Here is a 41,503-nt window from a genome sequence, read left to right on the forward strand (position 1 = left end):
ACCTACCGTGCCGACGCGACGGCCGTGCGCGCCCACTACACCGAGGTGGCAGGCGTCGGGATCCCGGTCGTCGCGTACAACAACCCCTTCGACACCAAGGTCGACCTCACCCCCGACCTGCTCGCACGGCTGCACGGCGACGGCAGCATCGTCGCGGTGAAGGAGTTCAGCGGCGACGTCCGCCGGGCGTACGAGATCGCCGAACTCGCCCCCGAGCTCGACCTGTTGATCGGGGCCGACGACGTCCTCCTGGAGCTGGCCGTGGCCGGCGCCGTCGGCTGGATCGCCGGCTACCCGAACGCCTTCCCCACGAGCTGCACCGCGCTGTACCGCGCCGCCGTCGCGGGCGACCTGACCACCGCCCTGCCGCTCTACAAGTCCCTGCACTCCTTGCTGCGCTGGGACTCCAAGACGGAGTTCGTCCAGTCCATCAAGCTCTCCATGGACATCGCCGGCCGCACCGGCGGCCCCACCCGCCCGCCGCGCCACCCGCTCACCGGAGCGACCGAGGCCGCGGTGCGGACCGCCACGGAGAAGGCCGTCGCGGACGGCCACCGCTGAGCCGCACGCCGTCCTGACGCCCCACCGCCGGCGGCTGTCGCCGGCGGTCGCGCGCCACCGACACCGCGGGGGGCTTCCCCCGACCCGGCCGATCCGCGATCCGGGCGGTCTCCGATCGGGGCGATCCGTGATCCGCGTGGCCCCTGACCCGGGCAGTCCCCGATCGGGACGATCCCTGATCCGGGCAACCTTCGATCCGGGCGATCCCTGATCTGGACGATCCCTGATCAGGGCGGCTCCTGATCAGGGCGATCTTCGAGCCGGGCGGCCCCTGATCCGGGTGATCTTCGAGCCGGGCGGTCCCGTCCCCGGGTGGCCCCTTCCCGGACGACCCTTTCCCCAGACGCTCCCTTCCCAGACGCTCCCTTCCCAGGCGACCCCTTCCCCGGAGGCCTCCTCCCGTGACCGACGCACTTCCCCTCCTCATCTCGCGCAACCCGGCCGACCCGACCGACGTGCTCCTGCGGATCCCCGCGCCGGGCGCCTTCGCGGCCGTCGACACCGTCGAACGGGCCCGAGCCGCGCAGCCCGGCTGGCTGCTGGCCGGAGCCGCCGCACGCTCGGCCGCCCTGGGCGCGGTCGCCGCCGGCGTCGAGGCCGCGGCCGACGAGCTGGCCGAGCTCGCCGTGCGCGAGGTGGGCAAGCCGCTCTCCGAGGCCAGGGCCGAGGTGGCCCGTGCGGCCGCGATCTGGCGCTACTACGCCCAGGCCCCCTTCGAGCCGACCGGCTCCGTCCACGAGACCCCGGCAGGCGCCGGCCTGCTTCTGACCAGGCGCCGGCCGCACGGCGTGGCAGCGCTCATCACGCCCTGGAACTTCCCCTTCGCCATCCCGACCTGGAAGGCGGCCCCGGCGCTCGCGACGGGGAACACGGTCGTCCTCAAGCCCGCGCCCGAGGCCACCGCCTGTGCCCGGCGCCTCGGCGAGATCGTGCGACAGGCCGTACCCGAAGGGGTGTTCACCGTCCTTCCCGGCGGCGCGACCGAAGGCGAAGCGCTCGTCTCGGTCGCCGACGTCGTCTCCTTCACCGGCTCCACCCCCGTGGGCCAGGCCGTGGCCAGGGCCGCGGCCTCCCGGGGCATCCCGGCGCAGGCCGAGATGGGCGGCCTGAACGCGGCCATCGTGCTGCCCGACGCGGACATCGAGCAGGCCGCGGGCCACATCGCGGCCTCCATCGCGGGGTACGCGGGCCAGAAGTGCACGGCCACCAGCCGCGTCGTCGCGGTCGGCGCCGCCCTCGCCCCGCTGCGGGAAGCACTCTCCGAAGCGCTGAGGGCCGTCCGGGTGGGTGACCCCGCCGACCCGGCCACCGTGTGCGGGCCGCTCATCCACGAGGGCGCCCGCGACCGGGTCCTCGACGCCTGCCGGGGGCTCGCCACCCTCGCCGGCGGCACCGCCCCCGACGGGCACGGCTGGTACGCGGCCCCGACCCTGGTCGAGAAGGTGTCCCCCGGGCACCGGCTGCTGCGCGAGGAGGTCTTCGGCCCGATCGCCTCCCTGGTCCCCGCCGACGACGTCGCCCACGCGATCCGGATCACCAACTCCGTCCCGTACGGTCTGGTGACCTCGGTCCACACGGCCGACCTGAACACCGCCCTGAACGGCCTCGACCTGCTCGACACCGGGATGATCCGGGTCAACGCCCCCTCCACCGGCGTCGACTTCCACCTGCCCTTCGGCGGCTCGAAGGCCTCCAGCCACGGGCCGCGCGAGCAGGGCAAGGCCGCCCTCGACTTCTACACGTCGGGCCGGACGTACACCCTGGCCCCGGCGGGCCCGGCGGCCTGACCCCGTCCTACGGAACGATCTCCGAGGCCGTGGAGGCCCCACCGCACATCGCCCGCGCGTACAGCGTCCTCATGGCGCCGTCGATGGGGTGGGGCTGCGGCTTCCCCGAGGCGTCCGGCTTGTTCCACCTGATGAGGTTGACCGCCACGGACATCTGCCGCTTGCCGTCGGCGCGCGTCAGGGACATCGTCCCGGCTCCCCAGACGGTGCCGTCGTGGCCCCAGAAGGTGCCGCAGGGGGACTCGACCTTGTGCAGCCCGAGCCCGTACTGGATCAACGACCCGTCCAGGGCGCGGGTCGGGACCGTGCGCTGCATCTCGGCCAGCGACGCCCGGCTGACGATCCGGCCGTCGAGCAGCAGGGCGTAGAAACGGTTGAGGTCCTCCATGGTCGACACCAGGGCGGCGGCCGGCCCCACCCAGGACATGTCGTAGACGCTGTAGTCGCGCGGCGGGTCGATCAGACCGTAGAACGACTCGTACAGCCGCGAGTGCGGTCCCTTGACCCGCGTTCCCGTCGGGAACGCGGTGTGCCGGAGCCCCGCACGCTCGATGACGTTCCGGGTGATGTACTCCTCGGCCGGCACACCGGTCACGTGCTCCAGGAGTTCGCCGAGGATGAGCCAGTTGGTGTTGGAGTACACGCCCGTGGGCCCACCGGGCTCGCCGACGGGAGGCGCCGAGAGGCCCATCTTGATCAGCTCGGCCGGACGGAACGTGCGGAACCGGTTGTCGTCCAGGCTCCGGGTCGAGACGTCGAGCCGGGAGGGGAACCCGCGCAGCGAAGGGAAGGCGTACGTGAGGTAGTCGGCGATGCCGCTCGTGTTGTCGAGCAGCATCCGCACGGTGATCTTCCTGCCCCGCTCGCCCGGCACGAGCTGCGGCAGGTAGTCCGCGATCGGCGCGTCGAGCCGGATCCGGCCCCGCTCGACCTGCTGCATCACGGCCGCGGCGGTGAAGGTCTTCGTGACGCTGCCGACGCGGTGTCGCATGCCGGCCCCGACCGGGCGGCCGGTCGTGACGTCGGCGACCCCGGACGCGCCGCGCCAGGCCCGGTCACGGTCCCGCACCTCGGCGAACACGCCCGGCACGCCCGCCCGGTGGACGCCGTCCAGGGCGGACTGCAGTTCCACGGGATCGAAGCCCGTGGACGCACTCGCGCTCCCGGCGGGGACGGACCGCCCGCCCCCGGGCGCGGGAGCCGCCGCGACCACGCCCGCGCAGACGGCCAGCGCGGCCACGCTTCCGCTCAACACCGTTCGGATCTTCACGACATCGGTCCTCTCAGGTTCGTTCGGGAAAGGGGGAGCCGGGGGGTCAGCCGGCGAGGGCGCGGCGCAGGACGGCGCCGAGTTCGGCGTTCTGCCGCTGCGAGACCTCGGCGGAGAGGATCGCCTGGGACCCGTGGAACGTGCCGGGCCACTGGTGGAGTTCGACGGACACACCCGCCCGGAGCAGACGGACGGCGTAGTCGATGTCCTCGTCGCGGTTCGGACAGAACTCGGCGGAGGCCACGTAGGCCGGCGGAAGGCCGGACAGATCGGTGGCCCGCGAGGGAGCGGCGTACGGCGTGGCGGGCCGGGAGCCCAGGTAGTGGCCCCACGCGGCGATCGCCTTGCCCCGGTGGAACCAGGGCGTGTCCGTGAAGTTCCGGGCCGACCAGGTCTCCAGGCGGTCGTCGAGCCCCGCCTGGTTGAGCAGCTGGAAGCGGATCGGCGGCCCCTGCTCGTCACGCGCCCGCAGTGCCACCGCGGCCGCGAGCCCGCCGCCGGCGCTGTGGCCTCCGACCGCGATCCGCGCCGGGTCGACGCCGAGTTCGGCCGCGTGCTCGGCCGTCCAGTTCAGGACGGCGTAGGCATCGTCCAGGGCGGCGGGGAACGGGTGCTCGGGAGCCAGCCGGTAGCCGACCGAGACCACCACCGCGCCGGAGCTCTCCGCGATGCGGGTGGCCCACGGATGCTCGGTGTCCACGTCCCCCATGACGAACCCGCCGCCGTGCAGCCAGACCACGGCCCCCTGCGCCCCGCGCGGCCGGTAGATCCGCACCACCACGTCCGGGTCGGCCGGCACGACCCGGTCCTCGACCTCCATCTCCGAGGTGTCCGGCGCCGGCACGGCGGCCGCCAGACCGGCGAAGTACGCGCGGGCGGCGACCGGGTCGGACAGGTCGGTCTGCGGGAAGAACGGTACGAACGCTTCGAGTTCGGGATCCATGACGACCATCCTCCGGGCCGGCCCCCGGGGGATCACCCGCCATCCGTCGCGCTTCCCGCCCCGATCGCGCACCGAACGGCGCGCGCCCTCCCTCCGGTCCTTCTGCCATCCTTCTGCCATGGAGGCACTGGCCGTACGGCTGTCGGGACTCGATCCGTACGTCGACGGCGCGATGCGCATCGTCGCGTTCTACGACACCCTGATGCGCCGCCGGGTCGACCTCCCCGCCCTCGCCCGCGCCTCGGCGGGCCTGGCCGAGTGCGTCGCCGGGATACGACTCCACGGCACCGGCCGCTCCACCCGCGTCTCGCCCCACGGCACCCGGGAGTCCACCCCGCCGGCGCCCGCGTCCACCGAGGCGCCGATCGTCCTCGACGAGGAGGAGATCGGCACGGTCTGGCTGGAGCGCCCCGGCCCGCCCAACCCGCTCGACGAGGTGCTCCTCGACCGCTTCGCCCTCGCCGCCGCGGCCGCGGCCGAACGCTACGGGCCGGCCCGCACCACCATGGCCGACCCCGCCCTCGTCGAACTGGCCGTCAGCTCCGACAGCGACGACGCCGCCCGCGCCCGGGCGCTGCGCCTCCTGGGCTTCGCCCCCGGCCTCCCCGTCCACGTCGTCGCCGTCCGCACGAGCCTCCCGCTCGACCGCGTCGGCGCCCTGGTCTGCCCGGCCCGTCCCGTGAAGGCGGCCCCGCTCGCCGACGTGGGCGTCATCCTCGCCGCCGGCCTGGACCGCACGGGCTTCCCCGCAGGGGTACGGGCGGGCATCGGCGGCACCGAGAGCCCCGACCGCTCCTGGCGCCGGGCCCGCACGGCCCTCCGCTTCACCACCCCGCGCGAACCCGTCGTCGGGTACGCAGACCTGGGCGCCCTGGCCCTCCTGGCGGACATCCCCGAGGACGCCGTACGGGACAACCCCGACGTGACCGCGATCGACCGCCTGTCCCCGGAGGACCTGGAGACCCTGGAGACCTACTGCGCCACCGCCTCCGTACGCCGCGCGGCCGACCTCCTCCACCTCCACCACAGCAGCATCGCCCGCCGCCTCGACCACATCGGCAAGACCCTCGCCCTGGACCTCACCGCCCCCACCGGCCTGACCCGCGCCCGGCTCGCGCTCACGACACGGCGACTGCTCGACGGCTGAGCGAGCACGGCGCGATCGAGTCCATTGACGCCCCCCGGCGGGACTGCGAGGCTTCCTGCGATCATCAACCGACCGCGCCCGGGGGAGAGATGCCCGATTTCAGAGCCGTGCTGTTCGACTGGGTCGGAACGCTCGTCGTCCCCAAGTGGGGCCCGGTCTCCGGCGGACCGAAGGGGGCGCACTGGATCGAGCGCACCCTGCTCCGGCTCGGCCGCGAGGCCTCGGAGGCGGAGGTGCTGAGGCTCAGCGCGGCCCTGAGCGAGGCGAACCGGCTGCCGGACGTGGCACGGGGATGGTCCGACGCGTCGGCCGACGCACACCGCGCCGGCTACACCCGATGGGTGCGGGCCGCGGGGATCGACCCGGTCCTCGCCGACGCGCTGTACGCGACCCTCTCCGACCCCTTCGGCAACCCGTTCGCGACGGACGTCGCCCCCACGCTGGCGGCGCTGAAGGCCGCAGGCCTGAAGGTGGCCGTCGTCAGCGACATCCACTTCGACATCCGGCCCGCGTTCGTGAAGGCAGGACTGGACGCCCACGTCGACTGCTACGCCCTGTCCTTCGAGCACGGTCTGTGCAAGCCCGACCCGGCCTTCTTCGGCGTGGCCCTGGACCGGCTCGGGGTGCGCCCCGACGAGACCCTGATGGTCGGAGACCGCTCCGGCCCGGACGGCGGAGCCGTCGAAGCCGGACTCGCGACCCTCCTCCTGCCGCCCCTGACCGGGACGGCCGAGGAACGGCTGCACCTGGTGCTCGGGGCCTGCGGACTCGCCGTCGCCGGCGCGAGCGCCCGATGACCTACGAGGAGTTCGTCGAGGCCGCCTCCGCCGACCCGGCCGTCGTCGGTCTCGTCCTCAAGGGTTCCCGGGCACACGAGGGCATGACCACCGAGCACTCCGACCACGACCTGTACGTCGTCCTGGCGGAAGGCGTACCGACGGAGCTGACGAGGTTCGAGGGGCACCGCACCCGCGACCTCGACCTCGTCCTCCTCACCCTCGACCGGTTCCGGTCCGCGGGTATGCCGGGCTTCGAGCGCTACGCCCTCGCCCGCGCGCGGGTGGTGCTCGACCGGCTCGACGGGGACATCGCGCGGATCCTGGCGGCCAAGGCACGCCTGACCGCCGACGAAGCCTCCCGCGCGGCCGCCCGGTGGCTCGACGCCTACGCCAACTCCCTCTACCGCTCCCTCAAGAACGACAGGGACGGCCACGGTCTCGCGGCCCGACTCGACGCCACCGACAGCATCGGCCACCTGCTCGAACTCCTCTTCGCGCTCGACCGCCGTCCCCGTCCCTACAACAAGTACCTGGAGTGGGAGCTCGGCCGGTACCCTCTGCCCGGCTGGGACACCGGCGCGCTGCTCGACGCCCTGGAGCGCATCTCGGCGTCGGGTGACGTCTCCGCCCAGCGCCGGCTCTTCGCCCGGGTCGAGGCGGAGGTGCGGCCCCGCGGACTCGGCGCGGTGCTCGACGCGTGGGGCGATGACGTGAAGCTGATGCGAGGGCGGTAGCCGTACGGCGCGCGGGCGGGGGCCGCACCCACCGGGTCCCTGCCGGGAAGCCCCATCGACTGAACCACCGTCAGGGGCACCTCTGGAGGCCCGAGTTCATGTCAGGGGCGGGCATCAGGGGCCGGCTCGGGGGGAATCGGGGTCGGACCGGGGTGATCACTGATGGCCACCGAGCTGCGGGGACGGGAGAGTCGTCGGTGTCAGGGGGGACGCGTCGAGCCCCACAGCATCAGCAGACGCGTCGAGTCCCACAGCATCAGCAGAACGGAGCAGTCCGTGCGAGTCCGTCCGACCACCCTCCGCCGCCTCGCCGTGGCAGGCCTCGCCGCCTCGGTCCTCGCGATCGGAGCCGGCGTCCCCGCGGCGACGGCCCTCGCCCCGGCGCAGCCGCCCACGGCACGCACCGTGTCGACCTTCGACCCCGAGCCCCTGCGGAAACTGATCACGCCTCTGCCGAGTTACGAGGCGGGCGCGCTGGTCAGAGTCGACGGACCGGGCCGCGGCCCCCTGTGGACCGGCACCGCCGGACCGGTCACCGCCGACGACCACTTCCGCGTCGGCAGCGTGACGAAGGTCTTCACCCACACGGTGGCCCTGCAGCTGGTCGCCGAGCACCGCATCGGCATCGACGAGCCGGTGCGGCCCCACCTCCCCGATCTGATTCCGGCCGACTACGGCACGGTCACGGTGCGACAGCTGCTCGACCACACCAGCGGGCTCCCCAAGCCGGCCCCCACTCCGAGCCCCCGCGACGGGCAGGGCTGGTGGCTGAAGGGCGTGACGCCCTCGGACGGAGTCCGGGACGCCTTCGCGCTCGCCGCGCGGGACCACGAGTGGAACGAACGGCGCCCCGAGCCCGGCACGGTCCAGCAGTACAACGGCGTCAACACGGCGATCATCGGCCTCCTCGTGGAGAAGGTCACCGGCAACACCTTCGGACAGGAGCTCGACCGGCGGATCCTCCGGCCCCTCCGGCTGCGGGACACCAGCCTGCCCGCCGCCGACGACATGACCCTCCCCAGCCCGCACACCCGGGTGTACGTGGGCGGCGACGACGTCACCGAGCAGAATCCCTACCCCTGGGCGGAGGGCGGGATGATCTCCACCGCCGCCGACCTGGACCGCTTCATGACGGCCCTCTTCCGCGGCCGCCTGCTCCCGCCGGCCCAGCAGGCCCTGGCCTTCTCGGTCCCCGACGTGCCCAACGCGCCCGGGAACAAGAGCTGCCTCAAGGCCGGAGCGGCCTGCTTCGGCGCCGGAGGGCTGATGCGGCTCACCCTCGAGAACGGCGTCACCGTCTGGGGCAAGACGGGTTCCCGCCCCGGCTGGGAGAACGGCGTCTTCGCCACCCGCGACCTCGAACGCCGCCTCGTCTACTCCCTCAACCCCAACGGCACCGGGACGCCGGGCGAGTACAACGACTACGTATTCGCCATCGCCGGCGCCGCCTTCTCCGGCTCCCCGCTCGGATGGGCTCCCGGCGCTCGGAGCCGCTCGGCGCAGTAGCCGTTGCCGGCCGGGTGCGGGAGACACCACCGATGTCGCCCATCGCGCGCCCGTGGGCCTCCTCGCGAGGGGAGACACGACCCCCACGGTGTGCACTCGGGGTCGTGGCTGCGCTCCCGCCGGACCGGGTCCGACGAACCTCAGGCGCCCGCCAGCTCGGCGTTCGCGCGCTCCGTGACGAGGGTCAGCACGCGGCCCGCGACCGCGAGGTCCTCGGCCGGGATGCCGGCGTACAGCCGGGCGGAGATCTCGGCGGTCTCGGCGGTGGTGGCCTCGTACAGTTCCCGTCCGGCGTCCGTGAGGCGCAGCCGGGAGGCCTGGGCCGGGTCCCGCTCCAGCAGCTTCGCGGCCGTCAGGCCGTCGATCACGCCGCGCACGGCCGACTCGTCGGCCTTCAGCGAGCCGATGACGTCGGTGACCAGCTCGTCCCGGTCGATGGAGCCGCCCGCGACCGTGACGACCCGGAGCGTCACGCTCTGCTCGAACGTCGCGCCGTGGCGGGTCAGTACGCCTTCCAGGAGGGCGCGTGCGGCGTAGTGCGCCAGGGCGATGACGCGGCCGTTCGTCGTGGGTGCGGTGGTGGTCATGACTGCTCCTCGTCGTTCTCGGTGTGCGGATCAAGAGGCGCTTCGAGCAGGATCGCCAGCTCGCGGGTGAACTCCCGTGCGCGCGGGCTGTTCCGGCCCCCCAGCGGCTCCAGCATCTGGTCCAGGAGGCCCTGGACCACCTTGACGGCGCGGCGCGTGACGTCGTGCCCCTGCTCGGTGAGCGACAGCCGCATGGCGCGCGGGTCGTTCGGGTCCCGGGTGCGGCCGACGAGCCCGGCCGTCTCCAGCGCTCGGGCGAGCTTGGAGACGTACAGCGGTTCGAGCCCGGTGTGGTCGGCGAGCTGTCGCTGGCTCGGCTGCCGACCGGAGCGCGCCATGCCGTACAAGGACCCCAGCAGCGCGTACTGGGCGTGGGTCAGGCCCAGGGGGGCGACCGCCCGGTCGACGGCCACGCGCCACTTCATCGACAGGCGCCAGACCAGGAAACCCGCGGTGGCGCTCTCAGTTGCTGAACTCACGAGAGATACGGTACATGGCTACTATGTACATGGCTACTATTTTCCGGCTCGCGCCCGGCGAGCCCGGTCCCGCGGGCCCGGTCCGATGAGCCCGGTCCCGCGAGGCCCGGTCCGATGAGCCCGGTCCCGCGAGGCCCGGTCCGATGAGCGGGAACCGGCTCGCCCGCGTCGGCTTCCGGTGGTGGGGAGCCGGTCACCGCCCCTTCGCGCTCAGGGCCACCAGGCCGTCCATCCCCATCACGTACACCTGGCCGCCGTCCGCCCGGAAGGCGCGCGGCGGGCCGGTCTGGAGGGCCGTGCTGAAGCGGTACTGCCAGCGGGCCCTGCCGTCCGCCGCGTCCAACGCCCACATCCGGCCCCCCCGCGGCGAGGTAGACGGTGTCGTCCGCGCTGTGGAGCACGGGCAGCCCGCCCTTCATGTCGGCGATCGAGCCCGCCCAGCGCACGGAGCCGGTCCGGGCGTCGAAGGCGTAGACGAGGACCGACGGGACCGTGAGGGAGCGGGCGGCGGCGAAGACGGTCCGGCCGTCAGTGCTCGCGACCACGGCCCTCAGGGCGACCTCGGGGGAGGTCCAGACGACGTGACCGTTCGCCGGATCGACGGTCCGGAGGCGGTCGGTGACGTGGAGGAACAGCCCTCCGGCCGAGGAGTGCCGGCCGTCGCTCCAGTGGTCGTAGCGGCCGTCGGACAGCCGCTCCACGGGATCGGTCGCGGCGCCCGGAGAGGGCTGTTCCCACACGAGCTTCCGGGTGCGGACGTCGATCGCCGCGATCTTCTGCGCGCTGCCGTCGGTGTTCTTGCTCGCCCAGAACAGACGGGTGCCCGAGGACGGCACGAAGAGCCGGCCCTGGGGGTACTTGACCTCCGGGTCCGTGAGGATGCTGTGCCATCCCGTCCGCTTCGCCACGTCCACGGCCCAGGTCATCGGGCCGGCGACGATCTGGAAACCCTTCTTCGGGTCGATCCTGCCGGCGCCGGCCGTGCCCGTGACGTACACCTTGCCGTCCGGCACGCCCACCACCCCCATCCCCGTGGGGGACCCGTACGGCGCGGGGAGGGTCCAGGCCTCGGCGCCGGTGTCGAGGCGGATGGCCCGCAGCGCCTTCTCGAGCTCCCCGGCGCCCCTGCGGACCACGGCGTACGCCATGCCGCCGCTGACGGCCGCGATGTTTCCCTCGATGGCCCCGGCCGCGCTGTCCGGCAGATGGGCCACCGGGCCCCAGCGCCGGCGGCCCGCCGGGTCGAAGGCCCAGACGTGCTTGGCGCTGAACCCGACGACCGTTCCGCCCTCGCCCACGATCTGGACCAGGGGCTCCGAAACGGGCGCCGTCCACAGCGGCTTCGCCGCGAACCCGTCGCCCAGAGGCCGCGCCGGGTCGGTACGGGCGGGGGCGGGAGCCTTCGCGTCGGACTTCGGCTTCGACGGCTCGTCCCGCCCCAGCCACAGACCGAGCCCGGTGCCGCCGCCCGCGAGCGCCACGGCCCCGCCCGCGAGACCGAGCCGAAGGAACCGGCGCCGGGCGGGGTCCGCCGGCCCGCCCCCTGCGGCCGGGGGCTCATAGGGGGGCGCGTACTGGGAGGAGCAGGGAGGGGCGGAGGGTGGTGCGGGCGGCGGCGGGGGCAGGGGCACGGTCGGTGCGGTCCGCGCGGCCGACGGCGGGGCCGGCGCCGGTACCGAGGGCGCCATGACCGCCGCCGCCCGCTCGATCTCGGCGATCAGCGCCTGCGGCAGCCACACCTCCGAGGTCCGGGAAGCCCCTGCCGTCCGGACGAAGTCGACGACCTGGCGCGGGGCGGGGCGGTCGCCCGGGGCCTTCGCCAGGCAGGCGGCGACCGGCAGCCGCAGTCCCTCGGGGACCGCCGACAGGTCGGGCTCCTCGTGCGCCACGCGCCGCAGCACCTCCTGGTGCGGTCCGTCGCCGTCGAAGGGCCCCGTGCCACGCGCGGCGAAGACCAGGGTCCCGCCGAGCGAGAACACGTCGCTCGCCGGGGTGAGCGGCTGCCCGTAGGCCTGCTCGGGCGACATGTACGCGGGCGTGCCGAGGATCATCCCGGTGGCCGTGAGCGCCGTGCCGTCGGTGGCGCGCGCGATGCCGAAGTCGATGACGTGCGGCCCGTCCAGAGCGAGCAGCACATTGGCCGGCTTCAGGTCCCGGTGGATCGCCTCCGCCGCGTGGATCCCCGCCAGGGCCTCGGCGAGGCCGGCCGTGAGCATCCGCGGCGCGTCCTCGGGGAGCGGGCCGTGCGTGCCGACCGCCCGGTGCAGCGGGACTCCCACGACGAACGCCGTGGCCATCCACGGTGCCGGGGCGTCCGGGTCGGCGTCCACGACCGGGGCGGTGAAGGCCCCCGACACCCGCCGTGCCGCCGCGACCTCGCGGCGGAACCGGTCCCGGAAGGCGCCGTCGGCCGCGAGCTCCGGCCGCACCGTCTTCACGGCCACGGTCCGTCCCCCGGACGGCCGGCCCGGGTAGACCGTCCCCATCCCGCCCGTTCCCAGCCGCGCGACGAGCGCGTACGGCCCGGCCTCCCGCGGATCACCCGCGTGGAGGCGCTCCATCGTGGCCCCTCTTCCTCGACGGCCCCACAGGCTACCGGCGCGGGGGGTGCCCGCGTCCCGGTTCGCGAACGACGCGGGCGCGGTGCTCCGCGTATGTCCGTCAGGCCCTCTTTGCCCTGGCGGCAGGGGAGTTGGGGCCGCAGGACAGACGGGCCGCCTCCGGGGCCGGCTCTCCCGTCTTCGCGTCCGGGATCGGAGTGGAGCATTCCAGGGTGCCCGACCCGTCGACGGTCCAGCCGACCGCGCGGCCCGTCGCTCGCTTCCCGTCGCCGCAGATGTACCGGAAGTCGGCGGTGACCTCTCGTACCCAGGCGTACTCCACGAAGGTTCCGGCCCCTTCGACGCGAGTGGTGGCGGAATCGAGCTTCGGCGCGGGCCTGTGGACGTCGGTGAACTCGTGGACGACGCCTTCGGCGGCGTCCGTCTCCCCGATGCGCGTCCCCAGCGAGCCGAGCGCGGCCCCCGGGTCGACCCGGGGGCCCTTCTCGAAAATGACGGCGGTGACCGGGGCGTGGAGCGGCGACAGTTCGTGCGTCAGCGCACCGCCGCCCTTCCCGAGCTTCTGCTTCTCGGCGACGCCGGTCAGCACGTCCCGCGCGTCGATGTCGAACCAGGTGTACGCGCCGCCCGTGCACGCGGCGCCGCTCTGGTGCGCGGCCCGCTCGGCCGTCCCGGCGCCCTCGTCCGTACAGGCGGTCGTGCCGGCGAGCAGCGCGGCGACGGCGCACGCGGAGAGGCCGATCTTCGTGATGTTCATGCCGCGTCCCCCCGAGACCTCGTGCCATTGGTCGACGGCGATCTCGCCCCTGTCCCCGGGAAGCGCGCCGGGCAAGGGACTTGAGGCACTCCTGAGCACGGTCACGTGGTTGCGGTCCCTCCTCCCGCGGACTTCGTCAGGACGGGAGGGCGCCGAGCTGTCGGAGCTGTGCGAGGACGTCCACGACGCCCCGGATCTCGGCGATCCGGCCGTCCACGAAACGGAGGACGAAGATCTCGTCGTACGTGACGCGCTTCCCGGTGGGCCGCAGGCCCCGGTACTCGCCCAGGTGGGTCCCGGTCACCGTGTTGCGGGAGACGAGCTTGTCGCCTTCCGCGACCGTCTCCTCGACGGTGACGCGGATGTCGGGGAACGCGCGCAGGAGCGCCTCCCACACCCGCTTCATGGCCTCCGCGCCGGTCCCGCCCATCGGCACCGGCGCGTGGAAGATCACGTCCGGCGCGGTGAACTCGTCGATGGCCCGTGCGACGAGGTCCGGGTCGCCGCTGTTCGTGGCGGAGTGGAAGCGGTGGAGCGTGGCGATGTTGCGTGCCGCCTCGGCTGTCGGCATGAGGATTCTCCTTCTGCTGTGAAACGGGACGTCCCGGCAGTACGACGACGCGGCGGCCGGGAACGTGACACGGTGCGGGGCGGGGCGGAGCGGTACGGGGCCGGACGCGCGGGCTCCGGCGGGCGCGCGGCCTCCGGCGGACGCGCCGGCATTCCGGTATGTGGATCGGCGGTAAAGCGCGGGAAAAGTCCTCCGGGACGGGCTGCGGTTCCCGCACGGAGCTTTTCGGCCGCCTTGACGCGTTCTTGGCGCTCCGAAGCCCCGTCCGAGCGTGCCGGAACAACGGATTCCGCAGCGGGCGGGCCATTGACCTGCGGTTCCGCTCACGCTTCCATTCAGCCCGGGAGCCCCGGAACCACCTGATCACCAGCCGCCTCGGAGGCGATACCGCTCCCGCTCAGAACCACCGCTCGCATCGATCGGAACCGCCTGATGACCGACACCCTCAGCGCACCGCACGCGTTGGCCCCCCAGACCGGCCCCGTGCCGCAGAAGCTCAAGCGTTCCATCGGTGTCGTGGGCGGCACATTGCTCACGCTGTCGTGCGTGACGCCCGCCTCCACCCTCTTCGTGGTCGTACCCGACCTCTTCGACGGGGTCGGCACGTACGCCGCCCTGACCATCGCCATCGGCTCGCTGCTCTGTATCGGCGTGGCGTTCTGTTACTCCGAGCTCGGCACCCTGATCCCCAGCGCGGGCGGCGAGTACGCCATCGTCTCCACCCTCTCGGGCCGCCTGGCGGGCTGGCTGGTGTTCGTCCTGTCCCTGCTGGTGGTGATGATCGTGCCACCGGTGATCGCGATGGGGACCGCCGACTACCTCGCGCCCCTGGTGCACGTCCCCGCCCCGATCGCCGGCGCCGGCGTCATGCTCCTCGCGACCCTCGCGGGCCTCCTCGACCTGCGCGCCAACGCCTGGATCACCGGCATCTTCCTCGTCCTCGAGGTGGTCGCGGCGGCCATCGTCGCGGTCCTCGGCTTCGCCCACTCCGAGCGGGGCGTCGACGCCCTGGTCCACGGCCAAGTCGCGGCCGAGGGCGGCTCGCACTCGCTCGTCACCGGTGCCATGGTGGTCTCCGGCCTCGCCATCGCCCTCTTCATCACCCAGGGCTTCTCGACGGCCGTCTACCTCTCCGAGGAGCTGGAGAACCCGCGCCGCACCGTGGCCCGCACCGTGCTCGCCACCCTCGCCATCTCGACCGCCGTCATCCTGGTGCCCGTCGTCGCCATCACCCTCGGCGCCGGCGACCTGGAGACCCTCACCGGCGGCGACATCAGCGGCATGATCGAGGCCTGGTCCAACTCCGCCGTCGGCACCTTCATCAGCCTCTGCGTCGCGCTGGCCATCATCAACGCCGGCATCGTCATGGTCATCCAGAACTCCCGCGTGCTGTTCGCCTCCGCCCGCGACAAGGCCTGGCCGGAGCCCGTCAACAACGCCCTGTCCCGCCTGGGGCGCTTCGGCTCCCCCTGGGTGGCCACCCTGGTCGTGGGCGTGCCGGGCGCGGCCCTGTGCTTCGTCAACCTCGACACCCTCTACGGCGTCACCGGAGTCTCCGTCACCGGCATGTACCTGCTGGTGGCCGTGGCGGCCCTGTTCAGCCGCCGGGGTGCGCACCGCGAGGTCGCGGCGTGGCGCATGCCGCTGTGGCCGGCCGTCCCGGTGGTCCTGATCGCCGTCCTCGCGTACGTCCTGTACATGCAGGACGTCGAGTACCTGCTGTGGACCGGCGGCATCACGGCGGCGGCCACCCTCTACTGGGCGCTGTACCTGCGGCCGCGCAGGGACACCCGCTGGCTGGTCAGCATCCCGGAGGACGAGCAGGCCTGATCCTGCCGACACCGTGCCACCCGGGGGCCGGGGCGCGTTCCGCGCCCCGGCCCCCGGGCGTTTCGCTGCATGGGCCGTTCGTGTCGTGCGTGCCGCCCGGCAGCGGGGACGGTCACTCCGTACGGGGGGCGGGCGGTACGTCCCGCGTGTCGTGCCGGGCGCCGTGGGCAGCGGAAACGTATCTGTGCATGCATGACCACCGACATGGAACACCTGTTGAACGCACGCCTGTACGAGCGCTTCGGTGACGCGGCCGGCTGGGCCGAGGTCACGTCCCTGACCGCCTCCCTTCTCCGGGGCGTCGTCTCGGCGCTCGGTCCCGAGGACGCCATGGCCTTCCTGACGGCGGCGCGTCGCGCCCTCGACGAGGAGGAATCCCGCGCAGGAACGATTCATCTTGGCTTCGGCGCCCACCTCTGGACCCACCTCGAAGACGCCCCCCGGGGTGCTTCGGCCCTGGCCAGGGCGGCGGCCTGGGACGCGATGCTGACCATGCACCGCCTTTCCGTACTGGCTCCCGAACCGGGCCTGGGCGCTCATGTCGACAGCGCCCTGGAAGCCTGCCGGCTCCGGCTCGTGCCGGCGGTCACCGGCTCCTGACCGGGCGTCGCCTCAGCGCCGCGCCCCGGCCGCAGCCCGGAGGCACTCGCGGTCGTCCGCGCCGAGCAGGCCGTCCGGGAGCGTCCCGTCGTCCAGCAGGGCGGCCACCGCCGGGGCGTGTGCGCGGAACACGGCCCTGCACCGTTCACGTTCGGGGTGCTCGTCGTCGGTCCCGAGCAGCAGCACCGACCGCCCGGCATCCGCCTCGACGGGCTCGGACAGGTACGCGGCGACGGTCACCAGGTCGACCAGACCGGACCGCACCGCGAGCGCGAGGCGGGGGTCGGCCGCGAGGCGGAGCAGGAAGGGCAGGGCCGTCGGCATGGCCGCGCTCAGGTGGAGGACGTCGTCCATCAGGGCGTTGCAGAGAAGACGGAGCGCCTCGGGACCCGCGGCCTCGTCGAGCAGGCAGGGGAGGAGGGCGGGGATCCCCGAAGGCCCGCCGGGGGTCTGCGGCCAGACGGCGTCGGAGCGGCCCAGGAGCGCGGGGTGGCCGGCTCCGGCGAGCCCCGCTCGCGGATGGTCGTGGAGGAAGCGGGCGATGGCGGCCTCTTCGGCCGCCGTGTCCCTCACGCACATCCGTACGCCCTCCCTCGCGCGCGTCACCCGGTCGACGGCACTCTCGCCTGCCGGGACGGCCGAGCGCAAGTGCCGTGATCGACCAATCGCCCACCCTCTGATCGAAATTCGATCAATCGACGGGAACGCATTGACTCGATCACCGCTCGCACCTAGCTTCTGGCCGCACCCGACCGCCAGAAAGGTTGTTGCGCCATGACCACCAGAGCCTTGCCCGCCCGGCAGTCGACGGTCCGCGGGCTCGTCGCCGCCGTCCTCGCCTTCGGCGGAACCGCCGTCCTCTCCGGCGCGCCCGCCGCGGCCGCGGGGAGCGTCACCTACGTGGACTGCTCACGGACGACCGCCGGGGACGGCAGCCAGGCGGCGCCGTTCAACAGCATCGGACAGGCCAACGCGAGGACGTACGGTCCCGGCGACACGCTCGCCTTCGCCGCCGGCACCACGTGCACCGGCGCCCTCGCCCCCCGGGGCAGCGGCACCGCCGCCGCACCCATCGACCTCACCGGTTACGGAACCGGCGCCCTGCCCGTGATCGACGGCGGCGGCGCCCCGAACGCGGTCTCCCTCACCAACCAGGACCACTGGCGGATCAGCAACCTCAAGCTCACCAACCCCGCCTCCACCCTCGCCCGCCGCACCGGCCTGCGGATCTCCGCCACCGACGGAACGGCCCACCGGGGCTTCGACATCGGCAACCTCGTCATCGACCGGGTGGCCGGCCAGACGAACAAGAACAGCCCCACCACCGAGGACTTCGTCCAGTCCGCCGGCATCGTCACGGGCGCGAGCGGCACGAACTCGACCCTCCACGACGTCCACGTCCACGACAACCGGATCAGCAACACCGGCGGCGGCGGCCTCAAGATCCGCGTCGGCTCCATGGCCGTCAAGGGCACCGGCGTACTGATCGAGAACAACGTAGTCAAGGACGTCGGCGGCGACGGCATCATCGCCAGCTACGCCGACGCGCCCATGATCCAGTACAACAACGCCTCCGGCGTCGGCAACGGCGTCTACCCCTTCTCCGGCGGCAACTTCGCCGGCATCTGGGTGCTCGGCGACCACGACCCGACCATCCAGAAGAACGCCGTGTACGGCATCACGCGGATGTCCGTGGCCGACAGCCAGGCCTTCGACTGCGACTGGGGCAACACCGGCACCTGCACGATCCAGTACAACTTCAGCCGCGACAACATCGGCGGCTTCTTCCTCGACTGCGACGGCTGCGGCACCATCGGCGGCGCCCGGCAGGTCGTCCGCTACAACATCTCCGAGAACGACTGCCGCATGAGCAGCGTCAGCGCCGGACGTTCCGCGCTGCACCTCTACAACAACGTCCTCTACTGCACGGACAAGAAGTTCAGCATCACGCTTCCCGACGAGAGCGTCGTCGAGAACAACATCTGGGTGGGGACCAGCGACTCCCGGCTGCCCACCGGGGCCGGGATCTCCTGGCTGTGGAACGTCTTCCAGGGCGTGCCCCGGCCCACCGCCAACGGCATCGCCGGCGACCCGCAGTTCGTGAACCCCGGCACCGGCGGCGACACGATCCACTCCGCCGACGGCTACAAGCTGCGCGCCACGTCCCCCGCCCTGAACAACGGTTCCGTGATCAGCGGGAACGGAGGCCGTGACTACTGGGCGAACCCGGTGAGCGCGACCACGAAGCCGCACCGCGGCGCGTACAACGGGCCGGGCCTCTGAGGCGCGGTCCGGTACGTCACGGTCTGCGACATGCCGCTTTCGGCGTAATCGACCTGTTGCGGGATGTCCGACGGTCACCCTGGGCCTGTCGATCAGCATGGGCTGTCGGGGCGGCGGCCGACAGCCCGGTCCGGCGGCCCGGAAAGGAAGTGACCATGGCTCTGAGCCGCCGTCAGTTCGTCGCCTACGCCCTGGCCTCGGGAATGGCGCTCGAGATCGGTGACGTCGTCGTCTCGCCGTCTTCGGCGAGCGCCGCCGCCGCGCAGGTCCCACCGACCCTGCTCGCCGGTCAGGCGCTGACGTCGTCGACGGTGCGACTGCTGTGGACCGCGGTCGCGGGGGCCGACTCCTACCGGGTCTACCGGGACGATCAGCTGATCACCGAGCAGCCGGGCACTTTGCTCGAGGACACCGGCCTGGCCGCGACGACGACATACCGCTACGAGGTCACCACCGTGATCGGCGGGGTCGAGTCGGCGCGCTCGGCCCCCGTCGTCGTGGTCACCCAGCAGCCGGACCCGGCGGCGTCGCCGTCCGCGCCGACCAACCTCAGGGCGAGCTCGATCACGTCGTCGAGCGTGAAGCTCAGCTGGACCAAGTCCACGAGCGTCGCCAAGATCACCGGCTACCGGATCCTCCGCGGTCCCCTCGGGACTCCGCTCCAGGACCTGGTCCAGATCGCGACGACCGACGGCGGCACCACCTACACCGCGAGCAAGCTCTTCGCCAACCGCGCCTACCAGTTCGCGGTGCGCGCCGTCGACGTCGCGGGACACGTCGGCCCGGCCGCCACCATCGCCGTCACGACCAAGACCTCGAACGACACGAGCGCCCCTTCGGCGGTGTCGAGCAGCAGCGTGGCGGTGCGGCGGTACTCCTCCAGCCGACTCGACGTCACCTGGGGCACGTCGAGCTCCAGCGACGTCGCCGGCTACCAGGTCCACCGGAACAACGTCCTCGTCGCCACGGTGGAGGAGCCGCTGCGCAAGACGTACTCCGACAACGGACTCGCCCCGTCGACGTCGTACACGTACCGGATCGCGGCGGTCGATTCCGCCGGCAACGTCTCGGCGCTCACGACCGGCAGGACGTTGTCCACCCCGGCGGCCGGAACCGTCCTGGTCACCCGGGGCCCCTACGTCGTCCAGACCGACCGGACGAGCGCACGCGTGCTGTGGTGGACCAACCTTCCGGCCCCCAGCACCGTCGACTACGGGATCGGAGCGCTCACCGACACCGTCTCCGATCCCACTCCGCGGCTGCAGCACGCCATGCTGCTCGGCGGGCTCCAGCCCGGAACCGAGTACACCTACCAGGTGACGTCCGGAAACGCCACGCTCGGAGGCAACCGCTTCACCACCGCCCCCGCGCCCGGCGCGTCCTTCGCCTTCGCGGCGGTCGGCGACTTCGGGGGCGGCTCGGCGCAGGAGGCGAGCATCGCGAACCTGATCGCCGCGTCGCCCGCCCAGTTCGTGCAGACCCTCGGCGACAACGTGTACCCGGATGCCCAGGACCCGGATCCGGCGACCTTCTACTCCGACTTCGACAACCGCTTCTACAAGCAGTACAACCCGGTCATTCGCACCCGGACCCTCTTCCCGGCGAACGGCAACAAGGAGTACTACGGCGACGGCGCGGCCGCGCGGAACCTCTGGGCGCCCAACAACCAGCGCTGGTACAGCTACGAGTGGGGCGACCTCCACGTCCTCGTCGTCGACAGCGAGCAGCCCTTGGGGCCCGGCTCCGCGCAGCGCGCGTTCGTGAACGCCGACCTCGCCGCCGCGACCACGACGTGGAAGATCTGCGTCGTGCACCGTCCGCCGTACAGCTCGACGACCACCAGCTCCAGCTCGGGGACGGTCCTGACCGATCTCGTTCCGCTCCTGGACCAGTACCGGGTCACGCTCTGCCTCTCCGGCAACTCCCACAACTACGAACGCAGTCATCCGCTGCGCATGGGCGCGATCGATCCGACGGGAGTGACCTACGTCGTCTCCGGCGGCGGCGGCAACGGGCTCAACGCGTTCCAGGCGAGCCAGCCGTTCTGGAGCGCGTACCGGGAAGCGCGTTACGAATACGTGCAGTGCACGGTCTCCCCGACCCAGCTCGTGCTCGACGCGTACAGCGACACCGGGGCGCTCTTCGACGGCATGACCTGGACGGCATGACCTGGACGGCATGACCCGGACCCGGTGAACGGCCCGGCGGGAAGCGTCCCGTCGGGCCCGTGCGGCGGCCGAGGAGACCCCGGGCGACGCTCACGGCGCCACGTGGTAGTACCGGGTGCAGGCGAGGATCATCCCGTCGTCGGCGATCGTGAAGAGGTCGACGAACCGGAGGTCCTGGCCGTCGGTGCCCGGCACCACCCGGCGCCCCGTGGCGACGACGCTGCGGGCCTGGCCCACGACCCGGTCGATCTCGTAGCGGGCCCGCGGCGGGGTGCGCCCGAAACGGGTGTGCAGGACCCCCGCCCGGCCACGGGCCGGAGGCAGCCCCGGCAGTTCGAGGACCACGCCGTCGTGCAGCAGGGAGGCGCACGAGTCCAGGTCACCGGCGTCCAGGTAGTCGTAGACCAGGCGGACATGGTCGATTCCGGCGGCGGTGACCAGGTCTGCCGGTCCCGGCAGCCCGGTGCTCGTGTCATCTTGGCGGTTCAACGGCGGAGCCCCTTTCACTCTCGGCCAGGATTCTGGGGGGAGCCGCCAACTCCGCGTTATCCCCCCTCTATCTCCGACCGGGATCTTCACGGCATGGACAGGGCGGGGGTGGTTGTGGAGACTGTCCTCACTCGGTCCTGACGTGTCAACTCGTTTCTTTGGTGGGGGAATCGGTGACGGACGACATCGGGGGCAGATCCCAGGAACTCCCGGACATGTCGCCCCTCGCCTTCCGGGTCCTGGGGCCACTGCAGGTCCACGGTCCCGACGGGCCGCTGCGGCTCCCGCCCGGCCGCCAGGAGGTGATCCTCGCGGCGCTGCTCCTGGAGACCAACCGGGTGGTCAGCACCAACCACCTGGTGGACCTCATCTGGGAGGACAACCCGCCGGAGACCGCCCGCACCCAGGTGCAGATCTGCGTGTCGCGGCTGCGCAAGCTCCTCGCCGGCGCGGACGGCGAGGTCACGATCACGACCCGGCCCCCGGGATACGTGCTGCACACCGACGCGGGCAACGTGGACGCCGCGCTCTTCACCAGCCTCGTCTTACAGGCCCGCCGACTGCGCGAGCGCGGCGAACTCGACCAGGCCGTGAGGCTGCTGAGGGACGCCGTGACGCTGTGGCAGGGCGACTGCCTGTCCGGCCTCGACAGCGGCCCGCTGGCGAACAAGGCACGACAGCTCAACGAGGAACGTCTGGCCGCCGTCGAACTCCGCATCCAACTGGAGCTCGAACTCGGACGGTACGACGGGCTCGTGGGCGAACTGCAGAGACTCACCCACGAACACCCCCTGCGGGAGAAGCTGCGCGGCCAGCTGATCCAGGCCCTGTACTGGTCGGGACGGCAGGCCGAGGCCCTGGAGGCCTTCCGCACCGCCCGCCGCTTCCTCGCCGAGGAACTCGGCCTCGAACCCAGCCGGGAGCTCAGGGAACTGGAGTCGGCCATCCTCGCCGGCCGGCTCCCCGCGCCCGCCGCGCCCGCACCCGTACGCGTACCGGGGAACAGGCCCCAGGAGGAGACGGCGGGAGCGGAGCCCGAGGAGGACTCCGAACCGGCCGCCCCGACGGTCCCGCCGTCCCCGGAGTCCGTACGTCAGGACGCCGTGCCGCACCAGCTTCCCGCCGCCGTCGCCGACTTCGTGTCCGACGCCGGCCAGCTCGCCGCGCTGGAGGAAGCGCTGACCGGACGGCCGGGCCGCACCACGGTGGGACTCGCCGCGATCACGGGCAAGCCCGGCACCGGCAAGTCGACCCTCGCCGTGCACGTCGCCCACATGCTCTCCGAGACCGGCTTCCCCGACGGCCAGCTCTACTGCGACCTGCGCGGGACGACCGGCACCCCGGCCACCCCCGAGGAGGTCCTGGGCCGGTTCCTGCGCGCGCTCGGCATCCCCGGCCAGCTGATCCCGGAATCCCTGGACGAGCGCGCCGAGATGTACCGCACCCGGCTGGCCTCCCGCCGCGTCCTGGTCGTCCTCGACGACGCCGCCGGCGAAGGCCAGGTGCTGCCGCTGCTGCCCGGCAGCCGGGGCTGCGCCGTCCTCGTCACCGGCCGGGCCCGCCTCACCGCCCTGCCCGGCGCGCACCGGGTGGAGCTCGACGTGCTCGCCGAGGACCGGGCGCTCGAACTGCTGTCCAGGATCGTCGGACGGGAACGGGTCGCGGGCGAGGCCGCCGCCGCGGAGGCCCTGGTCCGCACGGTCGGACGGCTCCCGCTGGCGCTGCGGATCGTCGCCGCCCGGCTCGCGGCCCGCCCGCACTGGACCCTGGCGTCCATGGTGCAGCGGCTCGCCAACGAGCGGCACCGCCTCGACGAACTGGCCCACGGCGAGATGACGATGCGCGCCAGCCTGTCGCTGACCTACGAGGGCCTGGCGCCGGAGGACCGCCGGCTGCTGCGGCTGCTGAGCATGGCGCAGGCACCGACCCTGCCGAGCTGGCTGGCGGGCGCGCTGCTCGACGACCACCGCCCCTTCCCCTCGGACCTGATGGAACCGCTGGTCGACGTGCAGATGCTGGACGTCGCCGGAGTGGAGCGGACCGGTGGTTTCCGGTACCGCTTCCACGAGATCATCCGCGTGTACGCGCGGGAACAGCTGGCCGCGCACCACACCCCCGAGGTACGGCAGGAGGCGCTCGCCCGCATGGCGGGCGGCTGGATGCACCTCGCCCAGCAGGCCCACCGCAAGGTGTACGGAGGGGACTTCACCGTCCTGCACGGCGACGCGCCCCGCTGGGAACCCCCGGCCTCCTACACGGACGAGGTGCTCGCCGACCCGCTGGCCTGGCTCGACGCCGAACAGACCTCCCTGTGCGGGATGGTCGAGCACACCGCCGACGCGGGTCTCCACGACCTCAGCTGGGACCTCGCGACCTCGCTCGTCACGCTCTTCGAGGTGCGCGGCCACTACGACCTGTGGGAGCAGACCCACCTGAGCGCGCTGGCCGCCGTCCGCAAGGCGGGAAACCTGCGGGGAACCGCCGCGATACGGGCGTCGCTCGGCTCGCTCTACATGAGCCGCAACCAGTTCGACACGGCCCGGCAGGCGCTGAACTCGGCACTCGACGTCTTCCAGGCGTTGGACGAGCCGATGGGCGAGGCGCTGTGCCGGCGCGACATGGCGCTCATCGCGCGCACGAGCGGCGACGACTCCTCGGCCCTGGAGCTGTACCGGCGGTCCCTCGCCGACTTCGACCGGGCGGGCGACGTGGTGGGCCGCGCGATCGTGCTGACCCAGAGCGCGCACATCCGGATGCGGCAGGGCGAGATCGCGGAGGCGCAGAGACAGCTGGACGAGGCGCTGGACATCTACGAAGGGGTCGGCTACACGGGCGGCCGGGCGAGAACACTGCGGCGCGTGGGGCAACTGCTGCTCGAACAGGGCCGGAGCGACCTGGCGGTCCTCACCTTCACGGAGGTGCTGGAGCTCTGCCGGGATTCCGGCGACGTCATCGGAGAGGGCCATCTGCTCCGCGACCTGGGGCACGCCTTCGTCATCATGGGCCGTCCCGACCGGGCCAGGGACTTCTACGACCGCGCGGTGACCGCGCGGGAGGGCGTCATGGATTTTAGCGGCGGCGCGCTGGCGCGCCTCGACCTCGCCCGTCTCCTCGACGCGGAGCCCGGACGCTCCCGGGAGCTGCTCGTCCCGGCCGTCGAGGTGTTCCGCGAGCGGCGCATGGGACGGGAACTCGCCGAGGCGGAGAGGCTGCTCGCGACCGGCTGCTGAGCCGGCGGGCCTCCCGGCCGGAGGTCAGTCCCAGGGGTTGTTGTCGGTGCTGCACGTGGTGACGGTGCCGGTGGCGGTGACCGTCGTCGTGCAGACCGGGGTGGTCTCGGTGGTGCCCGTGGCGTCGTCGGCCCAGCTCGCCTGGACACCCGCTCCGGTCAGGATCACGATCAGCGCGGCGGTGACGGCGGCGCGGACGGAGTTGCGGGCGGCGGTGGCGGTGTAGGACATCGGATCCTGCCTCTCGGTGGTGTGCGGCGTTTCCTTGTGACCACCACGTTAGGAACACGCGGATTCACGGCACCGCTCGCTGCCTTATCACCCCGCTATCACGGAACGGCGCCCCGCCCGCCCCGCTATCACGGCGCCCCGGGCCGCTATCGCCCGCCGTCCCGCCCGGACACCCCTCCGTCCGGAAGGGCCGGCGGAGGGTTAGTGCCGGGATGCCCCCTGAATAGTCGCGTCCGGACGATGGGTCCCATCAGACGGCGAGGCGGAGTCCCCGGCCGGCGGCCCGACCGGGCGCCGACGGGAGGATCCGCCCCAACTCGACCAGCGGGAGCTTCTCATGACGACCAGTCTCTCCCCCGAGGACACCGTGACGGCCACCGCCGCACTCGGCACCCTCATACGCGGCCACCGGCTCCGCATCGGCCTGACCCAGCAGGAGCTGGCGGACCTCTCCACCATCAGCGTCCGCGCCATCCGCGACCTGGAGAAGGGGAAGGCACAGCGGCCGAGAGCCGACACGATCCGGCTGATAGCCGACGGCCTGCGCCTGGGCCCCCGGGCCCGCACGGCCCTCGAGGACGCGGTGCGGCGCGGACACCGGGGCGGCGTCGGACCCCGGAACCTCGCCGACGAGCGGCCGGCCCCGCCCGTACCGCTGCACCCGCTGATCGAGAGGGCCGCCGAGTCCACCGTCCTCACGGAGGAGCTGCGCTCCGGAGCCGAACGCCTGATCACCGTCGTCGGCCTGAGCGGCGTCGGCAAGACGAGACTGGCCCTGGAGGCGGCGGCCCGGCTGCACGACGCCGGATTCCCGGTGCTGTGGCACACCGCCCCCGGGGCGACAGCAGACTGCCTGCCGGCCTGCGACGGCCGGCTCGCCGCCCTGACGGCCGACTGCGCCGCCTTCCTCCACGGCGACGGCGAGGCCGACGACCTGGTCCCCGAACTGGCCGGCGCGCTCGGCGACCGCGCGATGCTCCTCGTCCTCGACGGCGTCGACACCGCGCTGCTCGACTTCCACCGCCTGAGCCGGATGCTGCGCGAACTGCCCGGACTCCGCCTCCTCGTCACCGCCGACGAACCCTGGAACGTTCCCGGCGAACGCCTCTTCCTCCTCTCTCCGCTGGAGGCGCCGGACCCCTCCGCCGGCATCCGCCCCGACGCGCCCGCCACCCGGTTCTTCCTCAGCCGGCTCCGCCACGTCCGCCCCGACATCGTTCCCGACGAGCGCGTCCTCGCGGACATCGCCTGGGTCGGCCACCGGCTCGACGGCCATCCGCTCGCGCTCGCCGCGGCGGCCTCCTGGCTCACCGTCTGCGACCTGTCCACGCTGCGCGGCATCGTCGAGTCCGACCCGGCGTCCCTGCTCGACCACCTGGCCGACGGCCGGTCCGGCTCCCGCCTCCGCGAGCGCGTGGCCCGTACGCTCGCCGCGCTCCCCGACGCCCACCGGCAGCTGATCGGCGCGCTGTGCGCCGCGAGCGAGGCCGAATTCGTCCTGGAGGACGTCGTCCGGCTGACCGGCATGCCCCTGCCGCACTGCGGCCGCATGGTCCGCGACCTGCTGGTCAGCGGCGTGATCAGGTCCGGCACGGACGGCGGCCGCTCCGCGTTCCGCGTACTGAGCGTGGTGCGTGCCCTCGCGGCGGACGCGACGGCGACCACGACCACGACCACGACCGCGACCGCTTCCGTGACGGTGACCGCTCCCGCGACCGCGACTACGACCACGACCGTTTCCGCGGCCGCGGTGCGGACACCGGTCCGATGAGCGGCAGCGCCGTGCCGGACGGCATCGGCACGACTGCCGGAACCGCTGCCGCCTGACTGCCGCTCCACCGCCGAACCGCTGGCGTACCGCCGGATCAACTGCCGCTCCCGGCCCCGGCCCACGGGTTGTATGGCGACTGCCCCGCCGAGCCCGCGCCGCTCTCCCCCTCCCTCCTCCGCCGTGACTTCCACAGGAGCCCCTCATGCCGTTCGACACGCCCGTCGCACCCGCTCCGGCTGCCGTCCGGTTGCCGCTCTCGGTGGCCCAGCGTGACATCTGGACGGCGCACGCCCTCGATCCCACCGGCGTGAAGTACAACGTCGCCGAGTGCCGCGAGATCAACGGCCCCGTGGATCCGCAGCTGATGGCCGCGGCCTGGCGCCGGCTCGTCGAGGAGGCGGACTTCCTCCGCATCCGCCGCTTCGAGGACGACGGCGAGCAGGTGTGGCAACTGGTCGACACCGACGCCGGATCGCGCACCCTGCCGTTCACCGACGTGAGCGCCGAGGACGACCCCGAGGGCGCGGCCTGGCGGCTCGTCGACGCACTGATCTGCGCCCCCTTCGACCTCACCGACCAGCCGCCGGTCCGCTGCGCGCTGATCAGACTCGCCGAGGACAGGTACTTCTACTTCTACGGGTTCCACCACCTGGTCGTCGACGGCGTGGGCGTGTCGATGGCACTCGCCCGGCTGATCGAGCTGTACGAGCAGGCCGTCGCGGGCGAACCCTGGGGCCCCTCCCCGTTCGGGAGCCTGACGGAGCTGCTCGCCGAGGACGCGGAGTACCGGCGGTCCGAGGAGGCCGCCGCCGAACGCGCCGCCTGGCGGGAGCACCTCGCCGGCGCCCCCGACGCGCCCGCCGGCCTCGTCCGGGGCACCGGCCGGGCGACGGCCGCGCACGGCGGACTGCCCTTCGCCCGACGGAGCGTACGGGTCTCCCCGGCGGACGCCGACCGGCTCCGCTCGGTCGCACGCGGCGAGCGCGCCACCTGGTCCGTCCTCCTCGTGGCCCTGTTCTCCGCCTACCTGCACCGCGTCACAGGCCGTACGGAGCTGATGATCGCCCTCCCGGTCACCGGCAGGACGTCCCGGCTCGCCCGCAGCACCCCGGGCATGTCGTCGAACGTGGTCCCGCTGAGGATCCGGATCAGCCCCGAGGACTCGCTCGGCGCACTCGTCCGCTCGGTGGGAGCCGAGGTCAAGCACGGACTGCGCCACCAGCTGACCCGGTACGAGGACCTCTGCCGCGACGCCGGCCTCGTAGACGGCTCCCGGAGACTGGCCACGCCCGTCCTCAACATCATGGGCTTCCACGGAGAGCTCACCGTCTGCGGCCACCCCACGGTCAACCACAACGTGAGCAACGGCCCCGTGGACGACCTCAGCGTCGCCGTGCTCGACCTCGGCGCCGCGAACGGCCTGCGCATCGACTTCGACACCCCCGTCGACGGCGTCGACGCCGCGGCCGTCGCCGCACACCAGGACCGTTTCGCCGCCTTCCTCACCACCGTCCTCGCCACGGAACGCCCGACCGAACACAGGGTCGCCGACCTGGAGGTGCTGTCGGAGGCGGAGCGCGGGCTGCTGACGGGCCGGTGGGCCGGTCCGGTGGCGGACGTCGTGGACACGACGCTGGTGGAGCGGTTCGAGGAGCAGGCGGCGCGGTTCCCCGACGGGGTGGCGCTCGTCGGTGAGGCGGGGGAGGTCACGTACGGCGAGCTCAACGCCGCGGCCAACCGCTGGGCCCGCCACCTGCGCTCCCGAGGCCTCGGACGCGGTGACATGGCCGGAGTCCTCTTCGAGCGCGGGACCCGCTTCGCCACCGCTCTGCTCGCCGTCCTGAAGACCGGCGCCGCCCACGTACTCCTGGACCCTGACTTCCCCGACGACCGGCTGCGCTCGGCGGCCGCCGACGCCGGCATCAGCCACCTCGTCACCCGCCCGGTGCTCGCCGAGCGCGTCGAGGGCCCCTGGGCGACCCACACGGAGGCCCCCGGCGAACTCCTCTCCCACAATCCCGGCAACCTCCGCCTGCCGCTCGGCCCCGACGACTCCGCCTGCCTGATGTTCACCTCCGGCTCGACGGGCCGCCCGAAGGCCATCCTGTCCTCCCACCGCAACCTGGTGTCGACCCTGATCGGCCAGCCCTACCTCCCCACGGGCCCGGAGCAGGTCTACCTCCAGTGCTCGCCGGTGTCCTGGGACGCGTTCAGCCTGGAGTTCTGGGGAGCGCTCCTCCACGGCGGCACGGCGGTCCTCCAGCCCGGTCAGAAGCCCGAACCGGCCCTCGTGACCGAGCTGGCCCGCCGCCACCGCGTCACCACGCTCCTGCTGTCCGCCACCCTCTTCAACTTCCTGGTCGACGAGCACCCCGAGGCCTTCGAGACGGTCACCACCGCCTTCACGGTGGGCGAGGCCGCCTCCCCGGCGCACGTCCACAAGCTCCAGCGGCTCAGGCCCGGCATCACCGTCCTCAACGGCTACGGACCCGCCGAGGTGATGATCTACGCGACCACCCACACCGTCGAGGCCGGGGACGAGCCCCACGCGGTGATCCCGATCGGCACCCCGCTGGTCAGCAAGCCGGCCTACGTCCTGGACGCCCGGCTCGGCCTGTGTCCCCCGGGGGTGACGGGGGAGCTGTACGTGGCGGGCGAGGGCCTCGCCCACGGCTACCTGGGCCGGTCCGACCTGACCGCCACCCGGTTCGTCCCGAACCCCTTCGGCCCGGCGGGCAGCCGGCTCTACCGGACGGGGGACCTGGTCCGCTTCGACCGGGACGGACGCCTCCTGTACGAGGGCCGGGCGGACGACCAGATCAAGATCAGGGGCTTCCGCATCGAGCCGGGCGAGACCGAAGCCGCGCTCCTGACCCATCCGGCCGTCACCCGGGCCGTCGTCACCGTCCACGAGAAGAGGCTGGCCGCCTACGTCGTCCTCGCGGACGGGGACACGGCGGGGGAGACGGACCCCCACGAGATCCGCCGGCACGTCGCCGACCGGCTGCCCGAGCACCTCGTCCCCACGTACCTGACCACGCTCGACCGCCTGCCCGTCACGCCCAACGGCAAGATCGACAAGCGGGCGCTCCCGGCGCCGGAGACGGTCCTGGGAACGACCCGCGCCCCGCGCGACGAGACCGAGGAGATCCTGTCCGCGCTGTTCGGCAGGACCCTGGAGACGCCCGGCCCGGTCGGCATCGACGACAGCTTCTTCGCCCTCGGCGGCCACTCGCTGCTCGCGGCCCGGCTGACGAACCACATCGCCGAGGCGTTGGGCGTGCGGCTGACGATCCGGGACGTCTTCGGGCGTCCGACGGTGGCGGGGCTCGCGGAACTGCTGGGCGAGCAGACCGGCGTACGGGCCGTCCCGCCGTTGGTGGCGGGGGAGGGGGCGGGTGATGTGGTGCCCGTGTCGTTCGCCCAGCGGCGGTTGTGGTTGTTGTCGGAGCTGGAGGGGGACAGTGCGGCCTACAACGTGCCGATGGTGGTGCGGTGTGAGGGCGGGCTGGATGTGGGGGCGCTGGAGTCGGCGCTGAGTGACGTGGTGGAGCGGCATGCTCCGTTGCGGACGGTGTTCGAGTCGGTGGAGGGGGAGCCGCGTCAGCGGGTCCTGCCGCCGGAGTCGGCCCGGGTGCCGGTGGAACGGCGTCAGGTCGAAGCCGACTCGCTCGAAAGGGAGTTGGCTGACGAGGCCGGTCGTGTCTTCGATCTGGCGGTGGATCTTCCGCTGCGGGCGGTGGTGTTCGAGCTGGGTGACGGCACGGTGGTGCTGTCGCTGGTGGTGCACCACATCGCGACGGACGGTCTGTCGAACGCGGTGTTCTTCGGAGACCTGCAGCGGGCCTACGAGGCCCGGGTGGCGGGGGCGGAGGGCTCCGTCCTTGAGCCCTTGGCCGTGCAGTACGCGGACTACGCGGTCTGGCAGCGCCGGGTGCTGGGCGCGGCGGACGATCCGCAGAGCGTGCTGGGCCGGGAGCTGGGGTTCTGGCGTGGGGTGCTGGAAAATCTGCCGGAGGAGCACGGGCTGAACCTGGACCGTCCGAGGCCGGCCCGGGCCTCCCACCGGGGCGGACAGGTCGAACTCGACCTGGGTGCGGACCTGTTCGAGCGGGTGGCCGCGTTCGCGCGGGCCGAGGGGTGCACGCCCTTCATGGTGGTGCACGCGGCGCTGGTCGCGGCACTGACGAGGCTCGGTGCGGGGACGGATCTGGCGATCGGTTCACCGGCGGCGGGGCGTGGCGAGCCGGAACTGCAGGAGCTGGTCGGGTTCTTCGTGAACACGCTGGTGCTGCGGACCAGCAGCGCGGGTGATCCGAGTTTCCGCGACCTTCTGGGTCGGGTGCGTACGGCGGACCTGGACGCGTTCGCGCACCAGGAGGCCCCGTTCGACCTGGTCCTCGAAGCGGTCAACCCGACCCGGAGCCTCTCGCGCCACCCCCTCTTCCAGATCAGCCTCGGCCTGGAGACCGACGCCGGCCCCGCCTTCGAGCTGAGCGGGGTCCGGACGGGACCGGTGGAGAAGATCTCCAGCGGATCCGCCAAGTTCGACCTGGAGTTCTTCCTCCGCTCCGACGACGGGAAGGAGCTGCGGGCCACCGTGCTCTTCGCGGCGGAGCTGTTCGACGAGGTCACGGTACGACGGATGACGACCGTCCTCGGCGAGGTGCTGGCCCAGGTCCTCGACGAGCCGGACATGCGGCTGTCGGGCCTGGAGGTGCTGTCGGAGGCGGAGCGCGGGCTGCTGACGGGCCGGTGGGCCGGTCCGGTGGCGGACGTCGTGGACACGACGCTGGTGGAGCGGTTCGAGGAGCAGGCGGCGCGGTTCCCCGACGGGGTGGCGCTCGTCGGTGAGGCGGGGGAGGTCACGTACGGCGAGCTCAACGCCGCGGCCAACCGCTGGGCCCGCCACCTGCGCTCCCGAGGCCTGGGCCGTGGCGACATGGCGGGTGTGCTCTTCGAGCGCGGGACCCGCTTCGCCACCGCTCTGCTCGCCGTCCTGAAGACCGGCGCCGCCCACGTACTCCTGGACCCTGACTTCCCCGACGACCGGCTGCGCTCGGCGGCCGCCGACGCCGGCATCAGCCACCTCGTCACCCGCCCGGTGCTCGCCGAGCGCGTCGAGGGCCCCTGGGCGACCCACACGGAGGCCCCCGGCGAACTCCTCTCCCACAATCCCGGCAACCTCCGCCTGCCGCTCGGCCCCGACGACTCCGCCTGCCTGATGTTCACCTCCGGCTCGACGGGCCGCCCGAAGGCCATCCTGTCCTCCCACCGCAACCTGGTGTCGACCCTGATCGGCCAGCCCTACCTCCCCACGGGCCCGGAGCAGGTCTACCTCCAGTGCTCGCCGGTGTCCTGGGACGCGTTCAGCCTGGAGTTCTGGGGAGCGCTCCTCCACGGCGGCACGGCGGTCCTCCAGCCCGGTCAGAAGCCCGAACCGGCCCTCGTGACCGAGCTGGCCCGCCGCCACCGCGTCACCACGCTCCTGCTGTCCGCCACCCTCTTCAACTTCCTGGTCGACGAGCACCCCGAGGCCTTCGAGACGGTCACCACCGCCTTCACGGTGGGCGAGGCCGCCTCCCCGGCGCACGTCCACAAGCTCCAGCGGCTCAGGCCCGGCATCACCGTCCTCAACGGCTACGGACCCGCCGAGGTGATGATCTACGCGACCACCCACACCGTCGAGGCCGGGGACGAGCCCCACGCGGTGATCCCGATCGGCACCCCGCTGGTCAGCAAGCCGGCCTACGTCCTGGACGCCCGGCTCGGCCTGTGTCCCCCGGGGGTGACGGGGGAGCTGTACGTGGCGGGCGAGGGCCTCGCCCACGGCTACCTGGGCCGGTCCGACCTGACCGCCACCCGGTTCGTCCCGAACCCCTTCGGCCCGGCGGGCAGCCGGCTCTACCGGACGGGGGACCTGGTCCGCTTCGACCGGGACGGACGCCTCCTGTACGAGGGCCGGGCGGACGACCAGATCAAGATCAGGGGCTTCCGCATCGAGCCGGGCGAGACCGAAGCCGCGCTCCTGACCCATCCGGCCGTCACCCGGGCCGTCGTCACCGTCCACGAGAAGAGGCTGGCCGCCTACGTCGTCCTCGCGGACGGGGACACGGCGGGGGAGACGGACCCCCACGAGATCCGCCGGCACGTCGCCGACCGGCTGCCCGAGCACCTCGTCCCCACGTACCTGACCACGCTCGACCGCCTGCCCGTCACGCCCAACGGCAAGATCGACAAGCGGGCGCTCCCGGCGCCGGAGACGGTCCTGGGAACGACCCGCGCCCCGCGCGACGAGACCGAGGAGATCCTGTCCGCGCTGTTCGGCAGGACCCTGGAGACGCCCGGCCCGGTCGGCATCGACGACAGCTTCTTCGCCCTCGGCGGCCACTCGCTGCTCGCGGCCCGGCTGACGAACCACATCGCCGAGGCGTTGGGCGTGCGGCTGACGATCCGGGACGTCTTCGGGCGTCCGACGGTGGCGGGGCTCGCGGAACTGCTGGGCGAGCAGACCGGCGTACGGGCCGTCCCGCCGTTGGTGGCGGGGGAGGGGGCGGGTGATGTGGTGCCCGTGTCGTTCGCCCAGCGGCGGTTGTGGTTGTTGTCGGAGCTGGAGGGGGACAGTGCGGCCTACAACGTGCCGATGGTGGTGCGGTGTGAGGGCGGGCTGGATGTGGGGGCGCTGGAGTCGGCGCTGAGTGACGTGGTGGAGCGGCATGCTCCGTTGCGGACGGTGTTCGAGTCGGTGGAGGGGGAGCCGCGTCAGCGGGTCCTGCCGCCGGAGTCGGCCCGGGTGCCGGTGGAACGGCGTCAGGTCGAAGCCGACTCGCTCGAAAGGGAGTTGGCTGACGAGGCCGGTCGTGTCTTCGATCTGGCGGTGGATCTTCCGCTGCGGGCGGTGGTGTTCGAGCTGGGTGACGGCACGGTGGTGCTGTCGCTGGTGGTGCACCACATCGCGACGGACGGTCTGTCGAACGCGGTGTTCTTCGGAGACCTGCAGCGGGCCTACGAGGCCCGGGTGGCGGGGGCGGAGGGCTCCGTCCTTGAGCCCTTGGCCGTGCAGTACGCGGACTACGCGGTCTGGCAGCGCCGGGTGCTGGGCGCGGCGGACGATCCGCAGAGCGTGCTGGGCCGGGAGCTGGGGTTCTGGCGTGGGGTGCTGGAAAATCTGCCGGAGGAGCACGGGCTGAACCTGGACCGTCCGAGGCCGGCCCGGGCCTCCCACCGGGGCGGACAGGTCGAACTCGACCTGGGTGCGGACCTGTTCGAACGCATCACGGTCCTTGCCCGCTCGGAGGGGTGCACGCCCTTCATGGTGGTGCACGCGGCCCTGGTCGCCGCGCTGACCCGCCTGGGGGCGGGGTCCGACCTGGCGATCGGCACTCCGGTCGCGGGTCGTGGCGAGCGATCGCTGCAGGAGCTGGTCGGGTTCTTCGTCAACACGCTGGTGCTGCGGACCAGCAGCGCGGGTGATCCGAGTTTCCGCGACCTTCTGGGTCGGGTGCGTACGGCGGACCTGGACGCGTTCGCGCACCAGGAGGCCCCGTTCGACCTGGTCCTCGAAGCGGTCAACCCGACCCGGAGCCTCTCGCGCCACCCCCTCTTCCAGATCTGCCTCGGTCTCGAAGTGGGCGGCGTACCGGAGCTCCACCTGCCCGGAGTCCGCACCGCCGAGGTCTCCGGCCTCGGGAACGGGGCCGCGAAGTTCGACCTCGAGTTCCTGCTCCGCTCCGACGACAGCCGGCGACTGCACGGTGCGATCCTCTTCGCGGCCGAGCTGTTCGACGAGGACTCGGTACGGCGCATGGCGTCGGTGCTGGGCCAGGTGCTGGACCAGGTGCTCGACGACCCCGGCCTGACGCTCTCGTCCCTGGACGTGCTGTCCAGCTCGGAGCGCGAGCTGCTCACCGGCCCGTGGGCGGGGACCGTCTCCGATGAGGGGGAGGCCTCCCTCGTCGAGCGGTTCGAGGAGCAGGTGGCCCGGTGCCCGGAGGCGACGGCCCTGATCGACGGAGACCGCGAGGTCTCGTACGCCGAACTGAACGCCATGGCCAACCGGTTGGGCCACCACCTGCGGGCGCACGGCCTCGGCCGTGGCGACATGGCGGGTGTGCTGCTGGAGCGCGGGGTGGAGTTCGCGGCGGCGGTGGTCGCCGTGGCAAAGGCCGGGGCGGCGTACACGCTGCTCGACCCGGACTTCCCGGACGAGCGGCTCCGCTCGGCCGCCACCGACGCCGGCATCAGCCATCTCGTGACCTCGCCGGCCCTTGTCGAGCGCGTCGAGGGACCCTGGCAGACCCACACCGAGGCCCCCGGCGAACTCCTCTCCCGCAACCCCGGGAACCTCGGCCTGCCGCTCGGACCCGACGACTCCGCCTGCCTGATGTTCACGTCGGGTTCGACGGGCCGTCCGAAGGCGATCCTGTCGTCGCACCGGAACCTGGTGTCGACGGTGTCGGGGCAGTCGTACGGCGGGTTCGGTCCGGGTGAGGTGTTCCTGCAGTGCTCGCCGGTGTCGTGGGACGCGTTCAGCCTGGAGTTCTGGGGCGCGCTGCTGCACGGTGGGTCGACGGTGCTGCAGCCGGGGCAGCGGCCGGAGCCGGTGCTGATCGCCGAGCTGTCCCGTCAGCACAAGGTGTCGATGCTGCAGCTGTCGGCGAGCCTGTTCAACTTCCTGGTCGACGAGCACCCGGAGGCCTTCGAGACGGTCACCGTCGCCTTCACCGGCGGCGAGGCGGCCTCCCCGGCACACGTGCACAAGCTCCAGCGACTCAGGCCCGGCATCAGGGTCGTCAACGGGTACGGGCCGGCTGAGTCCATGGGCTTCACGACCACGCACTTCATCGAGGCAGGTGCGGAGCCGCACGCGCTGATCCCGATCGGTGCGCCGTTGGTGAACAAGGCCGCCTACATCCTGGACGCGCACCTGAGACTCTGTGCGCCGGGGGTGACCGGCGAGCTGTACCTGTCCGGTGACGGTCTCGCCCACGGATACCTGGGCCGGCCCGACCTGACGGCCACCCGCTTCGTCCCGAACCCCTTCGCGGCAGCCTCCGACCGGCTGTACCGGACGGGGGACCTGGCCCACTTCGACCGGCACGGCCGGCTGCACTACGACGGCCGGGCGGACGACCAGATCAAGATCCGTGGTTTCCGTGTCGAGCCGGGCGAGACCGAGGCCGCGCTCCTGGCGCATCCGGCCGTCACCCAGGCCGTCGTCACCGTCCACCACGAACAGCTCGCCGCGTATGTGGTCACCAGCTGCCAGACGGACTCCGAGGAGATCCGCCGGCACGTGGCCGACCGGCTGCCCGAGCACCTCGTCCCGACGTACGTCATCGTTCTCGACCGGCTGCCCCTGACCCCGAACGGGAAGGTCGACAAGCGCGCCCTGCCCGCCCCGGCCCCCCTCGCCTCCACCGGCCGTGCCCCGCGCACCCCGCTGGAGGAGACCCTGCTCGCCCTCTTCGCCCGCACCCTCGACACCACCGCCGACCTCACCGTCGACGACGACTTCTTCCACCACGGCGGCCACTCGCTGCTGGGCGCCCGCCTCACCAACCACATCGCCGGGGCCCTCGACGTCCGGCTCACCATCCGCGACGTCTTCCAGCACCCCACCCCGGCCCGGCTCGCCGAGCACATCGAATCCCTGAAGGCCGTGCCGGTGCGGAAGGCCCGTCCCGCCCTCCGGCGCCGCGCCAGGACCGAGGCGGTCACGACCGAGAGGGTCACCGGGACCACCACCCGGACCGCCATCCCGAACGCCACCCCGAACGTCACCGCGACAGAACGGATCAGCTGATGAACACCTCCCCGACCCCCGCCCCCGAGGACGTCGTCTGGGACCTGCCGGGCGACCTGCCGCACCGCCTGTCGCTGCTCGTGCTCCCGCACGCCGGAGGCAACGCGCACGCCTACAGCGCGTGGCGCGAGCACCTCCCGGCCGACGTGCGGCTGCTCGTCGGCCAGTACCCGGGGCGCGGCGCCCGCTTCAGCGAGGACCTGCCCGAGTCCGTCGACGACCTGGCGCTGCCCGTGGTCGACGCACTCCCCGCGGACACCGGTGCCCTGGTGGTGCTCGGGCACAGCATGGGCTCCCTGGTCGCCTTCGAGGTGACCCGCGCCCTGCAGGCCGTCGGCCGTGCCCCGCAGGGCCTGATCGCCTCCGCCTGCCGGGCGCCGGTGCTGCCCAACCAGTGCCCGGTGCACCCGGAACGGCTGGACGACGACCAGCTGGTCGCGGCCATCAAGGAGCGCGGCGGCACCGATGACGGCATCCTCGACGACGAGGAGCTCCGCGAGATCGTCCTGCCGTCCATCCGCGCGGACTTCGCCATCGACGACGCCTACCGGTGCACCGCCCCGGCCGTACGGCTCGACTGCCCGGTCGCGGTGTTCGGCGGGGACGCCGACCCGATCGTCCCGGTCGACATGCTCGACGGCTGGTCCCTGGTGGCCGGCCACCAGGTGGTCCCCCAGGTGCTGACCGGCGACCACTTCTACTTCCAGCAGGACCTGCCCGGCTTCTTCGCCCGTCTGAACCCGGTCCTGGAGGCCCTGCACGCCTCCGCCCCCAGCAACGCCTGATCACCCGCCGACTCCCTTTTCCCCGAGGTACCACGAGGAGCCCACCATGACCACGTACGCCCAGAGCCCGGCCGCCGCCGGCATCGCCGTCGTCCGGGAACCCGGCAAGCCGGCCCTCGTCGAGACGCCCGCCTTCGGCACGATGGCGGAGGCCACCGCCTGGCTGTCGGACCGGCTCCCCGCCATCCAGGCCGAACTGCACCGCTCCGGCGCGGTCATGCTGCGCGGGCTTCCGGTGACGGACGCGGCGACGTTCGCCGAGGCGCGTGACGCGCTGATCGCCCAGCGCGCCGGATACAAGGAGAAGGCCACTCCCCGCACGGACTTCGGCGAAGGGGTGTTCTCCTCCACCGACCTGCCGGCCGCCCAGCCGATCCGCCTGCACAACGAGAACAGCTACACCCTGGACTTCCCCGGCGTGCTGCTCTTCGGCTGCGTCACCGCCCCCGAGACCGGCGGCGCCACCACCGTCGGCGACATGCGCCGGGCGCTCGCCATGCTGCCGCAGGACCTGGTCGCCCGGTTCGCCGAGGCCGGCTGGCTCCTCGTGCGCAACTACTCCGACCTGGCGGGCATGCCCTGGCGCAAGGCCTTCTCGTCGGAAGAGCCGGCGGGCGCCGAGGAGTACTGCGACGCCCACGCGATCGGCTACGAGTGGCTCGACGAGGACACCCTGCGCACCCGTCAGCGCCGCTCCGCGATCATCACCCACCCGGTGACCGGCGAGCGGTCCTGGTTCAACCACTTCGCGTTCTGGAACGCCCGCAGCCTCGACGAGGACGTCCGCGAGGTCCTCACCGACACGTTCGGCGCGGACGGCCTGCCCTTCGACACCCGCCTGGGCGACGGCAGCGCCCTCACCGACGCCGAGGTGGACGCGATCAACGACGTGTACCAGGCGGTCACGCTGCGGGAGAGCTGGCAGGCCGGCGACCTGATGCTCGTCGACAACATCCTCTGCGCGCACGGCCGGGAGTCGTACACCGGCGACCGGAAGATCCTCGTCGCCATGGGCGAGCCGGTACGGCTGTCCGACTGCTCCCCGACCACCGCCCCCTCCACCACCCTGTACGGAAGGTGAGCCCCGCCATGACCGCCGTCCTCCCCGAGCGCTCCACCGCCCCGGCCGCCCCCGCCGCCCCGGCCTCCTCGCCCGGCACCGCCTCCTGCTCCCCGGGCACCTGCGCCTGCGGCACCTGCGCCACCGCCGGAGCCGGCGCGGCCGACCTCCTCGCCCGGCTCGCCACCGCGCCCGGCGGGCGCACCGCCGTCGTCGCCGGCGACGACCGCCTCACCTTCGACGAGCTGCGCGCCGAGGCCACCGCGATCGCCGCCCGCCTGGCCGCCCTCGGCATCGGCCCGGAGAGCGTCGTGGCGCTCTGCCTGCCCCGGAGCGCCGTCCTGGTGACCGCGATCATCGGCACGCTCACCGCCGGCGCCGCCTACCTGCCGGTCGACCCGGCGCTGCCCGCCGACCGCCGCCGCTACCTCGTCGAGGACTCCGGCGCCGACCTGGTGGTCGTGGCCGGCGCCGAAGGCTCCCCGGCGCCCGGCACCCGCGCCGTGACGGTCGCCGAGCTGACGGCCGCCCCCGGCACCGGCCCGGCCCCGTCCCCGTACGCGCCGGTCCCCGTCACCGCGGACACCCTGGCCTACGTCATCTACACCTCCGGCTCCACCGGCCGTCCGAAGGGCGTGGAGATCGGCCGCGGCGCCGCCTCCCTGCTGCTGAAGGAGCTGGAGGAGGCGGGCGCCGCCACCGGCGAGGGGAGCAGGGTCGGCTGGAACGCCTCCCCGTCGTTCGACGCCTCCGTGCAGCAGTGGACACGGCTCTGCCGGGGCGACACCCTCGTCATGATCGACGAGGAGACCCGCCGCGACCCGTCCCTGCTCGCCGCCTTCGTCGACGAGCAGGCCCTCACCGACCTGGACATCACCCCCTCGCACGCCGATCCCCTCCTCGACCTGCTCACCGGGGACGGCGGCCCGCGCCCGCTGACCCTCCTCGTCGGAGGCGAGGCGATCAGCCCGGCGCTGTGGGACAGGCTCGTCGCCGCCCACCGGTCCGGACTGCTGCGCGCGCTCAACGTGTACGGGCCGACCGAATGCACCGTCGACGCCACCGCCGGCCCGGTCGACGGGCCGGGGGAGCCGCACATCGGCGCCGTCCTGCCCGGCCTCCGGATGCGCCTGCTCGACGAGAGGCTCGCCCCGGTCGGGCCGGGGGAGTCCGGCGAGCTGTACCTCGCGGGCCCGCGCGTGGGCCGCGGCTACCGGCACCGGCCCGGACTGACGGCGGAGCGGTTCGTCGCCGACATCGCCGGGGACGCCGACCACCCCGGCGGGCGCATGTACCGCACCGGCGACCGCTGCCGGCTGCTGCCCGACGGCCGGCTCGTCTACCTCGGCCGCGCCGACGGCCAGGTCAAGCTGCGCGGACACCGCATCGAACTCCCGGAGATCGAGGCCGCCCTCACCCGGGCCGACGGCGTCGCCGAGGCGGCCGTGGTCCTCGGCGAGGACGCCGGCGGCACCGCCTGCCTGATCGCCTACCACCGCGGCGGGGACGCCGCCGCCCTGCGCGCCGCGCTCGCGGACGGCCTGCCCTCCTACATGGTGCCGAGCGCGTTCGTCGCGGTGGACCGCTTCGCCACGACGCCCAGCGGCAAGCTCGACCGGTCCGCCCTGCCCACCCGCGTCGAAGCCCCGGCGGAGACGGAGGCCGAGGCAGCCGGCACCGAGGGCGGCGACGGCCTCGACGGCCGCGCGGAGGAGCTGATCGCCCGCGTGTGGACACAGGTCCTCGGCGCCGCGTCGATCGGCCCGGACGACAACTTCTTCAAGCTCGGCGGCCACTCCCTGCTCGCCATCAAACTGGTCTCCCGCGTGCGGGCCGAGCTGTCCGTGGCGCTCCCGGTCAAGGCCGTGTACGCCCACCCGCGGCTGCGTGACCTCGCCGCCCACATCGAGGAGCTGTTGGCCGCACAGGATGCCTGACCGCGTTCCGTACGAGCAGCGCGGTCCGTGCCGGCACCGCGGTCCACGCCCGTACCGCGGTCCCCGTCGCCGGTCCACCCGCCCGCCCCCGCCACTCACGAGGAGCAGCAACCGTGATCCCCCTGTCCTACGCCCAGCGCCGCCTGTGGTTCCTGAACCGGCTGGAGGGTTCCTCCCCGGCCTACAACGCGCCGGTGGTGCTCCGGCTGGGATCGATGCCCGACCCGGCCGCGCTCCGGGCGGCCGTACGGGACGTGGTGGAGCGTCACGAGGTGCTCCGGACCGTCTACCCGGCCCGGGACGAGGAGCCGTACCAGAAGGTCCTCGACGACCCCGACGTGCTCTTCGAGGTGGAGGAGTGCGGGGCGGGCGAGGACGTGCGGGCCCGGACCACGGCGTTCGCCCGGATCCCCGTGGACGTGACGCGCGAACTGCCGCTCCGGGCCAGGCTGTTCGCGGTGGACGACGGGACGGCCGTCCTGGTGATCCTCGTGCACCACATCGCCACGGACGGCTGGTCGGTGGGCTGCCTGCTCGCCGACCTCGACGCCGCCTACCGTGCCCGTGCCGAGGGCCGCGCCCCCGCCTGGGAGCCGCTGCCCGTCCAGTACGCGGACTACGCCCTGTGGCAGCGGGACATGCTCGGAGACCCCGAGGACCCCGACAGCACGGCGCACGAGCAGCTCGCCCACTGGCGCAAGGCCCTGGACGGCATACCGGCCGAGACGCGGCTGCCCGCCGACCGGCCGCGGCCGACGGAGCCCAGCCACCGGGGAGCGGTGGTCTCGGCGGAGCTGGACGCCGGCACCCACCGGGCCCTCGCCTCCCTCGCGCGCTCCCGGCGGGGCACGTTCTTCCTGGTGGCACGCGCCGCCCTGGCCCTCGCCCTGCGGGCGGCCGGCGCGGGCGAGGACGTGGTGGTCGGCACACCCGTGGCGGGCCGGCCCGAGGAGGACCTGCACGACCTCGTCGGGTTCTTCGTGAACACCCTGGCCCTGCGCACCGACCTCTCGGGGGACCCCGGCCTCGGCGCGCTCGTGGACCGCGTCCGCGAGACGGACCTGGTCGCGTTCGCACACGAGGACCTGCCCTTCGACCTCCTCGTCGAGGACCTCAACCCCGAACGGTCCCTCGGCCGCCACCCCTTCTTCCAGGTCATGCTGAGCGCACAGGCCCGGCAGGGGGACGAGACCGTACGGCTCGGAACCGTTCCCGCCGTCCTCGACGAGGCGGACCTGGCCACCGCCAAGTTCGACCTGAGCTTCCACTGCCGGGAGACGCTCGACACCGGGGGCGAACCGGGCGGGGTGCTCCTCGGCCTGCAGTACGCGACGGACCTGTACGACGAGGACACCGCGCGGCTCCTGCTCGACCTGTTCCGGCGCGCGCTGACGGCCTTCGCCGAGGAGCGGGACAGCACTCCCCTCAGCCGGATCGAGCTCCTCACGGACGGCGAGCGCACCAGCCTCGACCGCCGGCACCGGGCCCTCGCCGAGGCGGCACGGACCCGCACCACCCCCCGGCAGGAGCCGCCCGCGGGGGAGCGGACCCCGTCCCGCTCCGTCGGGGACCCCCGCGAGGAGATCCTGAGGGGCCTCTTCGCCGAGATCCTCGACCGGCACGACGTACGCT

27 protein-coding genes and 1 pseudogene are annotated in these 41,503 nt (G+C 73.1%); 17 read left to right on the plus strand and 11 right to left on the minus strand.

The window, feature by feature from the left end; translation table 11 throughout:
• On the plus strand, nucleotides 1-561 hold a 561-nt coding region (locus tag K7G60_RS28725), incomplete at its 5' end, for a dihydrodipicolinate synthase family protein (RefSeq protein WP_225803873.1).
• Between the two features lie 401 nt (nucleotides 562-962).
• On the plus strand, nucleotides 963-2,348 hold the full coding sequence (locus K7G60_RS28730; RefSeq protein ID WP_225803874.1) for an aldehyde dehydrogenase: 1,386 nt from the start codon (nucleotides 963-965) through the stop codon (nucleotides 2,346-2,348).
• 7 nt (nucleotides 2,349-2,355) lie between these two features.
• On the opposite strand, the gene K7G60_RS28735 is transcribed toward K7G60_RS28730, so the two are convergent.
• Together K7G60_RS28735 and K7G60_RS28740 are read right to left on the minus strand one after the other, a co-directional pair.
• Nucleotides 2,356-3,474, minus strand: coding sequence for a serine hydrolase domain-containing protein (locus K7G60_RS28735; RefSeq protein WP_263986436.1), 1,119 nt, complete (start codon nucleotides 3,472-3,474; stop codon nucleotides 2,356-2,358).
• 190 nt (nucleotides 3,475-3,664) lie between these two features.
• Nucleotides 3,665-4,561, minus strand: a complete 897-nt coding sequence (locus K7G60_RS28740; protein WP_225803875.1) for an alpha/beta hydrolase — start codon at nucleotides 4,559-4,561, stop codon at nucleotides 3,665-3,667.
• Between the two features lie 118 nt (nucleotides 4,562-4,679).
• Here K7G60_RS28740 and K7G60_RS28745 point away from each other — a divergent pair, with 118 nt between their 5' ends.
• The 4 genes from K7G60_RS28745 (at nucleotide 4,680) to K7G60_RS28760 (ending at nucleotide 8,727) form a co-directional block, all read left to right on the plus strand.
• The gene (locus tag K7G60_RS28745) at nucleotides 4,680-5,708 is read left to right on the plus strand and encodes a helix-turn-helix domain-containing protein (RefSeq protein ID WP_225803876.1); all 1,029 of its coding nucleotides are present in this window, start codon (nucleotides 4,680-4,682) and stop codon (nucleotides 5,706-5,708) included.
• An 89-nt stretch (nucleotides 5,709-5,797) separates the two neighbouring features.
• Nucleotides 5,798-6,505, plus strand: a complete 708-nt coding sequence (locus K7G60_RS28750; protein WP_225803877.1) for an HAD family hydrolase — start codon at nucleotides 5,798-5,800, stop codon at nucleotides 6,503-6,505.
• On the plus strand, nucleotides 6,502-7,221 hold the full coding sequence (locus K7G60_RS28755) for a hypothetical protein (protein WP_225803878.1): 720 nt from the start codon (nucleotides 6,502-6,504) through the stop codon (nucleotides 7,219-7,221). Before K7G60_RS28750 ends, K7G60_RS28755 begins: the two co-directional genes overlap by 4 nt.
• Before the next feature lie 276 nt (nucleotides 7,222-7,497).
• Complete coding sequence (locus tag K7G60_RS28760; RefSeq protein WP_225803879.1) at nucleotides 7,498-8,727, plus strand: serine hydrolase; 1,230 nt, start codon at nucleotides 7,498-7,500, stop codon at nucleotides 8,725-8,727.
• A gap of 140 nt (nucleotides 8,728-8,867) precedes the next feature.
• On the opposite strand, the gene K7G60_RS28765 is transcribed toward K7G60_RS28760, so the two are convergent.
• From K7G60_RS28765 to K7G60_RS28790, 6 genes and pseudogenes are all read right to left on the minus strand, one after another.
• Nucleotides 8,868-9,314, minus strand: coding sequence for a MarR family winged helix-turn-helix transcriptional regulator (locus K7G60_RS28765; protein WP_225803880.1), 447 nt, complete (start codon nucleotides 9,312-9,314; stop codon nucleotides 8,868-8,870).
• Nucleotides 9,311-9,793: a MarR family winged helix-turn-helix transcriptional regulator gene (locus tag K7G60_RS28770; protein WP_225803881.1), complete on the minus strand. Its 483-nt coding sequence runs from the start codon at nucleotides 9,791-9,793 to the stop codon at nucleotides 9,311-9,313. The genes K7G60_RS28765 and K7G60_RS28770 overlap by 4 nt, the downstream gene beginning before the upstream one ends.
• 193 nt (nucleotides 9,794-9,986) lie before the next feature.
• Nucleotides 9,987-10,145, minus strand: coding sequence for a PQQ-like beta-propeller repeat protein (locus K7G60_RS39500; protein ID WP_225803899.1), 159 nt, complete (start codon nucleotides 10,143-10,145; stop codon nucleotides 9,987-9,989).
• 70 nt (nucleotides 10,146-10,215) lie between these two features.
• Nucleotides 10,216-12,354 (minus strand): annotated as a pseudogene (locus K7G60_RS28780) (protein kinase); the annotation flags it as partial.
• 100 nt (nucleotides 12,355-12,454) lie between these two features.
• Complete coding sequence (locus K7G60_RS28785) at nucleotides 12,455-13,111, minus strand: hypothetical protein (RefSeq protein WP_225803882.1); 657 nt, start codon at nucleotides 13,109-13,111, stop codon at nucleotides 12,455-12,457.
• Between the two features lie 136 nt (nucleotides 13,112-13,247).
• Entirely contained in the window at nucleotides 13,248-13,682 is a 435-nt protein-coding gene (locus K7G60_RS28790; RefSeq protein WP_225803883.1) for an ester cyclase, read from the minus strand.
• Between the two features lie 432 nt (nucleotides 13,683-14,114).
• Between K7G60_RS28790 and K7G60_RS28795 the strand changes: the two genes are divergently transcribed.
• Together K7G60_RS28795 and K7G60_RS28800 are read left to right on the plus strand one after the other, a co-directional pair.
• Complete coding sequence (locus K7G60_RS28795) at nucleotides 14,115-15,512, plus strand: APC family permease (protein ID WP_225803884.1); 1,398 nt, start codon at nucleotides 14,115-14,117, stop codon at nucleotides 15,510-15,512.
• Between the two features lie 192 nt (nucleotides 15,513-15,704).
• Nucleotides 15,705-16,112, plus strand: coding sequence for a hypothetical protein (locus K7G60_RS28800; RefSeq protein ID WP_225803885.1), 408 nt, complete (start codon nucleotides 15,705-15,707; stop codon nucleotides 16,110-16,112).
• Between the two features lie 12 nt (nucleotides 16,113-16,124).
• Here K7G60_RS28800 and K7G60_RS28805 read toward each other — a convergent pair whose 3' ends face one another.
• Nucleotides 16,125-16,691: a hypothetical protein gene (locus tag K7G60_RS28805; RefSeq protein ID WP_225803886.1), complete on the minus strand. Its 567-nt coding sequence runs from the start codon at nucleotides 16,689-16,691 to the stop codon at nucleotides 16,125-16,127.
• Nucleotides 16,692-16,886: 195 nt separating this feature from the next.
• Here K7G60_RS28805 and K7G60_RS28810 point away from each other — a divergent pair, with 195 nt between their 5' ends.
• Complete coding sequence (locus K7G60_RS28810) at nucleotides 16,887-18,395, plus strand: right-handed parallel beta-helix repeat-containing protein (RefSeq protein ID WP_225803887.1); 1,509 nt, start codon at nucleotides 16,887-16,889, stop codon at nucleotides 18,393-18,395.
• A 155-nt stretch (nucleotides 18,396-18,550) separates the two neighbouring features.
• On the plus strand, nucleotides 18,551-20,563 hold the full coding sequence (locus K7G60_RS28815; RefSeq protein ID WP_225803888.1) for a fibronectin type III domain-containing protein: 2,013 nt from the start codon (nucleotides 18,551-18,553) through the stop codon (nucleotides 20,561-20,563).
• A 90-nt stretch (nucleotides 20,564-20,653) separates the two neighbouring features.
• On the opposite strand, the gene K7G60_RS28820 is transcribed toward K7G60_RS28815, so the two are convergent.
• Nucleotides 20,654-21,052, minus strand: a complete 399-nt coding sequence (locus tag K7G60_RS28820) for a nuclear transport factor 2 family protein (RefSeq protein WP_225803889.1) — start codon at nucleotides 21,050-21,052, stop codon at nucleotides 20,654-20,656.
• Between the two features lie 215 nt (nucleotides 21,053-21,267).
• On the opposite strand from K7G60_RS28820, the gene K7G60_RS28825 reads away from it, so the two are divergent.
• Nucleotides 21,268-24,282: a BTAD domain-containing putative transcriptional regulator gene (locus K7G60_RS28825; RefSeq protein WP_225803890.1), complete on the plus strand. Its 3,015-nt coding sequence runs from the start codon at nucleotides 21,268-21,270 to the stop codon at nucleotides 24,280-24,282.
• 24 nt (nucleotides 24,283-24,306) lie between these two features.
• Here K7G60_RS28825 and K7G60_RS28830 read toward each other — a convergent pair whose 3' ends face one another.
• Nucleotides 24,307-24,513, minus strand: coding sequence for a hypothetical protein (locus tag K7G60_RS28830; protein WP_225803891.1), 207 nt, complete (start codon nucleotides 24,511-24,513; stop codon nucleotides 24,307-24,309).
• A 337-nt stretch (nucleotides 24,514-24,850) separates the two neighbouring features.
• Here K7G60_RS28830 and K7G60_RS28835 point away from each other — a divergent pair, with 337 nt between their 5' ends.
• The 6 genes from K7G60_RS28835 to K7G60_RS28860 form a co-directional block, all read left to right on the plus strand.
• A complete protein-coding gene (locus tag K7G60_RS28835; RefSeq protein ID WP_225803892.1) occupies nucleotides 24,851-26,284 on the plus strand; it encodes a helix-turn-helix domain-containing protein in 1,434 nt (477 codons plus the stop codon).
• A 202-nt stretch (nucleotides 26,285-26,486) separates the two neighbouring features.
• A complete protein-coding gene (locus tag K7G60_RS28840; protein ID WP_225803893.1) occupies nucleotides 26,487-36,089 on the plus strand; it encodes a non-ribosomal peptide synthetase in 9,603 nt (3,200 codons plus the stop codon).
• On the plus strand, nucleotides 36,089-36,874 hold the full coding sequence (locus tag K7G60_RS28845; RefSeq protein ID WP_225803894.1) for a thioesterase II family protein: 786 nt from the start codon (nucleotides 36,089-36,091) through the stop codon (nucleotides 36,872-36,874). The genes K7G60_RS28840 and K7G60_RS28845 overlap by 1 nt, the downstream gene beginning before the upstream one ends.
• Before the next feature lie 46 nt (nucleotides 36,875-36,920).
• Nucleotides 36,921-37,955 (plus strand): TauD/TfdA family dioxygenase, encoded by a 1,035-nt coding sequence (locus tag K7G60_RS28850; protein WP_225803895.1) that lies wholly within the window; start codon nucleotides 36,921-36,923, stop codon nucleotides 37,953-37,955.
• 8 nt (nucleotides 37,956-37,963) lie between these two features.
• Nucleotides 37,964-39,871, plus strand: a complete 1,908-nt coding sequence (locus tag K7G60_RS28855; RefSeq protein WP_225803896.1) for a non-ribosomal peptide synthetase — start codon at nucleotides 37,964-37,966, stop codon at nucleotides 39,869-39,871.
• A gap of 113 nt (nucleotides 39,872-39,984) precedes the next feature.
• Nucleotides 39,985-41,503 (plus strand): condensation domain-containing protein (locus tag K7G60_RS28860; protein ID WP_225803897.1); only part of this gene is annotated, 1,519 nt, incomplete at its 3' end.

Origin of the sequence: Streptomyces sp. NK15101 (genome assembly GCF_020400725.1) — a bacterium.
GTDB lineage: Bacteria > Actinomycetota > Actinomycetes > Streptomycetales > Streptomycetaceae > Streptomyces.

Excerpts from the sequence above, each read along its gene's own strand:
- K7G60_RS28740 (WP_225803875.1), bottom strand. The coding sequence starts at position 4,561 with ATGGATCCCGAACTCGAAGCGTTCGTACCGTTCTTCCCGCAGACCGAC.
- K7G60_RS28745 (WP_225803876.1), top strand. The coding sequence starts at position 4,680 with ATGGAGGCACTGGCCGTACGGCTGTCGGGACTCGATCCGTACGTCGAC.
- K7G60_RS28810 (WP_225803887.1), top strand. The coding sequence starts at position 16,887 with ATGACCACCAGAGCCTTGCCCGCCCGGCAGTCGACGGTCCGCGGGCTC.
- K7G60_RS28855 (WP_225803896.1), top strand. The coding sequence starts at position 37,964 with ATGACCGCCGTCCTCCCCGAGCGCTCCACCGCCCCGGCCGCCCCCGCC.
- K7G60_RS28835 (WP_225803892.1), top strand. The coding sequence starts at position 24,851 with ATGACGACCAGTCTCTCCCCCGAGGACACCGTGACGGCCACCGCCGCA.
- K7G60_RS28795 (WP_225803884.1), top strand. The coding sequence starts at position 14,115 with ATGACCGACACCCTCAGCGCACCGCACGCGTTGGCCCCCCAGACCGGC.
- K7G60_RS28765 (WP_225803880.1), bottom strand. The coding sequence starts at position 9,314 with ATGACCACCACCGCACCCACGACGAACGGCCGCGTCATCGCCCTGGCG.
- K7G60_RS28845 (WP_225803894.1), top strand. The coding sequence starts at position 36,089 with ATGAACACCTCCCCGACCCCCGCCCCCGAGGACGTCGTCTGGGACCTG.
- K7G60_RS28755 (WP_225803878.1), top strand. The coding sequence starts at position 6,502 with ATGACCTACGAGGAGTTCGTCGAGGCCGCCTCCGCCGACCCGGCCGTC.
- K7G60_RS28850 (WP_225803895.1), top strand. The coding sequence starts at position 36,921 with ATGACCACGTACGCCCAGAGCCCGGCCGCCGCCGGCATCGCCGTCGTC.
- K7G60_RS28805 (WP_225803886.1), bottom strand. The coding sequence starts at position 16,691 with ATGTGCGTGAGGGACACGGCGGCCGAAGAGGCCGCCATCGCCCGCTTC.
- K7G60_RS28800 (WP_225803885.1), top strand. The coding sequence starts at position 15,705 with ATGACCACCGACATGGAACACCTGTTGAACGCACGCCTGTACGAGCGC.
- K7G60_RS28825 (WP_225803890.1), top strand. The coding sequence starts at position 21,268 with ATGTCGCCCCTCGCCTTCCGGGTCCTGGGGCCACTGCAGGTCCACGGT.
- K7G60_RS28815 (WP_225803888.1), top strand. The coding sequence starts at position 18,551 with ATGGCTCTGAGCCGCCGTCAGTTCGTCGCCTACGCCCTGGCCTCGGGA.
- K7G60_RS28750 (WP_225803877.1), top strand. The coding sequence starts at position 5,798 with ATGCCCGATTTCAGAGCCGTGCTGTTCGACTGGGTCGGAACGCTCGTC.
- K7G60_RS28840 (WP_225803893.1), top strand. The coding sequence starts at position 26,487 with ATGCCGTTCGACACGCCCGTCGCACCCGCTCCGGCTGCCGTCCGGTTG.
- K7G60_RS28830 (WP_225803891.1), bottom strand. The coding sequence starts at position 24,513 with ATGTCCTACACCGCCACCGCCGCCCGCAACTCCGTCCGCGCCGCCGTC.
- K7G60_RS39500 (WP_225803899.1), bottom strand. The coding sequence starts at position 10,145 with ATGTGGGCGTTGGACGCGGCGGACGGCAGGGCCCGCTGGCAGTACCGC.
- K7G60_RS28785 (WP_225803882.1), bottom strand. The coding sequence starts at position 13,111 with ATGAACATCACGAAGATCGGCCTCTCCGCGTGCGCCGTCGCCGCGCTG.
- K7G60_RS28790 (WP_225803883.1), bottom strand. The coding sequence starts at position 13,682 with ATGCCGACAGCCGAGGCGGCACGCAACATCGCCACGCTCCACCGCTTC.